Source organism: Limosilactobacillus reuteri subsp. simiae, from assembly GCF_020784875.1.
Classification (GTDB): domain Bacteria; phylum Bacillota; class Bacilli; order Lactobacillales; family Lactobacillaceae; genus Limosilactobacillus; species Limosilactobacillus reuteri_H.
The window spans coordinates 1-44,249 of record NZ_JAJGUI010000057.1; the positions used below are offsets into that span (position 1 = coordinate 1).

General features: G+C 38.4%; 34 protein-coding genes. 9 read left to right on the forward strand and 25 right to left on the reverse strand.

Annotation, left to right across the window (positions count from 1 at the left end; all coding sequences use genetic code 11):
• The 18 genes from LMC10_RS01710 to LMC10_RS01795 form a co-directional block, all read right to left on the reverse strand.
• Window positions 1-2,680 (reverse strand): serine-rich glycoprotein adhesin (locus tag LMC10_RS01710; protein WP_229268760.1); only part of this gene is annotated, 2,680 nt, incomplete at its 3' end.
• A gap of 271 nt (window positions 2,681-2,951) precedes the next feature.
• Window positions 2,952-3,149 carry a hypothetical protein gene (locus tag LMC10_RS01715; RefSeq protein WP_016496748.1) on the reverse strand — a complete coding sequence of 66 codons (198 nt, stop codon included), beginning with the start codon at window positions 3,147-3,149 and terminating at the stop codon, window positions 2,952-2,954.
• Window positions 3,142-4,467, reverse strand: a complete 1,326-nt coding sequence (gene gtfB, locus LMC10_RS01720) for an accessory Sec system glycosylation chaperone GtfB (RefSeq protein WP_229268761.1) — start codon at window positions 4,465-4,467, stop codon at window positions 3,142-3,144. The genes LMC10_RS01715 and gtfB overlap by 8 nt, the downstream gene beginning before the upstream one ends.
• Window positions 4,460-5,998, reverse strand: a complete 1,539-nt coding sequence (gene gtfA, locus LMC10_RS01725; RefSeq protein WP_229268762.1) for an accessory Sec system glycosyltransferase GtfA — start codon at window positions 5,996-5,998, stop codon at window positions 4,460-4,462. The genes gtfB and gtfA overlap by 8 nt, the downstream gene beginning before the upstream one ends.
• Window positions 5,999-6,012: 14 nt before the next feature.
• The gene (gene secA2, locus LMC10_RS01730) at window positions 6,013-8,361 is read right to left on the reverse strand and encodes an accessory Sec system translocase SecA2 (protein ID WP_229268763.1); all 2,349 of its coding nucleotides are present in this window, start codon (window positions 8,359-8,361) and stop codon (window positions 6,013-6,015) included.
• Window positions 8,362-8,364: 3 nt separating this feature from the next.
• Window positions 8,365-9,252, reverse strand: a complete 888-nt coding sequence (asp3, locus tag LMC10_RS01735; protein WP_229268764.1) for an accessory Sec system protein Asp3 — start codon at window positions 9,250-9,252, stop codon at window positions 8,365-8,367.
• 2 nt (window positions 9,253-9,254) lie between these two features.
• Window positions 9,255-10,742 carry an accessory Sec system protein Asp2 gene (gene asp2, locus LMC10_RS01740; protein ID WP_229268765.1) on the reverse strand — a complete coding sequence of 496 codons (1,488 nt, stop codon included), beginning with the start codon at window positions 10,740-10,742 and terminating at the stop codon, window positions 9,255-9,257.
• Between the two features lie 11 nt (window positions 10,743-10,753).
• Entirely contained in the window at window positions 10,754-12,265 is a 1,512-nt protein-coding gene (gene asp1, locus LMC10_RS01745; RefSeq protein WP_229268766.1) for an accessory Sec system protein Asp1, read from the reverse strand.
• 2 nt (window positions 12,266-12,267) lie between these two features.
• The gene (secY2, locus tag LMC10_RS01750; RefSeq protein ID WP_229268767.1) at window positions 12,268-13,458 is read right to left on the reverse strand and encodes an accessory Sec system protein translocase subunit SecY2; all 1,191 of its coding nucleotides are present in this window, start codon (window positions 13,456-13,458) and stop codon (window positions 12,268-12,270) included.
• A 19-nt stretch (window positions 13,459-13,477) separates the two neighbouring features.
• On the reverse strand, window positions 13,478-14,485 hold the full coding sequence (locus LMC10_RS01755; protein WP_229268768.1) for a sugar transferase: 1,008 nt from the start codon (window positions 14,483-14,485) through the stop codon (window positions 13,478-13,480).
• A 252-nt stretch (window positions 14,486-14,737) separates the two neighbouring features.
• Window positions 14,738-19,858 (reverse strand): mucin-binding protein, encoded by a 5,121-nt coding sequence (locus LMC10_RS01760; RefSeq protein ID WP_229268769.1) that lies wholly within the window; start codon window positions 19,856-19,858, stop codon window positions 14,738-14,740.
• Between the two features lie 710 nt (window positions 19,859-20,568).
• A complete protein-coding gene (locus tag LMC10_RS01765) occupies window positions 20,569-22,236 on the reverse strand; it encodes an FAD-dependent oxidoreductase (RefSeq protein WP_229268770.1) in 1,668 nt (555 codons plus the stop codon).
• A 13-nt stretch (window positions 22,237-22,249) separates the two neighbouring features.
• Complete coding sequence (gene ahpC, locus LMC10_RS01770) at window positions 22,250-22,813, reverse strand: alkyl hydroperoxide reductase subunit C (protein ID WP_229268771.1); 564 nt, start codon at window positions 22,811-22,813, stop codon at window positions 22,250-22,252.
• Between the two features lie 100 nt (window positions 22,814-22,913).
• Complete coding sequence (gene sdaAA / locus LMC10_RS01775) at window positions 22,914-23,795, reverse strand: L-serine ammonia-lyase, iron-sulfur-dependent, subunit alpha (RefSeq protein ID WP_229268786.1); 882 nt, start codon at window positions 23,793-23,795, stop codon at window positions 22,914-22,916.
• Window positions 23,796-23,804: 9 nt separating this feature from the next.
• Window positions 23,805-24,467, reverse strand: a complete 663-nt coding sequence (locus LMC10_RS01780) for a serine dehydratase beta chain (RefSeq protein ID WP_229268772.1) — start codon at window positions 24,465-24,467, stop codon at window positions 23,805-23,807.
• A 209-nt stretch (window positions 24,468-24,676) separates the two neighbouring features.
• The gene (locus LMC10_RS01785; protein ID WP_229268773.1) at window positions 24,677-25,369 is read right to left on the reverse strand and encodes a hypothetical protein; all 693 of its coding nucleotides are present in this window, start codon (window positions 25,367-25,369) and stop codon (window positions 24,677-24,679) included.
• A gap of 225 nt (window positions 25,370-25,594) precedes the next feature.
• Window positions 25,595-25,864 (reverse strand): 30S ribosomal protein S14, encoded by a 270-nt coding sequence (rpsN, locus tag LMC10_RS01790; protein ID WP_003667006.1) that lies wholly within the window; start codon window positions 25,862-25,864, stop codon window positions 25,595-25,597.
• A gap of 146 nt (window positions 25,865-26,010) precedes the next feature.
• A complete protein-coding gene (locus LMC10_RS01795) occupies window positions 26,011-26,889 on the reverse strand; it encodes a metallophosphoesterase family protein (protein ID WP_229268774.1) in 879 nt (292 codons plus the stop codon).
• A 118-nt stretch (window positions 26,890-27,007) separates the two neighbouring features.
• Here LMC10_RS01795 and LMC10_RS01800 point away from each other — a divergent pair, with 118 nt between their 5' ends.
• The 4 genes from LMC10_RS01800 to LMC10_RS01815 all read left to right on the forward strand — a co-directional run bounded on the left by LMC10_RS01800 (window position 27,008) and on the right by LMC10_RS01815 (window position 31,295).
• On the forward strand, window positions 27,008-28,243 hold the full coding sequence (locus LMC10_RS01800) for an MFS transporter (RefSeq protein WP_229268775.1): 1,236 nt from the start codon (window positions 27,008-27,010) through the stop codon (window positions 28,241-28,243).
• Window positions 28,244-28,263: 20 nt separating this feature from the next.
• A complete protein-coding gene (ubiE, locus tag LMC10_RS01805; RefSeq protein ID WP_229268776.1) occupies window positions 28,264-28,965 on the forward strand; it encodes a bifunctional demethylmenaquinone methyltransferase/2-methoxy-6-polyprenyl-1,4-benzoquinol methylase UbiE in 702 nt (233 codons plus the stop codon).
• Window positions 28,966-29,394: 429 nt separating this feature from the next.
• The gene (locus LMC10_RS01810; RefSeq protein ID WP_229268777.1) at window positions 29,395-30,534 is read left to right on the forward strand and encodes a 5-methyltetrahydropteroyltriglutamate--homocysteine S-methyltransferase; all 1,140 of its coding nucleotides are present in this window, start codon (window positions 29,395-29,397) and stop codon (window positions 30,532-30,534) included.
• A 17-nt stretch (window positions 30,535-30,551) separates the two neighbouring features.
• Window positions 30,552-31,295, forward strand: coding sequence for a cyclase family protein (locus LMC10_RS01815; protein WP_229268778.1), 744 nt, complete (start codon window positions 30,552-30,554; stop codon window positions 31,293-31,295).
• 61 nt (window positions 31,296-31,356) lie between these two features.
• Here the strand turns inward: LMC10_RS01815 and LMC10_RS01820 are convergent, their stop codons facing one another.
• Entirely contained in the window at window positions 31,357-32,256 is a 900-nt protein-coding gene (locus tag LMC10_RS01820; RefSeq protein ID WP_035153225.1) for a prenyltransferase, read from the reverse strand.
• 80 nt (window positions 32,257-32,336) lie between these two features.
• Between LMC10_RS01820 and LMC10_RS01825 the strand changes: the two genes are divergently transcribed.
• On the forward strand, window positions 32,337-33,317 hold the full coding sequence (locus LMC10_RS01825) for a polyprenyl synthetase family protein (protein WP_229268779.1): 981 nt from the start codon (window positions 32,337-32,339) through the stop codon (window positions 33,315-33,317).
• Window positions 33,318-33,364: 47 nt separating this feature from the next.
• On the opposite strand, the gene LMC10_RS01830 is transcribed toward LMC10_RS01825, so the two are convergent.
• From LMC10_RS01830 to LMC10_RS01840, 3 genes are all read right to left on the reverse strand, one after another.
• On the reverse strand, window positions 33,365-35,383 hold the full coding sequence (locus LMC10_RS01830; RefSeq protein WP_229268780.1) for a beta-galactosidase: 2,019 nt from the start codon (window positions 35,381-35,383) through the stop codon (window positions 33,365-33,367).
• Between the two features lie 9 nt (window positions 35,384-35,392).
• Window positions 35,393-37,315: a sugar MFS transporter gene (locus tag LMC10_RS01835; protein WP_229268781.1), complete on the reverse strand. Its 1,923-nt coding sequence runs from the start codon at window positions 37,313-37,315 to the stop codon at window positions 35,393-35,395.
• A 159-nt stretch (window positions 37,316-37,474) separates the two neighbouring features.
• Window positions 37,475-38,494, reverse strand: a complete 1,020-nt coding sequence (locus tag LMC10_RS01840; protein WP_229268787.1) for a LacI family DNA-binding transcriptional regulator — start codon at window positions 38,492-38,494, stop codon at window positions 37,475-37,477.
• Window positions 38,495-38,663: 169 nt separating this feature from the next.
• Here LMC10_RS01840 and LMC10_RS01845 point away from each other — a divergent pair, with 169 nt between their 5' ends.
• Window positions 38,664-39,143 (forward strand): hypothetical protein, encoded by a 480-nt coding sequence (locus tag LMC10_RS01845; RefSeq protein ID WP_229268782.1) that lies wholly within the window; start codon window positions 38,664-38,666, stop codon window positions 39,141-39,143.
• Between the two features lie 51 nt (window positions 39,144-39,194).
• On the opposite strand, the gene LMC10_RS01850 is transcribed toward LMC10_RS01845, so the two are convergent.
• Complete coding sequence (locus LMC10_RS01850) at window positions 39,195-40,022, reverse strand: exodeoxyribonuclease III (protein ID WP_019253311.1); 828 nt, start codon at window positions 40,020-40,022, stop codon at window positions 39,195-39,197.
• 2 nt (window positions 40,023-40,024) lie between these two features.
• Window positions 40,025-40,357: a MazG-like family protein gene (locus LMC10_RS01855; protein ID WP_153701221.1), complete on the reverse strand. Its 333-nt coding sequence runs from the start codon at window positions 40,355-40,357 to the stop codon at window positions 40,025-40,027.
• A 149-nt stretch (window positions 40,358-40,506) separates the two neighbouring features.
• Here LMC10_RS01855 and LMC10_RS01860 point away from each other — a divergent pair, with 149 nt between their 5' ends.
• From LMC10_RS01860 to LMC10_RS01870, 3 genes are all read left to right on the forward strand, one after another.
• Complete coding sequence (locus LMC10_RS01860; RefSeq protein WP_019253313.1) at window positions 40,507-40,731, forward strand: hypothetical protein; 225 nt, start codon at window positions 40,507-40,509, stop codon at window positions 40,729-40,731.
• A gap of 746 nt (window positions 40,732-41,477) precedes the next feature.
• The gene (locus LMC10_RS01865) at window positions 41,478-41,963 is read left to right on the forward strand and encodes a hypothetical protein (protein WP_229268783.1); all 486 of its coding nucleotides are present in this window, start codon (window positions 41,478-41,480) and stop codon (window positions 41,961-41,963) included.
• A gap of 595 nt (window positions 41,964-42,558) precedes the next feature.
• Window positions 42,559-43,254 carry a hypothetical protein gene (locus tag LMC10_RS01870; RefSeq protein WP_229268784.1) on the forward strand — a complete coding sequence of 232 codons (696 nt, stop codon included), beginning with the start codon at window positions 42,559-42,561 and terminating at the stop codon, window positions 43,252-43,254.
• On the opposite strand, the gene LMC10_RS01875 is transcribed toward LMC10_RS01870, so the two are convergent.
• A complete protein-coding gene (locus LMC10_RS01875) occupies window positions 43,247-44,008 on the reverse strand; it encodes a hypothetical protein (RefSeq protein ID WP_229268785.1) in 762 nt (253 codons plus the stop codon). The genes LMC10_RS01870 and LMC10_RS01875 overlap by 8 nt on opposite strands.
• Window positions 44,009-44,249 lie beyond the last annotated feature (241 nt).

Below are 44,249 nucleotides of genomic sequence, written 5' to 3' on the forward strand. Positions count from 1 at the left end.
AGGCGGAGGTACTTTCGCTCGCACTCACAGATGCTGAAGTACTTTCGCTTGCACTTACCGAAGCAGATGTGCTTTCACTTGCACTTACTGAGGCGGAAGTTGATTCACTCGCACTTACGGAGGCAGATGTGCTTTCGCTGGCGCTTACTGAAGCGGATGTTGATTCACTTGCACTTACCGAAGCCGAGGTGCTTTCACTTGCACTTACTGAGGCGGAAGTTGATTCACTCGCACTTACGGAGGCAGATGTGCTTTCGCTGGCGCTCACAGAAGCGGATGTTGATTCACTTGCACTTACCGAAGCCGAGGTGCTTTCGCTGGCACTTACTGAAGCGGATGTTGATTCACTTGCACTCACTGAGGCGGATGTGCTTTCGCTGGCACTTACTGAAGCAGATGTTGATTCACTCGCACTTACTGAGGCCGAAGTTGATTCACTTGCACTCACAGATGCTGAAGTAGATTCACTAGCACTTACTGAGGCGGAGGTACTTTCGCTGGCACTTACTGAAGCCGATGTTGATTTGCTTCCACTTACTGAGGCGGAGATGCTTTCACTCACACTTACTGATGTCGATCCACTTTGACTTTCACTCAATGATGTTGAATTGGATCTACTCTCACTCAGCGATGCCGATCTACTTCGACTACCGCTTAACGATGTTTCAACTGATCGACTAGTACTACCTGAAATGCTTCCATCAATTGATGCAGAAGTACTTGCTGATGCACTTATACTTTCTGAATGAATAGTTTTACCATTATATTCAACTTTAGTAGTACCACTCTTATTAATAGTAGCCATCACGTTTTTAACTGATGTATTTCCATCTTTTTGTTCATCAGTTATAGTTCCAGTAGTATAGCTTGTTCCTTTAACGGTACTTTGATTATTTCCAAAGTAATTTGATTCGGTAACTACTCCATTATTTGTTACAACAACATTTGTATTATTAGCATTTACCGTAACAGAAAAATCCGTAGAGAAGGTTGTACCAGTTGTTGTATTTAAAGTTAAATGAGCGGGATCATTAATATTAATAGTATTGTTGGAATTACCAAAGTAGAAGTTACGGTTACCTGATAATGTAGCATTCGTTCCTTGATTAAAGGTAGCAGTATTATTGGAGCCGTTTAAGAAGTAAATATTTGTACCACTAGTATTCAAATTAATATTTGAGTTTTCTCCAGCAACAAAACTAGCACTTCCCTTAGTTAACGCAATATTTGCCACATAATACCATGGCCTTCCGCCTCTATAGTTATAAGTATTATTTATTGTCAAATTAGCATTATTACCAACAGATACAACATGCTCGATATTATTACCTAGCATAGCAATATCAAATGGCGTAATACTATTATTAATAGTTAGACTCGCACCATCATCAACTTTCAAATCATTTCCGCCGTAAATTAAAGTTTGATACCCATCAGTAATAAATTTTCCAGTTGTATAAGTGTTTCCATTATACTGATATGAATTTACACCATTGATAGTCGTATTTCCACGAATTTCAAATACCTTTAAATCAGTAGCGGTATCAGCCATAACAGCAGTTCCACCTGTGGCATCTACATCATCATAAATTAATGTATGAGCACCACCCTCAGTCATGGCAAATCCACCACGTTGATCTGCAGTGTAAAGTTTTACAGATTTAATGATCGTCGTATATTGCTTTGAAGTAGTATTATTAAGCCAAATACAATTATTTCCAATATTTAGTTCATACTTACCATTTCCATTACTTCCATCAATCGTAAAACTATGTGGCGGAATTTTACAATTCCCTATACCTGAATTTCCTAAATCAATATTAGCCGTTAATTTGATAGTACTGATATTACTATCTTTAATAGCATTAATAAACTCATCGGCAGTACTTACATTAGCAGTGCCTTCTTCTTCAGTTGCGTTCGTTTGAATAAAACTAGAATTAAATAATGCAATCGTTCCATTAGTAATATTCTCAGTCGTTGTCCGTAATGAAAGGCTTTGGTTTGCAGAAAATGCAGTATTATTAGAAGCTTCCTTTGTAAAGGTTTCAAAATCATCATTAGAAGATAATGAAGTCTCACTATTAGCAAGCGAACCACTCATACTAGATGAAGTTAAACTAGTACTAGTTGATGCTGATTGTGAAGATGCAGCGGAAGTGCTGGTCGATATTGAACCAGAGCTAATATTTGAAGTACTAGTTGTCGATTCACTTGTAGAAGTATTTGATTCGCTGGTTGAGGTACTACTTGATGTTGAACCAGAACTAACATTTGAGGTACTAGTTGTTGATTCACTTGTAGAAGTATTCGATTGACTAGTCGATGTACTACTTGATGCTGAAGTACTAGTAGATGTTAAGCCAGAACCAATTACTTGAGAACTTTGGTCAACGGTAGTAGTAGCCGCATGAGCTTCTGTTGGATTAGCTGCTCCAGTTGCTCCAATTCCGAGCAAGGTTGCAACTGTTGCTGCCCCCTTTTTATAGGCATCCGCCGTGTCAGAATTATGCATATTCTTTAGTGAGTCTAAATCATTAAAATCAGTTGTCTTAACTTCTCTCTTTGATCTAAACACAAATATTTTAAAGAAACGTGTTAACGCACTAAACCATCCATGTTTAGTTTTATATAATTTTACTTTACTTTTGTCTTCTTGTTCTTTATTGTTTTTTGCCATAGATAACCCACCCCTCTATATATCATCAGTGTATGTATCAATCTACTGATAAGCAAAATTATTATTTATCATCATCGATTGTACACCTCTTTTTCCTCAAAATAAATGAATTTTTAGTGAAGTATTAATTTTATCTTCAACAACTCTCTTACTTACCACTGTAATCATTCGATAACTTCATTTAACATCTAATAAGCGTAATTGCACCCATATCGATATTAAAGGTACTTAAAAAGATCAAAAAGCAGATTTTCGCTTCTTGATCTTTTTACTAACGAATAAAATATCCTATTAACATCATTCCAACAACTAAAATTAAAAGTAAAGTCATTAAAACGGAACGAAAGTTAATTGGCTCTTTTTTCTTTTTATAAGGTTGTCGCTTTTCTTCTTCTACTTTTTCTAAACGTTTCAAAGCATCTTGTTGAATAAGCGATTGTGGTTGATCATGATCTTCTTTTTTATTCACTTTGCAAGGCTCCAATCATTCTTTGGTAATCTTGTACACTAACCTCACTAGCTAGTTGACGCTGCGTATCGATAAGCTCTTTCATCAATGCCGGCTTTAGCAAGGCTGCCATAATATGTTTACTCATTTTCTGGGCCTCGTTTACTTTAAACACGTTCTGAGGAGTAACGAATTGTGGTTCGTGGAGCGTTTCATCGAAACCAACAATTAGCATATTTTGCTCAAAAGCGCCACGAACAGCATCCAAAATTTCATTTTGACGATTAATATCTAAATAAATGTCACAATCTGCAATCAATTGTTTAACCCGTGCAGAACTAACATTAGGATATAATTCGACATTTTCATATTGTTGATAAGCTAATAATTTACCCGACATCTCAGTAACAGCTGCAATATGAAACTTAATGTTAGGCAAATTTTTGATAAGAGTTGATAATTCAACTATCTCATCCGAATTAGTAAGAATCAAAGCTTGCGGGCGTAACTGATTAGCCCGTGGATGCGGGTATATAGTCCCGAGGAATCCAAAGTCAACGTGATTATTTTTTAGGTTCGCGCCAATTCGTTGCCAATCAGTGTATCGTTGAAAAATAATATGTTTGGTCCGTGTACTATTTTTCATTAAGAATTTCATGTTACCCGGTAATTCATCCCCACTTAGCGGTTCATGCCAAAATAAAGTATCACTACCATCTGCAGGTAAGTTCAGCGAAACACTTAACCCTTGATTTAAAGTATTATAAAAAATATGATCAAGCTTAAAGTGACGAGTCTGAAGATAATATTTAACAAGTTCAATTAATGATGGAAAATGGTACCCCCCATCAACATCTAAAAAGAAATCACCAGCAATAAGATTCCATTCAAGAAAAACACGGTTCTTTTTATCATAATATTTTCGCCATGCCGGCTGTTCGTTTCGATAATAAGTTTGGGCAAAACGATAACCATAACGATTATAATGGTCAATCCAGCTAACTTTACCATTATTATTCAACCAACGAACTTCTTTTACTTGGCGAGTATTGTCAGTAGCTTGGTATATAATATCTGCCCGTTTCTTATCAAGATCATATATCTGCCCCTGGGCTGCTGTGCTCAAAATCCGCCAGTAACGTGGTAAGGAAAGATGGTCAAAATATAAGGGCTTTTTGTTTACGTTATAGTTACCCCAATCCTTGATCGGTGACTCAACTTCGGGTGGTAAGAATCCATCATCATTAATTACTACCGTTGGGATTTTAATCTGAGCAGTTCGTTGAGAGCGAAGAAAATCAAATGAAGCTTGATCAAAGTTATCAAATAAATTAAGCATGCTGTAACTCTCCTATCAATTGCTGCCATTGTTTAGCAACATTCTTAGTCAAATACGACTCAGCTAATGAATATGATTTTTCATGGAAAGATGTTAAGTCGGCTTCAGTAAAGTTTTTAACAATAGCATCAGCTAGTAGTTGTTCTTTACGTGAATTACTCCAATCTTCAATATATGGCAATAAATAACCATTTTGTTGATCTACAATGAAAGTCTGATTACCATAGGGAACATCAAACCCAATCATCGATAAACCTGAACCCACTGCTTCCATTAAGCTTAACCCAAAGCCTTCACTAGTTGAGCCCGCAATATATGTCTCATACTTTTGATAAACATCCTTTAGATCATGTTGCCCCATTAATTTAATATAGGAATCAGCATTATTTTTTGTTATCAAATCTTGCAACCGACTCCGTTCACCACCCTCGCCGTAAATGTCCAAGGTTAGGTCCGAAACTATTTTATGTGCCGCAACCGTTGCTTCAATAACCCAATCAATATGTTTTTCGTTGGCTAATCGAGAAGCAGTAATTAAAGAATGTTTTTTACGGGTCCCTTTTGGCTTTATCAAGTGTTCCAAACTACCAACCGGGATAGTATTAATTTGTGGTTTAGCGTGGTTGAAATGCTTTTGCTGACTAGCTAGCAAATCACGTTGTCGATCAGTCGCAACGACATAAGCAGCTACATCTTGATAATGCATGAATTGATATTCATAAAAATTATTCCATAATACTTGATGATCATTTGTATAATGCTTGTCGTAGTGATCAGCATGAACAGGGATAACCAGTTTTGCTGGTAAATGATGTTCAAAAACCAATTGGCCATTAACTAACTGCTTATCTTCATCCATTCGGTCAAGAATAATTATGTCATCAGCTTTAAAATTCAATTTCCGAAGCATTTCACGATAAAGATCAGTTTTTGAATAATAATTTTGGTCAGGAAATTCAAATAATTCGTGACCATCCTCATCTAAGTGTTGAGTATACGCAATCGTCCCATTTTCATTATAAAATTCTCGAAAAACAACCTGATTATCCCTTTCTTCTCCAGAATAATATTCTGTAGCATATTTTGTATACGAATAGAAATCACGTTTAATTAGTCGATTGTTAAAAATATAAGTGACCTGATCAATCGTCTGTTTCTCTCGATCGTTATAGCGTGGCACGATCGTTAATTTTTCTTCTTCAGATTTGTATTGTAACTCTTTCGTGCCATTATTGGGCAGAAGAATAAACTTTCGCTGCTCAAGATGGTTTTGCTTAACAAAAGTATCGAGTAAAAAGGTTGATGGAGCAATTTTAATATCGGTGAAAAAGTTGTAAAGCCAGATGATCTGATCATCATTAAAACCTAGATTCGCAGTTAAATCAGCAATATTATTTCCTAAAATCAAGTCCGAAAAAACAAACTTTGCTGAAATGTTAAGATCACGAAATGCTTGTGCACGATATGATTGAGCATATTCGACACCACTACTGGCCCAGCCAATCCCTAAATTAATATTATATACAGTCATACTTTCCTCCATCATTAATTAAAATGAACAATTAAATTATTATCTTTATTTAATCTAATAGTACTTAGCATTAAGTTATCAACTACTTTTTTGGCGACAGTATCAAACATTTTTTCAAATGATTGATAAGCTTTTTCTTGGTACATAAACTTAGGATCCCGTTGTGCTGTTGTCCATGGCTGAACGATAACTGATAGTTTCGATAAATAAGCCATCTGGTCAGTCCAGCTACCATCAAGCGCATTTAATAAAGCTGAACGATAAAACTGATTTAATTGTTCGCTATTAATTAATACTTTAGCTTTCTGTTCTAGCTCTTTTTGACAAAATTGCTCTAAATATTTTTGTATTTTTTTGTGGTCTAATTCTAGATTATCCGGCAAATTCACAACATCATAAGTAAAATGTTGATTCATTAAATGTCGTAATTCTAGGGCATTCCATTTTGCTTTTTTATCAAGGTAAAGAGAAATCCCTCTGCTTAACCATTTTCCAACTTCTGTTTCTAAATGTGCTGTTCTCATTAACTGGTCACGCCGATCATAAAGATACTTACGCTGAATTTTTAATGCAATTTCATTCTTATTGACATTGCTGCGTGCCATTTGCTGATTAGCAGCTACCCGGTCATTAAGCATTGCTATACTCATTTTTAAACGCGGACTACGTAACTGTTTATCAGTCTTTTTCTTTTGTAATTGACGATAATAATTTTTGAACCGTTTGGTACTGTTCTTAGCAAGGTAGCTATCTTCTAGAGAAATATAAAATTTACTTGAGCCCGGATCACCCTGACGTCCTGCTCGTCCAGCAAGTTGTAATTTCACTCGCGTTGGCAACATCTCAGTACCAATAACTGCAAGGCCGCCTAATTCTTTGACTCCGGCTCCGAGTTTGATGTCAGTTCCTCGGCCAGCCATATTGGTAGCAACAGTCACCGCTCCTCTTTGTCCGGCATCTTTTACAATATCAGCTTCTCTTGCAACATTAAAAGCATTCAAGACATTATGAGGAATTCCTTGATCCAACAATAATTCAGAAATTATTTCTGAATTTTCTACCGAACCAGCCACTAATAAAACCGGACGCCCTGCTTTATGAAGCTCAATTGTCTCATCAAGGGCATGTATTAACTTTTGACGAGTTGTTAAATAAATTTGCTCTGGATAATCTCGACGGATTACCTTTTTCCGAGTCGGAATCTGAATAACTCGCATCTTATACACTTCAAAGAATTCTTGCTCATCACTTTTAACTGTTCCGCTCATTCCAGCAATTTTGTTAAATAAACCAAACAAACTAGGAAAGGTAATTGAAGCCGCTACTTGTTGGTTAGGAGTAAGATCAACCTGTTCTTTTGCCTCAATTGCTTGATGCAACCCTGTACTGACCTTTACCCCTCTTTTTAACCGACCATTTGCCTCATCAAGTAAAACAACTTTCCCTTCGCTAACTAAATAATCATGACCATTTTCCATAATAAAATGAGCGCGTAGGGCAAGGATAATATGACGATATACTTCCCGATACCTATTTGTAAATAGATCAGTAATACGAAAAAAGCGCTGTGCTTGTCTAATTCCATGTAATGTAAGCCAGACTGCGGTTCGATCTTCATTCAGTTTATAATCAATTTCGGGTTGGAGAGTGTGAATAAAATCATCTGTCAACCGATATAAATTTGATTGAACCATGGGAGTACTTGATACCACAAAAGGTGAAGTTGCCTCATCAAGTAAAATTGCGTCAACTTCATCGATGATTACATAGTTAAATGGTCGTAAATATTGGTCATCAATACGTGTTGCTAAATTATTAAATAAGTAATCAAATGCCAGACTACTAGCTGTCGTATAAACAATGTCAGAGTTATACCATTCTCTTTTTACTTGTGGTAATGGTTTCTGATCACTATTTGTAAAACCAAGACTAACGGTCAATCCTAACCACTCATAGACAGGCTGCAATTGCTCTTTATCACGTTGGGCAAGATAACCATTAGGTGTTAATAGCATCGCTCCTTTACCAGTCAACGCATTTAGGTAAAGAGGCATTGTCGCTGTTAAAGTTTTACCTTCCCCAGTTTTCATTTCCGCAATATTACCTTGATTTAAGACAATTGCCCCCATAACTTGCACATCATATGGAAACATTCCTAAAATCCGGTAGTCCGCTTCCCGAATGGTCGCAAATGCCCGTGGTAAAATATCATCAACTGTTTTACCATTAGCTAATTCTTTTTTTAATAGAACAGTTTGATGTTTAAGCTCTTCATCGCTCATCCCTCGCATTTCAGCGGTTAATGCATTTACTTTAGCAAGGGTATGTTTTACTTTTTGTAACCTAAAATTGGGGTGCGTCATATCTTATCCCTCTTTTGAATTTATTTCTTGAATGACCGAAAAGATAATTGGCCAGTCTGGATTAACCAATACTGGGGAACTCCAAGTAGTAGGTGGCAGTAATGGATAAATCACATCGGCAATTTGCGATTGCGGGTCAGTCTGATTAGTAACGACTGCATTGATTGTGGAAAGTTCCATCTTTAATTCCAATACTACTTGATCTAACTTCGGATTAGTACTAATAACATTGGCATCATAGATTCGATTCGCAATCAACCATTGCTTTAAAATCGCTACTACATCAGCTGATGATTGCCATGCAACACTAATCGGCTGCATTTTATAATCTTCATACTTTTTTAAATCTGGATATGTTTTGCGAACCCTTTTATTGTCAGCAATTAAAAGCAGATTAAGCTTTCCTTTTACATCTTCATTTATTGGTTCATGAAACCAAACATCCTCATGAACGCTGACTGGAAGATCGGCATCACAAATTTCAAACCGTTGGAAAGTTAAATCAGTAAGTCCATTATTAATCAATTCTAGTCGATACAGCACAGCTTCTGGGGGATAAACAAATTCAATTGACCGTTGCTGAAACTCAAGATGATCAATTTCATGTTCCTGCGCGTCAAAAAAGGTCAACCGAATAATTAATGAGTAAATCGGCGCTGCCTTTGCATTTACACTTAAACGGTATTTATGATTATTGCGGAGAATTGGTAATTGCGGGACCAATTTAGTTGCCTGATATGAATTTACAGAATTCCAACTCATAATTACTTTTCCTGGTGCCATGAGCGAGTTATGAAATAAAACGCTATAATCAGAATTTATTTTAATATCTGAACCCGCAGAATAGGCATTTGACGATTCCCAATATCCTTGATTAACAAACTGCTGCATTTTTATTCTCCTCGTCCAAAAGCATTATTTATTTCCGTAAGCCGGCTAACAAACCATTGAACAACCGCACGATTATCATTATGGCGTCCAGGAAATCCTTTACTAACAAATAGTTGAGCACTTTGAATAGCTGAATTTTCCTGCATTTTTTTTATTGCCAAATTATCATAATCATCGTTTTTCATATACCCAACATATATCCGAGTCTTAGTTAAGTCATTTTGATTCATTAAATTCCAAAAATCCATATCTAATTGTTCAAGTTGCTCAGAAGTTAAAGACGATACCAGTTGCCGATCGATATCAAAGATTGTATCAAATTCGTCTGGTCGTTCTAGACGGGCTCGTAAAGCAACTTGTCCTAAATTAACAGTTGGTTTGGCAACGTTAATTGCATAAGGAGATAATTGAGCTCCAAGTTTAATTGCCGGATATGTTCCCATTGAAATCCCATTCAATACTAATTGTTGACGATCAAATCCTAATTTCTTCAATGTTGCAATAATCGTGTCCTTGATCTGACTTTCAATTGCCTCACCGGTGTAAAACTGTCCCACTGCTAAGCGCGGATCCGTAAACAGTAAGGCTGGAGTATGATTACGCCTAAATAGAGGATATGCTTCAAATCCCTCTAAACCACGTGCTCCAGAAAAATAAACATGTAATGGCGGCCGTAAATCACCCGGATTAAAGTAATAAGCAATATCTTCGCCATTTACTGGAGCAATAAGTCGTTTACCACCTGCAAGAAATTCACCATAATCTCGTCGTGACCAACGTGCATGCAAAGTCCCTAATGTTAATTTTCCTTTTCCAAGAACCTCAACACTAACACTAGCAAATCGTGGAGCATCTTCTAACCCAATTGGTAGTTCTTGTTCTTCATTATTCCTAGAAAAATCAAGAAGATATTGGTCCTTAGAGTTACCATCCCCACCATTCGGATGAACAAAAACCCGTAAACGGACTTTAATATTGCTTTTTTGACTATATTCAAGACTAAATTTAAGTAACCGTTGAGGATCAATATAAACATTTTGCTGGTAACTACCTAAATTAGTCCATTCATCAGCTTCAATTTTTAACGTAAGATGACCATCGTCTACAAATGTTCCTACTGGATCATTTAATAATAATTTAGTTGGTGCAAACCGCATTCCAGACTGTCCCTGAAAAAATCTGATCGGCAATTGATTAATTAATTCTTGCGGTTCTTCAACAATCTGACGTGCTTCTTGACATTTAATAAAATTTAAACCGGCTTCATTAAGGTCCCTTTCAGCAAACGGAGAGTACAAAACACAATAAGGAGGGACTTGCCATTGAAGCTTACTCCACAAATTATCTTCTAACTGGACGCCTTCTGTAATTATCACTAAATCAAATCGTTTTATCCCCGCCTGAGGATAGGTATTATAATTCCATGTTATTTCATTTGGAATTTTATATTTATCTGCCCAGTTTTGTGCGCCTAACTGTAAGACATTCATGAAGATTCACCTCACTTCGTTAAAACTTTTTCCCACTTCTTTTGTAATTCTGCCGCTGATAATTGATTCATCAATTGAACATTATAAATAAGGGCTTCATTCCAATGTTTGAGATTACCTAAATAATAGTTTAATCCCTTATTGATATCAGAAATTTGCGGACAAATTAAACCATTTTGGTAGTTTTTAATTTGACTATTTGGTTGCCGATATATTTGCGGGATTCCTGTGCTAATAGCCGAAATCTGTAAGAATTCGTCCAATTGGTTTCCCCAGTCAATTAAGATCCGTAAAGAGTCTAATTGCCGCCCAGCTTCAGCAGGAGTACTAATTCTTTTTGTATCAATAGTTAGTTTAGGAATATCCATTTGCTTCGTTAAAATTTCTTCAACTTCATTTTGTTCCTCACTAGCTAATATAAACTCACCCTGATGAGTCTGTTTTAAATTTTCAAGAGCTTGTTGAGCTTGTTGTAATTTTTCAGTACTGTAGCTCATTAGCGTCAATGCTATTGCATCAGGTGACTTTAATAATCGCTGATAAAGTAATTCCAATACCTTATCAACCTCATCTTTTGTCATTGACTCAATAAAAAGCCCTATTTGTTCTTGATCTGAGCGTTGACTATGACCCAAATTAAAACGAGACTGAAACAGGGGAATTATTGTTGCATCTATATTAGATTGTTTCTTTATATTATTCTTTGTTTCATTATTATCCGCAACCAAATTTAATTCTTGGCTTTTAAGTTCATCAAGACTTTCATGATACCTATGCCAACGACTTAAAGAAAAGATGGGCTGATAAGGCAGATAAGTTTTTTGATCGATCACTGCCTGATCATCCAGCGTGACAATTAAATTATCTTGGTTTATATCAAATTTGCTCAACACATACTTAGTAATAATTTCCTCGAGTAAATCATTTAAATGCTCATAATGTAAGTAATCTGTTAATTCTGAAAAGCGCTTATTAATTTCAACCCGATCAGATTTTACATCGTGTTTAAAGCGCCAATATCCCTGTTCATCATAATAAATATATTGATATGGCTGACCATTTTCAAATAATTCTTCTCGCGAAACAAAACCGCGACTATCAAGTAACAATCGTCGACTTATTTTATCCTTTTCCAGATAGTCAACCCATAGAATTTTACCTTGTGTATCAAAAGTTACTTTGGCATAAGGATTTTCTTTGACCATAACGATTACTCGAAAGTTTGTAAAGTTATAGTAAGCTCCAGTTGGCCAATTAAAATCACGGTAATCAATAATTTGACTATCAACATGATGAACCCCTTGTAGATAATCAAAAGTACTAAAGATTTGCGTTGGTGAGATCGTTAATTGGTTTAATTTTGTCGATAATTGTGGTTGATAATCAGTAATTATTAGCGAAAAGGGTTTTTGATTTGTTTGAAATACTTTGATGTGACTAACTGCATCATCAAATTCAAGTTTAGGGATCGTATAAGACCAATCTTCTAGCAACTCATGCCAAGCAGGAACTAAATAATCCATAATCACTCATCCTTAATTAAACGTGCATATCTTAATGGGAACAATAACATTAATAATTGATCTTTTATTCCCTGCATAAACATTACAATCATTATAATATTCATTGGCAAAATTGCTAATCCAGCGAAATTTCCAAGAATACGAGAACCTAATAAACCAAAGCTTAACTGGATAGCATTCAAAAGCGCTCCAAAAAAAGATACGTGAATTACTAGATGTTGTAAATATTTTTTTGTCGGTTCACCAGGACGAATACCTATAATGTAATTATTATTATGTAACATTGTTTTGGCCTGTTCTTTAGGGTCAAATTGTACAAATGTAAAGAAGTAAAATAGTACAAAAGCTAATATTCCACTAAGTACAATTTCAAAATAGGGGTTAGCAAATAAAGACTGTGGACCTAAAATATTTGCTAATAGAGTTGGAATCATTAACAATGACATTCCAACCATGTAAGTCATCATTGCCCCCATATTGAGTCCTAGCGGAAGAATAATCGGCTTATCATGACTGCTCATCATTGTATCGACCATCTTAATTGGATAATAAGCACGATTAAAAGAAATCCAAAAAATTAAAAGGCCAAAACTTGCGAGCACAATTAATGCCAACCAAAGAATCCCGTAAGACTGGCCCACTATTTTCCCAATTGACGATAATAAATTAGGAAGAGTACCAGAAATAATGTTAAAAAGGATAATCGTTATTGTTCCACCAATACCAAACCGAGTATTCATATTTCCTAACCATACTACAAATAGGCTTCCAGCAGTTAACATTAACGTTACCGCCAAGCTCGTAAGCAAATTCGTCGTAAGGTTTAGCATTAAAGTAAGAGCTAACGATTGAATAATTGCAAAAATTAAAGTTAACCATTGCTGTATTCTCATCGTTTGTTTTATCGAAAATGTATCAAAATAGAATAATCGCATCATCGTCAATAACTGAATAATCATCATTGAAATCATTAATGGGTTCAATCCAACTGAAAATAACGATAAGCGTTGTAAGTTACCCCCACTCATAAAACTCATGATTCCTAGAGAACTATTAGCTAATACCCGACGAAAGGTTGTCGAAATGTTAACTAGTGGCAATGAAATCGTACAGCCTAAAATATAAATGATTAAAATAAAGAATGTAGCTCCTAATCGTTTTAATAAATTATTTAATTGTATTTTCTGTGTCACTTTTCCCTCATCAGCTTTTTTATTGATAATATAATTTAAATACTGCTTCTGTTAATGCTTTTTTAGCAAAGTAGCCTTCCCGAATCAAGCGTGCAAAGTCATCTACTCGTTGGACCATTTCATTGTAAAATTGATCGTCCATCTCTTGCACTTTTTCGATAGCTTCATCTAAGTTATCAGCTACAATTCCTAAGCCTTTGCGTAATATTGTTTCACTCTCTGCGATATTTTCATTAACAATGACCGGCAAGCCAGCTGCCAAGTAAGTACTTAGTTTATGGTTAGCGTTCAAATGCATATAGTTTTTCCAATATGGCTCATTTGACCACACTAAACCAAAGCCACCATTATGCCGGAGTTTTGACAGTAAGACAGGATCTGATTGCCAGCCCATAAACTTAATATTATCTGTCGGTTCAATATCGATCACCTTAGCAAAGGCATATAAGGGCTTATCAGGATAATGCCAATGACCGACCAACTGGAACTTTTCAAGGTTACCAGCTAAATTAATTGCCCCTGTATTTTGTGGTGTTACTGTAAAGTCAACGCTAGCACAATGATCCCACATATGCTGTAACACCACTTTTTCGACCGTCAAACCATTCGCACGAAGGAAATCCACCATTGGCTGAGAAGGTGCAATAATTAAATCAGCTTTATTATAGTAGTCAATAAATTGCGGCATTAAGTAACGATTTGATTCAAACATTAATGGAATAATATCATGAATAAAAATAATTTTTTTAACATTATAAGGAGCAAGATGATCAATGAAAGCTTGATCCCATTCGATCGAATTCCAACTTGGTGATTGAAAAATAACTGTATCATTATTAGATACAGAAGCAATAATGCCATCAAATCGAGTATCTAAAGCAACTGGTGGTTCATCTGGCCAGTTATAGTTATAAATTCCAAGTTCATTAAAGCCAAGTTCACGCCCGATTTTGGCAATTTGATTTTGAGCAATTTGGGCAGTACTTTGAAAGCTTTGACCATAGAGGTTAGTAATATGAACTGTCAATGATAATCCCTCCCACAAAATAATCATTTATTATAATAAATGATAGTCGTAATGATTTAATGATACCATAACATTTGCATTCATTAAAAATGTTGTTGACTTAAAAGATTATTTCAAATGCTGATACTTCGATAAATTAAAATCAATGTTTTTTACAAAAAAATGCTCTCTAAGTATTCTTTTTTTATTTAGAGGGCATAAAATATTTAATTTACTAACTCAAAAATCATAAGGTCTTTTGCAACTTTAAACCTAACTATTCTTTTTTCTTCTCTTACCTAAACTAATCCCAAACAATCCAAGGAATGCGCCAAGGATTACTCGCCAAATATTCTGGTGTTGATTACCTGTTTGCGGTAACTTTTTGGATACAGTTGAAGAAGGAGTTTTGCCAATAGTTGGTGTAACATCCCCCTTTATCGCATGGACAGTTACTGGTTCCGAGACAGGCATTTCATTCACTGGAGATTCGCCAGTCGCACTTACTGCCTTGGTTGGAGTTGAATTTACTTCTGTTACAGTACTTGTTGGCAGACTAGGTTGGCTAGCCGGCATCCCGGAAGGCGGCGTTACAGTGCTTGTCGGTGTAGCCGGTGTTTCTGGAACAACTGGTTCTTCCGAATTTGGAACCGCTAAAGACGTCGGTACGTCTGCCGATGATGTTGGTCCATCCGATTTAGGCGTCTCGCTTGGTTGCGTTGATGCGCTTTCTGAAGAACTTGGTGTGTCGGACTGCGATGGTTTATCCGGCTGTGCAGGCGTACTTCCGGCACTTGACGATGAAGCTGGTTTTTCCGGATTAACCGGCGTTACCGGCACAATTGGCGTTACTGGTACATCTGGTTCATCAGGTGTTGGATGCGGTTTAACCGGATCTTTAGAGTATAGGACAATAAAATGAAGGTCTTGACTATCTGCCGTCACATATTGTTCATCAATTTGCTGGTTTGAAGGAGTATAGCCAGCAACTAATGGTGAAACAACCGGTGTAAAGTGATCACTTACTGGTTTCCATGACTCCCAACTAGTTTTACCCGTTACTTGATCTGCTAATCCATTGCGGGTAAAGACAATCGGGGCTGCTTGATATGAAGGAGCTGCTATTCCACCCTCAACAAACTCATAGCGAATATCTTCATTAATTATTCGTTGGTCAGTGACCTTTTCTGTTCCATGAGTTAAGTGAATAACTACATTTAAGTCATGGTCAGCAAATGTCGCTGGCAACGTTTCCTGGCTAACTAACTTATAGCCAAGTTGCTCATAATGTGCACTGACATTTTGATAGTCTTCACGCATTGCAAGTGGTATTTGTTCGTCAGCATAGCCTGATCCTAATTGCGTGTGATTAATAAGGGTTAACCCTGTTGCATCATCAATTACGGAATAAGTAATTTCATGAGGTTCAGTTGTATAATTTACCGTCACTTCAATCGGCTGTTCGCCCTGGCTAGCAAGCTCACTAGCAACTACTGTTTGATCTGGAGTATAGCCCTTAATTGATGGTGAAATTACTGCCGCAAAACTCGTCGGATCACTTTCAATTACTGATTGACCAGCCTTAATTGTTTCCGATTGTAATACATGCCAATCTCCCCGGTTAACTTCCTTCGTAACCTCATTTGTCGTTAATGAACGAGCAAAAGTTACTACTTGTTGAACATCAGGAGCAGCGGTTTCACCTTTTCGTGGACCATTTGCATATACATAATGAATGGTCCGTAATGACTGCGCCTGTTCTTCTTTTGATGTAATCCGCGGTTGATAATATACTTTAACACTTTCACTCGGCACTAATGCAGTTGGGTGACCATCTGCCACAACTGGATACGGATTACCCTTTGTATCTTCTGGAGCCGCATATCCATACTTTTGCAGGTCTGGATTTGGCGATGCTGGCCAACCGCCCCTTTCTAACTTCCATGCTTGATCAGCATTAGCAAGTGGGACTTCAACCAGGTAATTACCATTCTGATCGCGTTGTTGATTCAACGTATAACCAATGATTTGGTGGTGAGGGCCGGCCACAATTGCTTGTCGGGCAAAGGTAGCCTGTTGGATAACCGGTTCAGTAATTCCCTCAATCATTATCTGTTTACCCGTGGTACGGTCATAATAGGTAATTGTTCGTGTGGTTGTTTGATGTTCTGCTTGTAAACTATTCTTCATCAAGATATGAACAACTACATTTTGGTCAACATGGGTAAATTTGCTTGGCAGCTTATCCTCACTCACAATCGTGTAGCCCAATTGCCGATAATGATCAATCGCTCCTTGGTAAGTAGCGGTTGCACTTGCCGGTAATGCTTCATCTGCAAAGCCACTTGTTAAGGATTGGTGATCAACTAGTGTCTTATCAGCGGTATCATCAATAATCGTATAAGTAACCGTATTAGGAGCAGTCTTATATTCTACCGTGACCGTAATATCGGGATCGTTCGGTTTAGCTTGCATAGCTGCGACTGTTACTTGACTCGGTGTGTAGTACTCGATTGCCGGTGAACTAACAGCAGCAAATTGATTCTCCTTAGTAGTCCATTCACCTACTTTTGTTTCCCCAGTTACTTGATTAACCTTCTTAGAGCGGGTAAATGTAACTTGTTGATGAACACTTGGAGCAGCGACTTCACCTTTTCGCGACCCATTAGCATAAACATAATTAACTGTCCGCTTGACCGGTAATTCTTCGTTAGTGACAATTACTTTTTCCGGGTAAAAGACTTTTACTTCTTCATCCCCAGACAAGGCGGTTGGCTGACCTTCTGCAACAAATGGGTAAACGCGGCCATTTGCGTCTTCAGCGAGTTCATAACCCTTTTCTGTCAAAATCGGATTAGTCGACGCTGCCCATTCACCAGTAGCGGGAGTCCAGGCCTTGTCACCGTTAGTTTCTTCAATCAAATAGTTACCATGGTTGTCCTGTTTACCATCAAGATTGTAGCCAAGAAGGGAACCATCCTGACCACTAATTACCGCTTGCCGGGTGAATTTAACAACTTGCTTAACTGGCGAAATATTAAGCTGTTCTCCGGTATCTTTGTCATAGTAAGTAATTGTCCGCGTAACTGTCCGTTCTTCGCTATGGAGTTGATTTCGTTTAGCAACATAGATTGTTACGTTTTGGTTAACGCTCGAGTTGTCATCGAAAGCAGCGGGTAACTTATCGGCAGAAACTAGATAATAGCCCTTATCTTGATACCCTTGAATTACCTGTTGATACTTAGCAGCAGTACCGGTTGGCAATGGTTCATCACTTAAGCCGTTTGCTAATGGAACTTGATTTTCTAAGACTTTTTGAGTGTCTTTATCAATGACGGTATAGGTGAGCGCTTGTGGATCGGCCACATAGTAAACAGTGATGTCAACATCTGGAGAATCATGTTTAACGGTTATTGCATCAATTGCTTTAACCGAATTGCCCCCTTCATCGACCGCGTGGTAACCAGCAATTATCGGAACATCTACAGCCGCAAATGTATCATTAGCTGGTGTCCAGGCAAGCCATTGACCATCGTTATTAATCCGGGCAAAGCCTAACTTAGTTGTATAAGTTGGCGCCGCTTCCTTGCCAGTGTCTTTGTAGACATAGTGGATCGTTTCTTTAACTTGCTGATTTTCAACATTATTTACTTTTCCAGTTAAAGTACCACTGTTACTAGTAATATCATTTCGATAAACATACGGCTGGAGGTAATAGCCTGCTTCCTGATTGACTAGTTCTTGTCCTTGATCGTTAGTAACAGTCAATTTCCATGGGTGTTGCTCAAGATAACTTTGTAAAGCGGTATCCTTTAAAGCCACCCCTTGATAATAACCCTTGGTAAACATTTGATCTGCATTGGGGTCCTTAATATTAGTAGGTGGTAGCACGCCGCTTAAATCTTTTGGTCGCCAGCTAATTAGTCCAATACCAGTATCTTTCCTAAAACCAGCATAGTCGTCCGCAATCGTTACATCATAGGTTCTCGTTAAGCCATCATTAGAGTCTATGCTTTTAACTGTAATTTCAGGAGACGTTGTAGAAATCAGTTTGCGGGTAACATAGGTACTAGAGGCATCAATAACGGGATCTAGGTCATAGTCTTTGTAGTGGGAAATGATACTCTTTTCAAGCGCATTTTTAACCCCTGCAGCACTGATGAACTGGTAATCAACCTGATCGTTGTCAGCAGGTTTAGTAACGGTAATCGTAAAGTGCTTTCCTAATTTAACCCCGCTTTCACTCTGAGTAGCAAGGGCAACCGCTTCTTCATGATCGGGATAGCGGATAGCTTCATCCCCAATGCTCCACGTCTTGGTTTGTTGATTATAGTACCAAGTATGAACGGCATACTCACTGCTGCTTTGTGGAATAACAGTTTGATTAAAGTTATCAGCAGGCTTTACTTCAGCCTCAACTGGAATCTTGAAACCACTAGTAAACCGGCGATTGCCAATTTGAATATCGTTTTGTGGAACGAGCATTGTTGGTGCCGTTGCTGTACTGGAATAAAGATGGAAATAGCGAGTATCTAACGGTGCCTCATCCAGGTCAAAACCAGTAATATTGTGCCACGTTAAGTTAAAATGCAAGCGTGCCAAAGAAAGGTTATTCTTGCCATACTTAGTCTTAATATTTTCTAACTCATCATTAAAGACGATCTGGTAAGAATCATTGGAGCCGCCATTACCGTTGCTACCAAGAGTATTGTTGTTTTGTGATGCTTCCCAGGTTACGTCTTGCAGATCCTTAACAATTTGTGAATTTGGGCTACTGATGGCATATGACCGGTCTGCAGTAGAAACAGGCCGCATATAACCAATCACCGTTGAATAACTTTCACCACTGGCCGCTTGATAGTTAATATTAATTGGCATCGTTTGACTTGTCCCACCCCCATAGGACAAGATATGCTGCTGATCATTAGCTGTCAGCTGATATGGGATACCCATAGCAACATTAATATAATTTCCCGATTTAATCTCATGGTTAGCAATATCAAGGTCAAGATCAAAAGCCAGATTAGTTCGTCCAGTGTGATCAGTCCCGTTTCCCGGTTCAGATGTTGCTTTAACATTTGTTACCGTGTACGCCGTTTCATCAACCGGTGTTGTTGGTGCTGTTTTCTCACTAGTTGATGGCGTTGGATTAACGTTTGATTGAGGATCACTCGTAGGAATAACAGCTGGTAGTGTTGTTTGAGTTGCAGCCGGTTGGGTAGCTACTCGATTAGAATTTACATCAGCTTGGGCGGTCTCTCCATTAAGGCCAAGAGCAATACTTGTCCCCAATAAAACTGATACTACCCCAACACTAAGCTTACGCAAGGCAAAGTGTTGTGTTATTGGCATATTCTTTGTCAACCGTTCAACCTGATTATTTTTTGCAGTCAATATAAACTCCTCCTAAATCAATCAGTAAAATTTTACTGATCAACCCTTTAATAAAAGAAGGTTAATTGTTACTCAATGAGAAACGAAGAGTAAAAATTTTACAAATCAATTCCATTGATCGATGGTTGATAGATGTGGCTTAAGCATCAATTCACAAACATAATAAAACAATATAATTATAATTACAAGATGATAAATGATTTAAAACTATCATATAAAAAACTGACTTACGACACCACTATCGTAAGTCAGTTTTTTAGACAATGCATCGAGTATTACTGTAAGTAATTAAGCAAGCATTGCATAAGTGTTAAGTCATTGCAATAAACCCTTGCTCTCCGCATTGTTATAATAATTACCATGTGATAAATTTTATAACTTATCCACACTTATAGGATAACAGGATTTAGATAAATTTCAATACATAAGTTTATGTTTTTTGCCGTTTTTAGGCGTTTTCTAGCATCTCGCCCTTTCTTAATGCTGATAAATAAAGATTTTCATCCCATTATTTCATAAATGTTAAATTTTGATTTCGATTGTCATTAATAAAAGATCTAAGTATTTTATCGTTAATTATTCATCACTTTCTATTTATCGTTTGATATAAAGCCTTTTTTGTGAGGAATAACAATCGCTCAATTCATACAATCTAGCAAAACAAAAAAACGAGGATCAAAGAGTTTTACCTCTTTAAATCCTCGTTTATCTTAGTTTTGATGATATTTTTCAACTGCTGTAACTAATTCTTCCAATGATTGACTACCAAAAATAACTGGAGCGTCCCCGATCATTGTTGCCGGAACACTCATGATCTTCTTTTCTTTCCGTAATTCTGGGAAGTGTTGTAGGTCAATCATTGTAGCAGTAATTCCCGTATTGAGAGAAGCCATCCGTTGGCAAGCCGCAACAACATCAGGACAAAAATGACAAGTTAAAGAAACGCCAATCCGAATCTTAGTCGGGGCAAGTTTCTTAATTCGTTCTACCATTTCTGGAGCAATCGTTTGTCCAGGACCTGCAACGTTATAGACACCTAGAACCAAGGAGTTTAATTCATGACCCGTTGGAATCCCTGCATAGTGTAAGCCGGTATCATTACCATCCGCATCAAGCAAGCGTAATTGTGGCAAGTACTTTACGTCTGTTGGTGCCGGCTTAGTCTCCATCTGCAGGTGTTTATCAAGAGATGCAAATTCTTCAACAAAGCTAACTAACTGATTGCTAAGTTCTGTCCCATTGGTTAACACCTGGAGTTTAATATCCTTGGTTAAGCGAGCAAAGATTGGTTGTAGCTGTTGGTCAATCTCAGCTGGTAGCCAGTTTTCTTCATGTGGCGTGGTGTTTTCTTGTTGACTAAGTTCGCTTGTCTGTCCCACGGTCTTGGCAGGTTTTTTATTAGTTTCTGCATGAATCGGGATACCTTGCTTTTCCTTTTGCATAATAATGTATCGTTCTGCGGCAGTGGAAGCAACCGCCCCATCGGATGCAGCCGTCACAATCTGACGAAGATTTTTATGGATAACATCCCCAGCAGCATAAACGCCATCGATGTTTGTCTTACCATTTTCATCCGTCATAATATAGCCCCGATCATCCAAATCAAGGATATTAGCTAATGCTTTCGTTGCGGGTTGCGTACCAATATAAATGAACATCCCAAATGTCTGGTCACCGTCATCGACATGGTAAACCGTCTCTTCTCCGGTTTTATTATTAACCAAGGTAGCAGTAGTAAGGTAATCATCCCCACTAACTTTCTTTACCTCAGTATTATATTTCACACTGACTTTAGGATTATCCAAGGCACGCTTAGCCGTCAATACAGGACATGCAAAATGATCGCCACGAACTAAAACAGTAACGTGCTTAGCAAAGCGACTCAAATAGTCAGCTTCTTCGGCGGCCGCGTATCCCCCACCAACGACAAAGACTTGAAGGCCGGTAAAGAGTTCGCCATCACAAGTTGAGCAATAAGCAATTCCCCGTCCACGAAATTCATTTTCACCGGGAAAGCCAACCTTTTTAGGATTAGCACCAGTCGCAATAATTACGCTTCGGGCAGTATATTTTTGGCCACTCTTGCCAATCAATGTCTTAATTTCACCAGTAAGATCAAATTTTTCAACCGCATCATGTTGAATTTCAACTCCAAAGCTAGCTACCTGACTTTGCATCTGATTCATCAATTGGGTACCATCGACTTTTTCGACAGCTGGATAATTATAAACCACCGAGGTCGTTGTTACCTGACCGCCGACAGTATCCCCTTCTAAAATCAACGTATCCAGGGTCGCACGTCCAGCATATAAGCCAGCAGATAATCCCGCTGGCCCAGCACCAACGATGATTAAATCATATAAATGTTGTTCTGCCATTTAGCTCACCAAATTAAAGCTTACCAACTAGATCAAGACTTGGCTTAATTGAATCTTGGCCTGGCTTCCAGTTTGCTGGGCAGACACGGTCACCATGCTCACGAACAAATTGGGCAGCTTGGAGTGTCCGTAAAATCTCATCAGCACTCCGACCAATTCCCATGTTGTTAATTGTGTAGGATTGGATAATACCATCAGGATCAACAATGAAGATTCCCCGGTATGCTTGACCAGCGTCTTCGTCAAGAACATCGAACATCCGAGCTAACTTACCAGCTGGGTCAGCAAGCATTGGATATTTGATCTTGCCAATCTTGTCAGAAGCCTGAGCCCATGCCTTGTGGACAAATTCGGTATCCTCAGAAACGGAATAAATCTCAGCATTTGCTTTCTTGAAGTCTTCGTACTTATCTTGCAAAGCTTCCAATTCAGTTGGACAAACAAATGAGAAATCAGCTGGGTAGAAGAAGAAAATACTCCACTTACCTAAAACATCCTTCTTGGATACTTCGGTTGTTTCACCATCATGATAAGCATTTACCTTAAAATCTTCAATTTCATGTCCTACAAAGTTCATGTATATCCTCTCCTTAAATTAGAATCATTCTTAACTACAATTCTTAGTATAATCTTTTTATACTAATTTGCAAGTGATTTTAGAATAATTCTAAAAAAGGTTAAATTTCTTTACCAAAAATTTTCGCCTTAATCGCCTGTCCAGTTGGTGTTCCAGCTAGTCCACCGAGACCCGTCTCCCGTAATTCAACTGGCATTGACCGGCCAACCTTATCAAGCGCAGAAATACATTCATCGGCCGGGATCATACTCGTACAACCAGCGAGTGCCATATCCGCCGCAATCAATGCGTTTCCAGCTCCAATCGCATTTCGTTTAACACAAGGGATTTCTACTAAACCGGCAATTGGATCACATACCAAACCTAACAAATTACTAAGAGCAATTGCCAATGCTTGACTACTTTGTTCTGGAGTACCACCCGCTGCTTCAACAGCCGCCGCGGCAGCCATTGCCGATGCTGAACCAACTTCTTCTTGGCAGCCACCTGTTGCACCAGCAATTCCCGCATGATTGGCAATAATTAAGCCCAAACCACCTGCAGTAAATAAGAAGCGAATCATCTGATCTTCACTAAGGCCTAATCGTTGTTCTAACATAAAAAGGGCGCCAGGAAGAGTACCTGATGAACCGGCAGTTGGGGTTGCACAGATGACTCCCATTGCTGCGTTAACCTCGTTAGTTGCGATCGCATTTTCTACAGCAGCCATCATGACATCGCCAGAGAGGGTCTTTCCTTTTGCACGATATTTTTTCAGTTTAATTGCCTCGCCTCCAGTTAGACCAGTTTTTGATCGAACTCCCAGCTCATTTTCACCTTGTTTAATTGCAGCCCGCATCGTCAATAAGTTTGCTCGCATCCGTTGCCAAACTTCTTCTCGCTTAAGACCGGATTCATGACATTCTGCCTCAATCACTAGTTCTGATAGCGGTTTTCGCTGCGTCTCTGCTGTTTGCACTAAATCTTTAACACTTTGATACATCATTTTCTCCTAAAGACAAATTGCAGCCGGATACTTCTTTTCAAAATAAGCAATCGTCGCTGGCTGCATTGGTTTCTTAATATCGTAAACATAGATATCACAATCATCTGCCCGTAATACTTGCCGCCGGGTAAATGGTGCTTTTTCTTCCAAATCAGCATTAATTGCCAGTGCATTGGCCATCTGTTTACTATAATCACGAAAGATAACAATTGGTAAGGGACCTGCTGGCAAAATATCAACTCCATCGAGGCTAATTGCCCTGATTTCAATTGCCCCGCCACCGATTGAACAGCCAGCAACTGTTACTTTTGTCTTGTCACTAGTCATTTGAAGAATAGCTGTGTTTGGATGGTGAATTGGACTTTCACCCGCTTCTTCAACAAAACGAAGGTCCATTCCTCCTTGACGAGCAATCATTGGCGCCGATGGAACTCGCGAATCGTCTGGTGAAAATCCTAGCAATCCCGCTGCAATTGCATAGTCTGTGCCATGACCACGATGCGTCTGGGCAAAAGACCCATAATAGTGAACGGTTACTTTAGGTGGAACCGTGCCAAAAAGCTTATTTGCGATTCGACCAATCTTGACCGCCCCCGCAGTATGTGAGCTAGAAGGACCAATCATTACCGGTCCAATAATGTCAAAAACACTTTTATAGTTATTTTTCATGTTGTTTCCTTAACCTATCAAATTTCCCATACTATCTTATTTTAAATTAATGAACTGTAACATAAGTCAGGCCACTTCAATAAGATACGAACAGCGCAGTACAACAATGGCCTTCATCGCCCGACAAAGCCGAACGTTGAAGGCCTATTGTTGCTTGCGGGGGCTCGAAGACGAAGTCATGGATGACTTCTGTCTCGCTCCCATTATAATTACTTTTTCTTTTTATGAAAGCCAAGAAATGACCAGAAGCCGCGATGACCACCAGATTTTTTCTTTGGTTTCTTCGTTTCTTTTCGATCTTCTTTGGCAGCTTTTTCAGCGAGAGCCTTTTGTTTCGCGAGAATAGCTTCACGCTTTTGCCGTTCTTTTTCAGCTTCTTTCCGTGCTGCCATAGCCTTTTTAGCCCGTGCTGCCCGTTGCTGAGCGGCCTCTTTCATTAGTTGCGGTCGCATCTGTTCCATTGTATCAAACATTGTCGCAACCTTAATAGCTGTCTTGTTAGCTAAGGCTTGATCAGTATTTGAAGCCACTTCAATATTATGGGCTGCTGCAATCTCACGTTCCCAATATTGTTGTGTCTTAATAGGTAAACCAGTAAACTCCTGGCTCCGTAAGAACTGACCTGCTCGTGATAATTGCATTTTTAAAGAATGTTTATCAGTTTGCTGACCATTTAATGCTTTTCGTGAGTTATAGATCGCCTGATCAACAAGATCGACCATTGCTTGTGGTTCATTATATCCTTCTTTATGCTCTTGAAGGACATCCTCCCCCATTCTAATAGCTTCATCATAAAGGCCTTTAGAACGATCAGTCCCATTAAAGTATTTATATGTTTGCCTTACACGTACTTGATCAGCTACATCTTTACTTAGTTGATCAAAAACTACTTTTTCGTTCATTAGATTTCCACCGCCCGACTTTACTCGTCTACTATTCTTAGTATAGCAGTTATTGATCGCGAACGAAGCTAAAATGTCAATTTTTTTAGAAGATTATCGAAAAATTTACTGGCTAGACGGTATAAACAAAGAGTAATTAAGCCGTTATTACTCCTAATTTTCATCCACTATTCTAAAAAGGAGTTATTGAGAAACACATTTCCCAATAACTCCTTAAAAATTTAATTACCAACTAGCCTTACGAACACCCGGGATTTGACCCTTGTGTGCTAGTTCACGGAATTTAATCCGTGACATTCCAAACTTACGCATGTAGGCATGTGGTCGGCCATCGTAACGGTCACGGTTGTGAAGACGAACCGCGCTAGAGTTACGAGGGAGTTTGGATAAACCGATGTAGTCGCCCTTCGCCTTTAATTCTTTGCGCTTTTCAGCGTATTTCTTTACTAAAGCTTCTTGGTGATGTAATTTAGCAATCTTTGACTTTTTTGCCATTAAGTAGTTCTCCTTTTATATTAAAAACTTTATCTACTATACAATTACTATTTAAAATTAAAAACATCTGCGAACTCTTTTCATTTTAATATTATCGCTGATACTTACAAAAAATACAAGGATTTTGCATTACTTTTTGACTTTTCTTAACCATTTAGTTTTTTCGCGTATTTACGGTATTCGTCAGCATAATTATATTGATTATTATATTCAGTTAAAAGATCATCATCATGGGTATAAGCACGCCCCGTCACCATCATCTTCTTATAAAGGTCACGGTATGGCAAATCGCTCTTATCTGCAATTTGTTTTTCTTGATCGCGACTATACCCAATATGGCGGAAGCTAGTTTCAGCTAAACCAATATCATCTACTTCCAAAATTAGATAATGGGCCCGTAAATCACGTTGGAGCGGTTGCCAGTGGTTGAATGGCTCGCCGACTGCTCCGGGATTTAAAACCATGCGTTCATCACTCCCATACCGCAAAAGGTCATGGTGAACATGGGCATAAATGGCCACATCAACTGGTTCGCCAGCGACATTAAACAGCTTATCAAAATTTTCACTAACTTGCGTGGGAAAAAGGTCTTGACCCATATTAAGCCAAGGCAAATTATGGGAGATGCCAAAATTAAGGGGACCCACGCGTTTTGTAATGTGCATCGGCCAACTTGCAATTTCATCAACCATTCCGTCAGGAGCATGTTCCGCAACGTACTGAGCTAACCGTGCAAAGTAAATGTGGGAAGGACGTTCCATATCCATCATCCCGCGAGCACCACGCACAACTAGGTCATCCCAGTTTCCTCGTACAATTACTGTCGGCTTCATTTCTTGTAAAATTTCCCAAATTGGTTTTACACTTGGGCCCGGCATCAGTAAATCACCAATAAACCAATATTCATCAACATGTTGCGCCATGCTATCGCGATACATTGCTTGCAACGCTGTTAGATTTCCATGCGTATCTGAAAAGACTGCAATCCTCTTTTTCACAGATGATTTCCCCTTTCTTATCTTCATTAATATATTAGCAAATTTTCTAAAAGGAATGCTAAATTAATTTGTATTTTCGGAAGTAATCCCCATATTACAAATTATTTTGTTACAATATAGTTTTATGAACAAATCATTTTAGGAGATGATAATCACAATGGATTCGGAAGTCGCAAGAGGAAAATTTCCTCACGGTTGGCACCGAACTTTTTACACCCTTTGGCTCGGCGCGTTCATCACCGGGATGGGCTACTCGATGACGATGCCGTTTATCTCACTTTTTATTGCAGAATTAGGAAACTTTACGCGTTTTCAGCTCAACATTTACTCAGGACTAGCATTTGGGGTGACCTTCATTAGTCAAGCCATTGTTTCACCATTCTGGGGCAGTCTGGCCGATCGCAAAGGACGAAAACTGATGTGTATGCGTGCATCGGGAGTAATGGCCTGTACAATCTGTGCAATTGGTTTTGCCCAAAGTGTCTGGATGATTATTGGCATGCGGTTCCTTCAAGGAGTTTTTTCCGGCTATATTAATAACGCTACTGCTTTAATGGCTGGCGAAACACCGCATAATAAATCAGGTTGGGTAATGTCAGCGATGACTACTGCAGGGGTGGCTGGTAATCTGGTTGGCCCTTTGCTCGGTGGTTTCCTATCAGGATTGTTTGGGTACCGAATCCCATTCTTCATCACCGGAGCACTAATGTTTTGTGTCTTTCTCAGTACGTGGCTATTGACGGTAGAACACTTTACCCCAATTAAAAAAGATGCCATGAAGCCAATGAAAGAAATCATTCATAATCTAGATAATCCCCCATTGATTTTTGTTATGTTTTTAACCACAATGATCGTTACTTCTTCTACAATGTCAATCGATCCAATTATCAGTTTATATGTTCGGCAATTGATGGGCGGTCATGGTAATGTGGCCTTTGTCGCCGGGATTGTCGCTGCTACGCCAGGACTAGGAACATTGCTTGCCGCTTCAAAGGTTGGTCACACGATGGACCGAATTGGACCAGAAAAAGTATTACAGATTGGGATTCTCACGGCGTTCATTCTTTTTATCCCAATGACCATTACTAAATCTCCATGGGCCTTGGCATTCTGGCGTTTCTTGCTTGGTTTGGCAAATGCAGCGTTAATGCCTGCTACCCAAACAGTCTTAACTCTTGATGTTCCAACCGAAGCATTTGGCCGGATCTTTAGTTATAATCAATCTTTCCAGGCTGCAGGTGCAGTGTTAGGATCAATTCTTGGGTCATTCATCTCGGGGATTTCTAGTTATGAAATGGTCTTTGTCATTACTGGTTTGACTCTCCTGCTTAACTTTATCTTGGTTATGTTGGTTAGACCAAAGAAGCAGCTTACAGAATAACTTAAAGAAAAGAGAAAATCATGGTTCAAACAAATAAATTATTAAATGAACACGAAGTAAACAACTTATTTTCCCGGGTAGCCCCCCGCTACGACTTATTAAACAATGTGATTAGTCTAGGAACGCAGAAAATATGGCGACACGAACTTTTTAACCAGCTTCAAATTAAGCCCACTGATAATGCCTTAGATGTTTGTTGCGGCACTGGAGACCTTGCAATTGCACTGGCTAAGCGAATCTCTAGCGGACGAGTAACTGGGCTTGATTTTAATAAAGAAATGTTAGAAATTGCTAAAGAAAAGACAAAGATGATCGGCAACCTTTTCTTAGTCCAAGGGGATGCCATGGCACTGCCGTTTGATGATAATAGCTTTGATATCGTCACCATCGGCTTTGGCTTACGAAATGTTCCAGATGCGGATAAGGCGCTCAGTGAGATTTACCGGGTGCTCAAGTCAGGTGGGCAATTCGTTAGCTTGGAAATGTCGCAGCCGACTAATCCAATTATTAAAGTCGGCTGGAAAGCTTACTTTACAGCCTTCCCCTTGATGGCTTCATTAGCCGGTGGACATTACCGCGATTATCAATATTTAAAGAAAACCAGCCAACAATTCGTCTCCGCCCATCAACTTGCGCGAATGATGAAGGCAGTTGGATTTAAGGAAGTCCATTATCAACCATTGAACTTTGGTGCAGCTGCATTACATTTTGGAAATAAATAGGAAGAGAGCGAGATGGTAGTCACTCATGACTATCTCGCTCCTTTTTAAAATTATTAAAAATTAATATTGACAACATTAAAAAATGATTATAATATACTGACAAGCAATTTAATAACCGCAATGAAAAGATGAGTAATTGATGGTCGCCTTCTCCAGAGAACTGCGAATGATGGGAAGCAGCGTTGGCAAAGTCAGTGAAGATGGTCTTGGAGCGATGAAAGTTGTGAGCTATTTGTAAGCAGCTTACGGGCTGGTGTACGTTATAACACCTGGGTATTCCCTTGGAGTACTTGTAGAGAGTTTGGCTGTGAGGTCAAGCTAAAATAGGGTGGTAACACGTTATCGATATCTAATCATTATGCGTCCCTAGAACTAACAAGTTAAAGTTAGTTCTAGGGGCTTTTTTATTTTACGAAAGGAGTCACTATTATGACTGAATTTACTAAGAGAACCGTATCACCATTTCGCTTTGATATTGTTGGCAGCTTCTTACGTCCAAAAGAATTAAAGGAAGCTCGTACGAAATATCAGGCGGGAAAAATTACGAAAGCAGAATTAACCACAATTGAGGATAAAGCTATTATTGACTTAATTAAGCAAGAAGAAGCAGCCGGTTTACACGCCGTTACTGATGGTGAATTCCGTCGTAGCTGGTGGCACCTCGACTTTATTTGGGGATTGGAGGGAATTGAACAGTCAACTTCTAATGCAGGCTATGAGTTTCACGATGAAACAACAAGAGCTGAAACGGCAAAGTTAGTCGGTAAAGTAAGCGGAAATAATCATCCCTTTGTTGAGCACTTTAAATTTACACGTGACCATGTTAGTACTGGCACGCAGGTTAAACAAACAATCCCTTCGCCTGCTCAAGCTTTCTTTGAATTTTTGCGCCCAGAAAACATTGCTAGTGTCAATAAATATTATCCGTCATTTGATGCTTTTGCGGCAGATCTTGTAACTGCTTATCGCCAAGTAATCGCCGACCTATATGCGGCTGGATGTAGAACATTGCAGTTAGATGATTGCACCTGGTCAGCATATGCCGATTTTGCCCAACATCCTGAACATATCAAATCTGCTGGTTTTAATATTCAACAACTTGAGAAATTAGAAGAGACGTCTGTTGAACTAAATAATGCTATTATTTCTGATCAGCCGCACGATTTAACTATTAATACTCATGATTGTCGCGGCAATTACCATTCAACATGGGCTGCTACTGGCGGTTATGGTCCAGTTGCTGATCCACTTTTTACCAAGGAAAATGTAACTGCTTTTTATTTAGAATATGACACTGAACGAGCTGGCGGATTCGAGCCACTTGAAAAAGTACCTAATGATAAGTATGTCGTATTAGGACTAGTTACATCTAAATCCGGCCAGCTTGAGGATCGTGAAGTAATAATTAATCGCATTCATGAAGCAGCTAAGTTTCACCCCCTCGATAAGCTTTGTTTAAGTCCACAATGCGGTTTCGCTTCAACAGAAGAAGGGAATATCCTGACTGAAAAACAACAGTGGGCAAAGATCGCACTAATTAAAGATATTGCTAAAGAAGTTTGGGGTTAAATTAAGGAGGAAAAAATATGACTCAACAATTATCATCAACACAAGAGCTAATCGCTAAACTTAAGCAAAAACACTGGGTAGACCTAACCCATACTTTTGGCCCAGCTAGTCCGCGATTTCCATCATTCAAGCCCGCAAAATTTGAAACAATTTTTACTCATGCAGATGGCTTTTTCGTTAAAGAATATACATTTGCTGGACAATATGGTACACACATTGATCCGCCAGTTCACTTTTACAAGGATGATGATCGCTATGTCGAGGATCTAGAACTCAAAGATCTTGTTTTACCATTAGTTATCATTGATCATCATCAAAAGGCAGCCGCCAACCCAGATGCTAGCCTAACAGTTGCGGATATTAAAGATTGGGAAAAACAAAATGGACCCATTCCAGCAGGATCATTTGTTGCTCTTCGTACTGATTGGGGAAAACGCTGGCCATCACAAGAAAAGTTCGAAAATAAAGATAAAAATGGTCAGAATCATTATCCTGGATGGTCACTAGAAGCCTTAAAGTATATTTATGAGACACGCCACGCTACTGCAAATGGACATGAGACTTTTGATACAGATACAGCAACTAAGCAGCAAAATGGATTAGTTGGCGAATACTATGTCCTGTCTCATGGTCACTACCAGGTTGAATTATTGGATAATTTGGATCAGGTACCAACAACTGGTGCTGTAATTAATATTTCAGTTGCAAAACCTGAAAAGGCTCCAGGATTTCCCGTTCGCGCATATGCAATTTTCGATTAATATTAGAAAAAGCAGAGTTAAATGAAACCTTTGAATAAATTTCATTTAACTCTGCTCTATTTTAAATCAATCCAATCGCAAACGTTACGACTTGAACCAGTGAGCCAATTAATAGTATTTTAACTGCACATGGGAATGTCTCTTTCTTAACTTGCTTAGCAAATAACATTCTTGTTTGCTTAACCACAAATGGGATAATCAATAAGGTTAACAAGACTGTCCATGGCGTGAAATGAAGAACCGCGGCGAAAATAATAGCTAAAAATGCTAAAACGTTCTTAATAGCAAATGCATATAGACCATTTTTCTGCCCAATAAAGTGAATAACTGTATGACGGCGATTGTCTTCATCTTCACCCGCATCACAAATATTATTTGCTAATAATAGGTTGGAAATCCATAATTCATCCGGTAAAGCAACGAGAAAGACGACCCCGATATTTGCCCAGGACCATGTAAATTGCGGGCCAACATTAATAAAGACAGAAATAAGGGTAATCATGAACCCCATTGTAAATCCCGAGGCAAATTCACCAACTGGCAACCCTGATAAAGGGAAAGGACCTGAAGAGTAAAGAATACCGATCGCAAAACAAAAGATTCCCATCCATAATAGTGGAAGACCAACACGGGTAACTAAATAGATTCCGATTAAGCCGGCTACTATACTAAAGGCAAGCAAGAGACCGAGAACTAAACGCGGTGAAATATTTTCCCGCCCGATAATATTTGTATTTTTCTTATAATCAACGGTATCAATGGCATGGTTATAATCATTATAATTATCCATCATATCAACCGCCATATTGAATAATAGCATTGCAATGAAAAACAAAACTGAATTTAGCAGGTTTAGTGAATGATAATAATAGACACTAAGGCAAACTCCGAGGAGCATCGGTAAGATACTGGCAGTTTTGGCCTTAATTTCTACTAATTCCAAAAAAACATTTAACGACATTTAGTAAATTTTCCTTTCATAATTCCTTAGTTGTTCGGTACAATATAGATGGTACACCATAACAAAGGAATTATCGATTAATGAAACAACATTTTTTCCATACCTATCCGGCGATTAATAACGCACTAGGTAAAGTAAATCAAACAATTAATGACCGGATTACAATTAAAAATCCCCAACTACACGATGCCCTACAACAAATGGCTTCAAATGGTGGTAAATACCTTCGTCCAGCATTCTTCCTTTTATTTGCAAATATCAATCATCAAACTGCAGCTGAGCAAGAAAAACTAATTAAAATTGCCTCTTCACTTGAGGTTTTACACATGGCTACTTTGATTCATGACGATATTATTGATGATTCACCTAAACGTCGTGGAGCCGTCAGTGTTCAAGCTGCTTTTGGTAAAGATACGGCTGTCTATACGGGAGACTTCCTTTTTACTATCTTCTTTGACCTCCTCGTAGAAACGATGACTGGATCTCCCTATCTGACACGAAATGCCCGGACAATGCGCAAAATTCTTACTGGAGAACTCGGACAGATGGATAATCGCTTTGATCTTGACCAATCATTACTCGATTATTATCGCAATGTAAACGGCAAAACGGCTGCTATCTTTAGTCTTGCCGCTGAAGAAGGGGCCTATTTTGGTCATGGAGATCGTCGGACCATCAACTTAGCAAAAAGAATTGGGCAAAACATCGGGATCAGCTTCCAGATATTGGATGATATTCTTGATTATTCGGGGGATGAACGCCTTAACAAGCCTGTTTTGGAAGATTTAGCAACTGGCGTTTACTCCCTCCCTCTTCTTTTAACCTTGCAAAATCATCGGCATGAATTAGAACCGTTACTTGCCAAGAAACGCCAAATGACGATTGAAGATATGGAAAAAGTCCAAAAGATTGTTATTACTCATGGTGGTGTTAAACAGGCACAAGAAATTGCTACTAAGTTTACACAAAAAGCGCAAACCGAAATTGATCAATTAGCAGATAAGCATACCCGAAAGATGTTGAAGTTGGTAGCAGATAAGTTATTGACGAGGGTAAATTAAAACGGCTAAGACTAAGAAAATTCCATTTCTCAGTCTTAGCCGTTTTTTTATTCTTGAACCAAGATCTCAACATCCCACGAATCAAGCATCGTTTCAGGTGAATCGCCAGTCAAAAGGTCTCGATAACCCTTTTGAAATTCTACTGGTAATGGTTGTTTACCCTTTCCCATATTAAGGACAAAGTAAATATCCTGACCTGCTGAATTTTGGCGTTTTGTTATCTCCAGTTCTGTTGGCTCTTTGGCTAACGCGGAAAGATGCACATCATCAACAACATGCATAATAATCTTACGGAGACTAGCATGGTCAAGGCGACTACCAACATACCATGCTTTCCCTTTTGAATAGGTATTCTCGGTTACCGCGGGAGTCCCAGCATAAAATTCACTAGCGTATTTAGCCAAGACATGGGCCCCATTAAGGCGAATTAAATCTGCTATCAAATGTCCAGTTAATTCATTTCCGGGCGTCATTGCTAATTTAACATCTTTATCAGGAAGGATTGCATCGCTTTCTTCAACCCACAGCCCCATTACATCTTTTAATGGTCCGGGATAACCGCCCGGATAGATATTATCGGATTCATTTACCATTCCGGACATAAAACTAGTAATAAAATTACCACCGTTAGCAACATAATCCGTAATTTTTTGCCCTAAGCCATCCTTAATCATGTAAAGAACGGGGGCGACTATAAGATCATACTGACTAAAATCATCATCAACCGAAATTACATCAGTTGGAATATTCAGTTCATAAAATTGCCGGTAATAATCAAGAATAATTGGTACATATTTTAGGTCCTGGGTAATACCATCGACATACTCAAAGGACCAGAAATTACTCCAGTCAAAGATAAGAGCCACCCGCGCTTTAGTCTGAGAATTCTTAATAACCGGGCCCACTTTTCTTAAATCATGACCTAATTTTGCCACTTCCTTAAATGCCCGGGTATCAGTCCGGTTGGCATGACTAATCACGGCACCATGAAACTTTTCTGATCCGCCCAATGCCTGCTTCAACTGGAAAAATTGAACGGTATCCGCACCATGCGCAACTGCCTGTAATTCAGTGGCCGCCATCTGTCCCGGACGTTTTAATGGGCTATATGGTTGCCAGTTAACTTGGGATGGCGTGGATTCCATCAACATAAACGGCTGGTGTTTTAAGGAACGCATCAAATCATATAAGAATGCTGGCTGATAAACCGGTGCATCATAAGCCGGATAACTATCATATGATATGATGTCCTGCGCACTCGCCCACTGCTGATAATCAATCATTTTATTGGGCAGACTATGAAAGTTAGTAGTGACTAAGGTCGTTGGATCATATTTTTCAATGATTTGCTTTTCCATCTTAAATAAATCAAGCATTTGGGTCGATTGAAAACGTAAATAATCAATTGAAAGTCCGGCGACAATTGTTTCCGATCCTTCTGGGCCCCATGCATCACCAAGTTCATTGGGCACAACAATCTCATCCCAGTCATAAATTGTATGACTCCACACATTCATATTCCATGCATGATTAAGGTTATCCAAGGTTTGATAGCGCGCCTTTAACCATTGCTGAAATTCTGTTTGGCATTCTTCACAATAACAATTGCCACCATATTCATTATTAACATGCCAAGCAACAATATGCGGATTATCGCCATACCTTTTAGCAAGCTGTTCAACAAGATTTTTCGCTAAGCGCCGGTAATTCTTACTGCTTGGGCAAAAGTTATGCCGGGCACCAAATACATGGCGGCGTCCTTGGTAGTCAACCCGCGCAACATCTGGGTATTTCTTAAACATCCAAGCGGGCATTGCGGCGGTTGAAGTTGCAAGAACGATATCAAAATCAGTTGCCGTTAATTCTTTGATAATCTTATCAAGCTTGGTAAAATCATATTTTCCCTCCTGCGGTTCAAGCAAGGCCCATGAAAAAACATTGATCGTGGCGGAATTTATATCTGCCTGTTTAAATACTTTAATATCTTCAGCCCACGTTTCTTCTGGCCACTGTTCCGGATTATAGTCGCCACCATATAAGAAATGAGGTAATTCTCTCTTCATCATTTTCTCACCTTATTTAAATTTTACTGTTACTACTTTATCGCCATGTTTAACAAGCTTTCCGGGAGTAAAACCAGCTGTTGCTTCAATATTATGTGGTTGCGCAAAGAAAGTAATTACCCAGTCTTCGTACCCTCTTTGTCTAATCAATTCACGATCAAAGTCAAAGAGTAGCTGCCCCTTTTTAACGATTTGACCGTCATTATAATGGGCATTGAAGCCTTCACCACGCATGTTCACAGTCCCGACACCAATATGAACAATCATTTCTAACCCCTTGTCAGAAGTAATGCCAAACGCATGACGGGTGCCAAACGTAAAGTTAATCTTACCGTCAAATGGGGCATACAATTTATCACTCGTTGGCTTAATCGCAAAGCCCTTGCCGGGGAACGGTTGACCATCACGATCGACGACTTCTTTCATTGCGACTAATTCGCCATCTGTTGGGGCATAAATCGTTTCTTCTTTAAGACCAGTCGATGATGTCGACGCTTCACTTGTCAGTTCTCCTTGTGCTAATTTATCCTTTAATTCTTCAACTACTTCCGCATGAACTTTTTCACTCAATTTCACCTTAAAAAGGAAGACAAAAATTGACAAAACAGCTAATGCCAGCGGGATATAGAATGCCATACTATCGAAAGTCCGAATATCATGACCTGTCATGTCAGCAGCAGTCGCGCTCCCCGTCATTCCGGCTGCGATTGCGATATAACCGACAAGGCCATTTGAGATCGCCCCTGTTAATTTATCAATCATTGGTCGCACAGCAAGAACAACCGCTTCATTTCGTTGACCAGACTTTAATTGGCCATATTCAATTGCATCCGTTAATGTTAAGACTGTTACCAATTGGGCAAAATTAATGTTAAACAAGACCAATCCAAAGTCCATCATTAAAACATTAGAGCGGGCAAAAATAAAGATTAAATATGCTAAACTCATGCAGACCTGGCCACCAATGAATAGCCATTTTCGTGGAATAAATTTATTCAAAATAGGATAAAGGGGACTAGTACAGAAACCAATAATCGTAGCGATGACCCCAACAATCCAGAATTCACCAGGTTTACCAATAACAAACTTGTAAAGGTAGAAAAGGACACCATTAGTTACAACATAGGCACATGAATAAAGTAAATATGCCAAACTTGGCCATAAGATTTGGTCATTGTGAAAAATTGCTGAAAAAACTTCCCGAATAGTTGTCTTATCTTGAGCAGACTTACGAATCACATTGTAATTTTCTTTCGTCCCAACACAAACAACCAAGGCACAGATAACAGCTAATGCCGAAATGATGGCAGCGAAAGCAAACCAACCAGCAGGCCCCTGCCGATGATGACCAGTAGCTAAATAAGTAAAGGTCGTTACAATCGGTACCACGATAATCGTTAATCCATTCCAACCAAGTGTTCCCGCAAAGGCACCGAGAGCGGTATAAACACCCCGCTCTTCAGAATCTTCACTTAAAGCGGGTACCATTCCCCAATACGAAACATCAGAAAATGAGTAGAAAATATCAAACGTAATGAAAATAATAACAAATAGAATGGCAAAAAGAACCCAATTATATTTTGCTAAGCCAAAGATTCCGGTAAAGAGGATTAACAACAGAATCGCACTAACGATATTTCCCATTAAAATCCACGGCTTAAATTTTCCCCACCGAGTCTTCGTATTATCAACAATATTTCCTAATAGCGGATCAATTAATAATTCTAAAATCCGGACAGAAACAATCAACCCAGTAATCAACCCAATTAGTTTATTAGCAACCGTTTTGCTTAGTCCCGCGAACATTCCGCTTGTTACAAAGATAATAAAGTAAGTACTCATTACCCCATAAAATGCGGAGTGCCCTAGGTTACCAAAGCAAAACGAAGCACGAGAAATAAGTTGCTTCCCCGTGAGCTTATGGCTATGTGTCATATTTACAACCTCCAAACTACAGCTTTCTGTAATCGCTTACAAATACATTATAATTCTTTAGTCGGATTTAGTAAATATTAATTTAAAAAGTAAATCCATTACTAGAGAAGATATAAAAAAGTAGCTAATCCGTGAATCGCTGATACGAATACTGATTAGCTACTTATTTTCTTTGGGAAAGCTTTTACGAAAAACAATATCAGTATTTACTGTCAGATGAACGTGCGGACGCTGGGGATGGGTTATTAAATCTTGGAGAAGGTTAATCGCCATCCGACTAAGTGTTTCTTGATTGATATTGTAGGACGTTAACGGCGGTGAAACATACTTAGCAACTTCACTGTTATTGATGCTAATCACGACAGTATCACGTGGCACAATTACCCCTGCTTCATTAAAAGCCTGGAGAACACCAACACTTAACGTATCAGAGGCAATAATAAAGGCTTCTGGTAAATTATCACCGCTTTGTTCAAGAACCCGTTTACCAAGTTGATACCCGTTTTTAACATTAAATGGTCCGTCCACATATAATGGCGCTTCTTTTATCCCTTGCATCCCTGTAAATTCACGAAAGGCGATTTCACGGGCATCAGCTTGTTGGACGTTATTGAGATTAAGGCCTTTTCCGCCAATGAAGCCGATTCGTTCATAGCCTGCTTTGGTGAGGCGATGAAGAGCATCCTGAATCGTTAATTCAAGGTTAGGTTGAACAGAATCAAATAATTGCGGCATCGGATTTATATCAACAAAAACCCCATGTGGTAAGTATTGATGGAGTTCGATAAGCTGGTCTTGCGTTACCCGGTCCGCACCCACGCCAATAAATCCTTGGAACGAATCAGCCGCCGCAATTAAATCTTTGATATTACTAAAGATTTCAACTTGCGCCCCAGCTTCATCGACTTCTTTAATAATTGCATTTCGCAAAAACGCAAAATATTCATCTTGTAGTTGTTCTTCACCGCTTACCCGATACAATAAAGCAAGATTAGGACGGATTGGTTGCTGCTGAGAGTTTTTCTTGTGGTTGTTCCAATAGCCAAGCTCATTAGCCACCGTCATTATCTTATTGCGAGTGCTTGGACTGATCGATAAATTTTGGTCATTATTCAAAAGGCGCGATACCGTTGCTGGTGAATATCCTGATTTTTCCGCAATTTCTTTAATTGTCGCCATCATTTTTCACCTCTTTTAGTAATGGGTTTAGTAAATATTATACACTAGTTTGAAGATAGAGATGATAATTCAATCTACTAATCTTATTCTTAATTATTTTCCCTTGTTTATTTCCCATAAAATGATCATAATTAAGAGGACGATATTTATTGATGAGGAGATTTACATTATGAATAAAGTTTCTAAGGGCCTTATACTCGCTCTTGCCGGTATTACTGTTGGAACTAGTACTGGACTTAGCACTACCTTTTTTCAATCAACCAGTGTTGCCTATGCTGCTGAGATGACAAAGGAAAAGAATGATTTAGCTAATCGTTATATTGCTGATTATTTAGGCAATTGTCAACAGTATGAGCAGAATGATAAAACATTCAAAGGCTTTTCTTCAATCAAGGATATTACCTATTCGCGGGACAATAAGATTAAAATTGACGTTAATGATGACATTTATCAATTGCCTAAAGCCCGTCGTTCACTTTTGATTCAAGATTTGCAAAATGGTGTGTATGGCACATTAGCAGACAACGACCTTAAGAAGTTATCTGAAAAAGACATTCAAAAGGGCTGTCCAACTACTGTTTACTTGAATGGAAAAGTAATTGGCCACACTGCCAAGAATGATAACCACCATATTATTTGGGATAAATAACAAAATAAGAGATTTGGGACAAAGCTGGTGTTCCAAATCTCTTATTTTCATTTAAAGGTCAATTTCTAAAATAATTGGCGTATGATCGCGGCGTTCTCCACTATCGATCATCCCCGCTTCTGTAATCTTATCAGCAAGCCGGTCACTGACTAACCAGTAATCAATCCGCCAGCCAGAGTTATTTTGTTTGCTGGTAATTACCCGTTGTGCCCACCAAGAATAAACTCCCTTTTCGTCAGGGTGGAGGTGACGGAAACTATCAGTAAAGCCAGCAGCTAATAGTTTTGAGAAATGTGTACGTTCTTCATCAGTAAAGCCAGCTGAATGATGGTTGGTTGCTGGATGAGCTAAATCAATCTCTTCATGAGCCACATTAAAATCACCACTAGCAATCACCGGTTTTTGCTGGTCAAGCTCATGCAAGTAGTCTCGGTAACAATCATCCCATGTTTGGCGCTCATCTAACCGCTTAAGCTCATTGCCGGAATTTGGGGTATACACTTCCGTAACATAGAAGTCTGGAAATTCAAGGGTAATGATTCTTCCTTCATCATCCATTGGTTCTGGCGCATTAATTTTAGGATAAGTTACTTTGGGCTCATATTGGGCTAAATAAAGGTACATGGTTCCCGCATACCCTTTCCGTGCTGGCTCAACGGAACTTCGCCATGCCACTTCATAATTGGGGAATAATTCTTGTAAAACCGTTAAATGCTTCTTAGTTGGCCCATTCTTTGACAGCTTGGTCTCTTGAATGGCGATGACATCTGGCTTCATCGCTGCAATCTTTTTTAATACTTCCCGCGTTTCCCCTGCTCGTACAGAGGTTCCAGTTAGTGCTGCATTAATTGAATCAATGTTCCACGAAATAAATTTCACAGCTATTTCTCCTTTTTATTTCTTGATTTAAGGTCGCTTTCTTTGATGAATACCCCATCGGCAGTTGTCTTACCCGTTCGCTTTGCAATTTCTTGATAAGCAGCAGTAAGCGCTTGTTGATGGTCAACACCCACTAATTTACAAAAGATTAGCAATGCAATCTGTAAGTCACCGATGCTGTCGATAAGCTTAGCCTGATTTTCTTTATTATATGCACTAGAAAGTTCGCCAAGCTCTTCTGCCATCTTCATAAATTCGACACGTGGATCCGCGTGGTCAATCCCACGTTCATGCGCCCACTTATCAATTTTTTGAAATAGCTCCTCGTAATTCATCACATGTCACCTCATCAAGTGATAATTCTAGTCTTAACTATAAAATAAAAGAACTAGCTACGCAATAAGAAAATTTCACGCAAGCCTTCTTAACAGTATTTATCAATCACCGCTGTTATAATTATTGCTAAGGGAAGGAAGTGAAAGAAATGGACTTAACCAATTATCGAATCGACCCTGCTAAGTTTGCTTTAGCTTGCGTGCAAAGTTCACCTGATCTTACCACTGAAGACAAATTAAGGGTTTACAAGGAAGCATACGAAGAAGCGCTTACTTTCTATCACCAAATTCAAACAGCCGTTATTAATAAAGGTCGTTCAAAAGAAGATCGCAGCCTTAAGGAAATGGGAGACTTTTTCGATTTAAAGAACTAAACCAATCACCGAAATCACTACCTATCAAAATCTCCCGTACTACATTAATGAAAAATGTTTTTTAAAATTAATTTACTTTGACTACTCACTGCAATCATGATTGTGGTGAGTATTTTAATTTAAAACAAAAAAGGATGCCGATTAAGGCACCCTATTTACCGGTACGGATTAAGTAACGAACTGAATCCACTTTGCATGCCGGCGTTTCTCATTTGATATGTATATTATAGTATAAATAAATTATGGTACAATAGCTATTGCGTGTCGGGAGTAACGATCAAACCTTACGCGCAAAAGAGGTGAATTCCCCTATGAAGTTTATACTTCTCATTCTGATCGTGCCGAACGGGCTCGTTAAGCAACTGTTACACTTTGTAAAGGTTGCAATTAAACAAAGCTTGCTCGATACGTCAATATAAATAATACCGCCTTAAATAAAGTTGAAATATGTACCTTGCTTCTAGAATTGTTTACATCTGCGCTCGCAAGGACTTAGTGGTGACATCGCTGGCCTTGTAATGATGATTATGGCTTCAATGATGGGCTTTAATGCTGGAAGCTACTCTGATCTTGTCATTTGATCATGATTATCCTTCATCATCGGCATTGGTTTCCTTGTATGGCATTTAGCAGCAAACAAGAAAACTAAGAATATAGACCAACAATAATTATCATCAGCAATTCGCCGGATACATAACGACCAAAATCTGATGTCGTTAAAAGCTGTAATTATTAGGGAGTAATTTATGAAGAAAATAGGTCTTATTTGTATTGCTGTTGTTGCTGGCCTATCGCTAGCAGGTTGTAGTCACTCAGCATCACAGAAAAATAATAAGCAAACCACTGAATCATCCAGCGCGAAAAAACATCATACTCATGACGAAAATCAAGATGATGATTTTTCATTAAATCTTGTAAGTTCAGATGATCAAGATACTGATTCGAATAATTTAGATATTAATATTCCATCAGCTAACACTTCAACTAGTTCAGCATCAAATATCCAAGTACCTCACTTTAATTCTAACGGTACTAGTTCCCCTACTTCTAGCGGTGATCCGAAAGTTCAAGCTGAAACTGGTAGACTCCAACATGATTGGAACGTTAAACAAGGTATCGAAAATCTTGATGGCAGTGAAACACAAAACTTCCAAAATTGGGTAGCTAAACGAGATCAATCATGGGCTAATGGACAAAGCATGCCCGACTATGATCAAAATCAGCGATATTAAATGGGGGTAATGAATACTGAAAGTGATAAGAAAGAACCACGATTTTGGAAAGGCGATCCTTCTGGTGGTTTTGCAACCGGACTAGTCGCCGGATTCCTCATTGGGCTAATAAATATTTGTTCATTCAATATTCCTTGGTTGGGAAGAATTTGTTTCATAGCGATTTGGGTCGTCATGGGGACACACGTACACCAGAAGAAATTGCTAAGGATAAAAGCAAAAGTTTGAGGAAATAAGAGAACAAGCTAAAACAAGAAAAGCTGAACGTCAAGCAACAAAAGAACAAAAACGTGAAGCAAAGATGCAGAAGAACGAGTTGAAACTTCAAAAGAACCAACTTAAGATTCAAAAACATCAACTTAAAAACCGTAACAAAATAAAATGCACCAAGTGTAGAAGTACAAATGTACAACCACTCGGAGTTCACAAGAAAGAATTTTCAGTTAGCAAGGCAGTTGGTGGGACCATTTTGGTTGGTAGAGTTGGATCACTTGCTGGTAAGAATTCAAAGAAAACCGATTTTGTATGCATGAATTGTGGAAAACAATTTAAGAAGTAAAAAAGACATTTTAACATCAGAAAGGAATTTATAACTATGGTAGCACATTCTATTTCAGTAAGAACTATAACAAATTTTTCATTACCAAGTGATGGCCCATTGGAAATTAAGAATGCTAAGGTTCCTCTGGGAAATATTTCAAAATCTTCTGCCACTCTTACCATTTCCGGAAGTACATTCGATATTTACCAATGTAGCTTTTCTAAAGATATTTCTGATGATATTACCGTGTTCATTAACGAGTTAGATGATTATAAAGAGTTTAGTTCTTATAAAAAAAGTTTTAGTTTTAACATATATTATAGTCCGAAAAAACAATTGCTTTTTTCGGAAGCTACAACTCCAATCACAAAGGCGTTTCTCAAAGCTCTTTCTAAAATGGACGGTGTAGAATGTGAATACAAGGCTCCAATTTTGGATTTTGATTCAATTTCGAGTCATCTTAATACAACTAGAGGTATCCGCTTTGATAGTAATGATGTTGGGGTAGACCACAAAGCATTTAATGGCCATGACCTCATAGATAATACAGAAGCGTATAACGCAATTGTAAATGATGATGCAACACAAATCGTTGGCGAGTTAGACTTGGGAGGCAAATCCTATACAATAATGATTTCTAAATCTGGAACTATCGTTTCGTATACAAATCTATTCAACTATCAATCTAAAGAAAAACCAATGCTTGAATTTTCTATCGATGTAATGAAAGAATTAGAAATTATTAAATAACATGTGTTAATGGCACGTATTCTCGCAAAATTTCATCCAAATCACTAAGCTTATCTGAAGAAGCATGTAATTGATTATTAGAAATATCAACTCGCATACTACCCTCAGTAAAATTCAAATTAAAATCATTCACTGTTTTCTTATCTAAAGCTTTTAAAGTTAATCTATAAAATGGATTTTGCTTACTAGCAGAAAAATCTAATAAAATATCATACCTTTGTTTTGTGGCTATGAACTTAGAAGTGAACTTATCTTCAAAATCTTGAAAGATTTTCCAACATTGATTTATATTTTTAGATGAAACTTGATAGTTCATTGAGATTACTATTGGTGTTTCATTGTCGCCCCCTATAATCTCCAACGGAAACATTAATCTGTCTTTTGTTACTAGTATAGCTTTAGTATAAGGGAGTGAGATCCTTTTTTGCTTATGATATTGTAAATCATTCTGTTGCATGGCGTATTTCAAGGCCTCTGATAGTTTTTGCTCAATATCACTAACTCTCAAATCATCCTCATCCAAGTTAAGATGGAAAGAAACATTAAACCTAACCGTTTTATTAAGAATCCAACTTTTAACCTGATTCAATTTTATAAATAACCAATCCCATTCGTAATATAGCGCTATTAATATTGGCGCTAAACTGGTTAAATTCAGCCAATTAACAACTAAGTTAGCTGTAACTGCCTTCCAGACATTTACAATGGTCATTACTAAAGACACAGTAATTAAAATTATTTTAAAAATTTTCATTTACTTCCCTCTTTTCTTTATAGAACTAAGAAGTAATCATGCACTTTAATTTTGCATTTGGAGACTATATTATATCACTTATGCAAAGATGTCATTTATTAAATTTAATTATCATAACCACCTGTCAAACGGGTGGTTTGCACATCGGCTATAAGCCGATAATAAAAGCCGGCGTCTCAAGGCGCTGGCTTTCGCTTTGCTCAAGCCAAAATGCTCTGACTACTTTGCCACCGCTTTAAGC

What these genes read in the sequence shown, in the direction of transcription:
- LMC10_RS01835 (WP_229268781.1), bottom strand. Translation starts at nt 37,315, where the DNA reads ATGACACATAGCCATAAGCTCACGGGGAAGCAACTTATTTCTCGTGCT.
- LMC10_RS01780 (WP_229268772.1), bottom strand. Translation starts at nt 24,467, where the DNA reads ATGAAAAATAACTATAAAAGTGTTTTTGACATTATTGGACCGGTAATG.
- LMC10_RS01860 (WP_019253313.1), top strand. Translation starts at nt 40,507, where the DNA reads ATGGACTTAACCAATTATCGAATCGACCCTGCTAAGTTTGCTTTAGCT.
- LMC10_RS01865 (WP_229268783.1), top strand. Translation starts at nt 41,478, where the DNA reads ATGAAGAAAATAGGTCTTATTTGTATTGCTGTTGTTGCTGGCCTATCG.
- asp3 (WP_229268764.1), bottom strand. Translation starts at nt 9,252, where the DNA reads ATGCAGCAGTTTGTTAATCAAGGATATTGGGAATCGTCAAATGCCTAT.
- LMC10_RS01840 (WP_229268787.1), bottom strand. Translation starts at nt 38,494, where the DNA reads ATGGCGACAATTAAAGAAATTGCGGAAAAATCAGGATATTCACCAGCA.
- LMC10_RS01830 (WP_229268780.1), bottom strand. Translation starts at nt 35,383, where the DNA reads ATGATGAAGAGAGAATTACCTCATTTCTTATATGGTGGCGACTATAAT.
- LMC10_RS01855 (WP_153701221.1), bottom strand. Translation starts at nt 40,357, where the DNA reads ATGAATTACGAGGAGCTATTTCAAAAAATTGATAAGTGGGCGCATGAA.
- LMC10_RS01785 (WP_229268773.1), bottom strand. Translation starts at nt 25,369, where the DNA reads ATGAACGAAAAAGTAGTTTTTGATCAACTAAGTAAAGATGTAGCTGAT.
- ahpC (WP_229268771.1), bottom strand. Translation starts at nt 22,813, where the DNA reads ATGAACTTTGTAGGACATGAAATTGAAGATTTTAAGGTAAATGCTTAT.
- LMC10_RS01845 (WP_229268782.1), top strand. Translation starts at nt 38,664, where the DNA reads ATGAATAAAGTTTCTAAGGGCCTTATACTCGCTCTTGCCGGTATTACT.
- gtfB (WP_229268761.1), bottom strand. Translation starts at nt 4,467, where the DNA reads ATGCTTAATTTATTTGATAACTTTGATCAAGCTTCATTTGATTTTCTT.
- LMC10_RS01810 (WP_229268777.1), top strand. Translation starts at nt 29,395, where the DNA reads ATGACTGAATTTACTAAGAGAACCGTATCACCATTTCGCTTTGATATT.
- LMC10_RS01825 (WP_229268779.1), top strand. Translation starts at nt 32,337, where the DNA reads ATGAAACAACATTTTTTCCATACCTATCCGGCGATTAATAACGCACTA.
- LMC10_RS01870 (WP_229268784.1), top strand. Translation starts at nt 42,559, where the DNA reads ATGGTAGCACATTCTATTTCAGTAAGAACTATAACAAATTTTTCATTA.
- LMC10_RS01875 (WP_229268785.1), bottom strand. Translation starts at nt 44,008, where the DNA reads ATGAAAATTTTTAAAATAATTTTAATTACTGTGTCTTTAGTAATGACC.
- rpsN (WP_003667006.1), bottom strand. Translation starts at nt 25,864, where the DNA reads ATGGCAAAAAAGTCAAAGATTGCTAAATTACATCACCAAGAAGCTTTA.
- asp2 (WP_229268765.1), bottom strand. Translation starts at nt 10,742, where the DNA reads ATGAATGTCTTACAGTTAGGCGCACAAAACTGGGCAGATAAATATAAA.
- LMC10_RS01820 (WP_035153225.1), bottom strand. Translation starts at nt 32,256, where the DNA reads ATGTCGTTAAATGTTTTTTTGGAATTAGTAGAAATTAAGGCCAAAACT.
- gtfA (WP_229268762.1), bottom strand. Translation starts at nt 5,998, where the DNA reads ATGACTGTATATAATATTAATTTAGGGATTGGCTGGGCCAGTAGTGGT.
- ubiE (WP_229268776.1), top strand. Translation starts at nt 28,264, where the DNA reads ATGGTTCAAACAAATAAATTATTAAATGAACACGAAGTAAACAACTTA.
- LMC10_RS01765 (WP_229268770.1), bottom strand. Translation starts at nt 22,236, where the DNA reads ATGGCAGAACAACATTTATATGATTTAATCATCGTTGGTGCTGGGCCA.
- LMC10_RS01800 (WP_229268775.1), top strand. Translation starts at nt 27,008, where the DNA reads ATGATAATCACAATGGATTCGGAAGTCGCAAGAGGAAAATTTCCTCAC.
- secA2 (WP_229268763.1), bottom strand. Translation starts at nt 8,361, where the DNA reads ATGACGCACCCCAATTTTAGGTTACAAAAAGTAAAACATACCCTTGCT.
- sdaAA (WP_229268786.1), bottom strand. Translation starts at nt 23,795, where the DNA reads ATGTATCAAAGTGTTAAAGATTTAGTGCAAACAGCAGAGACGCAGCGA.
- LMC10_RS01795 (WP_229268774.1), bottom strand. Translation starts at nt 26,889, where the DNA reads ATGAAGATAAGAAAGGGGAAATCATCTGTGAAAAAGAGGATTGCAGTC.
- asp1 (WP_229268766.1), bottom strand. Translation starts at nt 12,265, where the DNA reads ATGGATTATTTAGTTCCTGCTTGGCATGAGTTGCTAGAAGATTGGTCT.
- LMC10_RS01815 (WP_229268778.1), top strand. Translation starts at nt 30,552, where the DNA reads ATGACTCAACAATTATCATCAACACAAGAGCTAATCGCTAAACTTAAG.